This window comes from Butyrivibrio sp. (assembly GCF_017940685.1).
Lineage (GTDB): Bacteria > Bacillota > Clostridia > Lachnospirales > Lachnospiraceae > Butyrivibrio.
The window spans coordinates 1-56733 of record NZ_JAGAYD010000015.1 but is presented as its reverse complement, the minus strand read 5'-3'; the positions used below and the strand labels follow the sequence as shown (position 1 = coordinate 56733).

71 protein-coding genes and 1 tRNA gene (1 of these 72 only partly in view) are annotated in these 56733 nt (G+C 41.7%); 3 read left to right on the top strand and 69 right to left on the bottom strand.

The window, feature by feature from the left end; all coding sequences use genetic code 11:
• From J6I68_RS01225 to J6I68_RS01175, 11 genes are all read right to left on the bottom strand, one after another.
• On the bottom strand, nt 1-404 hold the 5' portion of the coding sequence (locus tag J6I68_RS01225; RefSeq protein ID WP_292216559.1) for an ABC transporter substrate-binding protein. It extends 1090 nt beyond the left edge of the window; 404 of the gene's 1494 nt are visible here — the first part of the coding sequence; the start codon lies at nt 402-404; its stop codon lies off the left edge, out of view.
• Nucleotides 405-443: 39 nt separating this feature from the next.
• Nucleotides 444-2366 carry a glycoside hydrolase family 3 protein gene (locus J6I68_RS01220; protein ID WP_292216557.1) on the bottom strand — a complete coding sequence of 641 codons (1923 nt, stop codon included), beginning with the start codon at nt 2364-2366 and terminating at the stop codon, nt 444-446.
• Between the two features lie 173 nt (nt 2367-2539).
• Nucleotides 2540-3430 (bottom strand): DnaJ domain-containing protein, encoded by an 891-nt coding sequence (locus J6I68_RS01215; RefSeq protein ID WP_292216555.1) that lies wholly within the window; start codon nt 3428-3430, stop codon nt 2540-2542.
• A 123-nt stretch (nt 3431-3553) separates the two neighbouring features.
• A complete protein-coding gene (locus J6I68_RS01210; RefSeq protein ID WP_292216553.1) occupies nt 3554-3838 on the bottom strand; it encodes a hypothetical protein in 285 nt (94 codons plus the stop codon).
• Between the two features lie 169 nt (nt 3839-4007).
• Nucleotides 4008-5597 (bottom strand): hypothetical protein, encoded by a 1590-nt coding sequence (locus tag J6I68_RS01205; protein WP_292216551.1) that lies wholly within the window; start codon nt 5595-5597, stop codon nt 4008-4010.
• 143 nt (nt 5598-5740) lie between these two features.
• Complete coding sequence (locus tag J6I68_RS01200; RefSeq protein WP_292216549.1) at nt 5741-5929, bottom strand: hypothetical protein; 189 nt, start codon at nt 5927-5929, stop codon at nt 5741-5743.
• Between the two features lie 600 nt (nt 5930-6529).
• Nucleotides 6530-6814, bottom strand: a complete 285-nt coding sequence (locus J6I68_RS01195; protein ID WP_292216547.1) for a hypothetical protein — start codon at nt 6812-6814, stop codon at nt 6530-6532.
• Nucleotides 6815-6907: 93 nt separating this feature from the next.
• Entirely contained in the window at nt 6908-7519 is a 612-nt protein-coding gene (locus J6I68_RS01190; RefSeq protein WP_292216545.1) for a DUF2314 domain-containing protein, read from the bottom strand.
• A 35-nt stretch (nt 7520-7554) separates the two neighbouring features.
• Complete coding sequence (locus J6I68_RS01185) at nt 7555-7965, bottom strand: hypothetical protein (RefSeq protein ID WP_292216543.1); 411 nt, start codon at nt 7963-7965, stop codon at nt 7555-7557.
• 26 nt (nt 7966-7991) lie between these two features.
• Entirely contained in the window at nt 7992-8504 is a 513-nt protein-coding gene (locus J6I68_RS01180; RefSeq protein WP_292216542.1) for a transposase, read from the bottom strand.
• Between the two features lie 21 nt (nt 8505-8525).
• Nucleotides 8526-9176: a metallophosphoesterase family protein gene (locus J6I68_RS01175; RefSeq protein ID WP_292216540.1), complete on the bottom strand. Its 651-nt coding sequence runs from the start codon at nt 9174-9176 to the stop codon at nt 8526-8528.
• A gap of 141 nt (nt 9177-9317) precedes the next feature.
• On the opposite strand from J6I68_RS01175, the gene J6I68_RS01170 reads away from it, so the two are divergent.
• Together J6I68_RS01170 and J6I68_RS01165 are read left to right on the top strand one after the other, a co-directional pair.
• Nucleotides 9318-9800: a cysteine hydrolase family protein gene (locus J6I68_RS01170; protein ID WP_292216538.1), complete on the top strand. Its 483-nt coding sequence runs from the start codon at nt 9318-9320 to the stop codon at nt 9798-9800.
• A 21-nt stretch (nt 9801-9821) separates the two neighbouring features.
• Nucleotides 9822-9980 carry a hypothetical protein gene (locus tag J6I68_RS01165; protein ID WP_292216536.1) on the top strand — a complete coding sequence of 53 codons (159 nt, stop codon included), beginning with the start codon at nt 9822-9824 and terminating at the stop codon, nt 9978-9980.
• Here J6I68_RS01165 and J6I68_RS01160 read toward each other — a convergent pair.
• From J6I68_RS01160 to J6I68_RS00940, 45 genes are all read right to left on the bottom strand, one after another.
• Nucleotides 9955-10704: a hypothetical protein gene (locus J6I68_RS01160; protein WP_292216534.1), complete on the bottom strand. Its 750-nt coding sequence runs from the start codon at nt 10702-10704 to the stop codon at nt 9955-9957. The two genes, J6I68_RS01165 and J6I68_RS01160, sit on opposite strands and share 26 nt — an antisense overlap.
• Nucleotides 10701-11414 carry a hypothetical protein gene (locus tag J6I68_RS01155; protein WP_292216532.1) on the bottom strand — a complete coding sequence of 238 codons (714 nt, stop codon included), beginning with the start codon at nt 11412-11414 and terminating at the stop codon, nt 10701-10703. Before J6I68_RS01155 ends, J6I68_RS01160 begins: the two co-directional genes overlap by 4 nt.
• Nucleotides 11411-12232, bottom strand: coding sequence for an ABC transporter ATP-binding protein (locus J6I68_RS01150; RefSeq protein ID WP_292216530.1), 822 nt, complete (start codon nt 12230-12232; stop codon nt 11411-11413). The genes J6I68_RS01155 and J6I68_RS01150 overlap by 4 nt, the downstream gene beginning before the upstream one ends.
• Before the next feature lie 15 nt (nt 12233-12247).
• On the bottom strand, nt 12248-14353 hold the full coding sequence (locus J6I68_RS01145) for a M13 family metallopeptidase (protein ID WP_292216528.1): 2106 nt from the start codon (nt 14351-14353) through the stop codon (nt 12248-12250).
• A 158-nt stretch (nt 14354-14511) separates the two neighbouring features.
• Nucleotides 14512-16266 (bottom strand): glycoside hydrolase family 13 protein, encoded by a 1755-nt coding sequence (locus tag J6I68_RS01140; protein ID WP_292216526.1) that lies wholly within the window; start codon nt 16264-16266, stop codon nt 14512-14514.
• A 191-nt stretch (nt 16267-16457) separates the two neighbouring features.
• Nucleotides 16458-16631, bottom strand: a complete 174-nt coding sequence (locus tag J6I68_RS01135) for a hypothetical protein (protein WP_292216524.1) — start codon at nt 16629-16631, stop codon at nt 16458-16460.
• Between the two features lie 69 nt (nt 16632-16700).
• Nucleotides 16701-17684: an alpha/beta hydrolase gene (locus J6I68_RS01130; protein WP_292216522.1), complete on the bottom strand. Its 984-nt coding sequence runs from the start codon at nt 17682-17684 to the stop codon at nt 16701-16703.
• Between the two features lie 31 nt (nt 17685-17715).
• Nucleotides 17716-19098, bottom strand: a complete 1383-nt coding sequence (locus J6I68_RS01125) for a transglutaminase domain-containing protein (RefSeq protein WP_292216520.1) — start codon at nt 19096-19098, stop codon at nt 17716-17718.
• 99 nt (nt 19099-19197) lie between these two features.
• Nucleotides 19198-19926: a MerR family transcriptional regulator gene (locus tag J6I68_RS01120; protein WP_292216518.1), complete on the bottom strand. Its 729-nt coding sequence runs from the start codon at nt 19924-19926 to the stop codon at nt 19198-19200.
• Nucleotides 19927-20073: 147 nt separating this feature from the next.
• A complete protein-coding gene (locus tag J6I68_RS01115; RefSeq protein ID WP_292216516.1) occupies nt 20074-20649 on the bottom strand; it encodes an SGNH/GDSL hydrolase family protein in 576 nt (191 codons plus the stop codon).
• 19 nt (nt 20650-20668) lie between these two features.
• Nucleotides 20669-20980: an HNH endonuclease gene (locus J6I68_RS01110; RefSeq protein ID WP_292216514.1), complete on the bottom strand. Its 312-nt coding sequence runs from the start codon at nt 20978-20980 to the stop codon at nt 20669-20671.
• A gap of 79 nt (nt 20981-21059) precedes the next feature.
• Nucleotides 21060-21185 carry a hypothetical protein gene (locus J6I68_RS01105; RefSeq protein WP_292216512.1) on the bottom strand — a complete coding sequence of 42 codons (126 nt, stop codon included), beginning with the start codon at nt 21183-21185 and terminating at the stop codon, nt 21060-21062.
• A gap of 9 nt (nt 21186-21194) precedes the next feature.
• Complete coding sequence (locus J6I68_RS01100) at nt 21195-21398, bottom strand: hypothetical protein (protein WP_292216510.1); 204 nt, start codon at nt 21396-21398, stop codon at nt 21195-21197.
• Nucleotides 21399-21407: 9 nt separating this feature from the next.
• Nucleotides 21408-21629 (bottom strand): hypothetical protein, encoded by a 222-nt coding sequence (locus tag J6I68_RS01095; protein ID WP_292216508.1) that lies wholly within the window; start codon nt 21627-21629, stop codon nt 21408-21410.
• 125 nt (nt 21630-21754) lie between these two features.
• Nucleotides 21755-22216 (bottom strand): Hsp20/alpha crystallin family protein, encoded by a 462-nt coding sequence (locus tag J6I68_RS01090; protein ID WP_292216506.1) that lies wholly within the window; start codon nt 22214-22216, stop codon nt 21755-21757.
• Nucleotides 22217-22440: 224 nt separating this feature from the next.
• A complete protein-coding gene (locus J6I68_RS01085; RefSeq protein ID WP_292216504.1) occupies nt 22441-22656 on the bottom strand; it encodes an aspartate dehydrogenase in 216 nt (71 codons plus the stop codon).
• Between the two features lie 13 nt (nt 22657-22669).
• Nucleotides 22670-23413: an MmcQ/YjbR family DNA-binding protein gene (locus tag J6I68_RS01080; protein WP_292216502.1), complete on the bottom strand. Its 744-nt coding sequence runs from the start codon at nt 23411-23413 to the stop codon at nt 22670-22672.
• 66 nt (nt 23414-23479) lie between these two features.
• Nucleotides 23480-24382 carry a GNAT family N-acetyltransferase gene (locus tag J6I68_RS01075; protein ID WP_292216500.1) on the bottom strand — a complete coding sequence of 301 codons (903 nt, stop codon included), beginning with the start codon at nt 24380-24382 and terminating at the stop codon, nt 23480-23482.
• On the bottom strand, nt 24372-27329 hold the full coding sequence (locus J6I68_RS01070) for a C2 family cysteine protease (protein ID WP_292216498.1): 2958 nt from the start codon (nt 27327-27329) through the stop codon (nt 24372-24374). The genes J6I68_RS01075 and J6I68_RS01070 overlap by 11 nt, the downstream gene beginning before the upstream one ends.
• Complete coding sequence (locus J6I68_RS01065; RefSeq protein WP_292216496.1) at nt 27299-28099, bottom strand: hypothetical protein; 801 nt, start codon at nt 28097-28099, stop codon at nt 27299-27301. Before J6I68_RS01065 ends, J6I68_RS01070 begins: the two co-directional genes overlap by 31 nt.
• Nucleotides 28100-28164: 65 nt before the next feature.
• Nucleotides 28165-29430 (bottom strand): HipA domain-containing protein, encoded by a 1266-nt coding sequence (locus J6I68_RS01060; RefSeq protein ID WP_292216494.1) that lies wholly within the window; start codon nt 29428-29430, stop codon nt 28165-28167.
• Nucleotides 29431-29433: 3 nt separating this feature from the next.
• Nucleotides 29434-29646, bottom strand: coding sequence for a helix-turn-helix domain-containing protein (locus J6I68_RS01055; protein WP_292216493.1), 213 nt, complete (start codon nt 29644-29646; stop codon nt 29434-29436).
• 186 nt (nt 29647-29832) lie between these two features.
• Nucleotides 29833-30765, bottom strand: coding sequence for a prephenate dehydratase (locus tag J6I68_RS01050; RefSeq protein WP_292216491.1), 933 nt, complete (start codon nt 30763-30765; stop codon nt 29833-29835).
• Nucleotides 30762-31220, bottom strand: a complete 459-nt coding sequence (locus tag J6I68_RS01045; RefSeq protein WP_292216489.1) for an HD domain-containing protein — start codon at nt 31218-31220, stop codon at nt 30762-30764. Before J6I68_RS01045 ends, J6I68_RS01050 begins: the two co-directional genes overlap by 4 nt.
• A 94-nt stretch (nt 31221-31314) precedes the next feature.
• Nucleotides 31315-31446: a hypothetical protein gene (locus J6I68_RS01040; RefSeq protein WP_292216487.1), complete on the bottom strand. Its 132-nt coding sequence runs from the start codon at nt 31444-31446 to the stop codon at nt 31315-31317.
• Between the two features lie 49 nt (nt 31447-31495).
• Nucleotides 31496-31879, bottom strand: coding sequence for a VOC family protein (locus tag J6I68_RS01035; protein WP_292216485.1), 384 nt, complete (start codon nt 31877-31879; stop codon nt 31496-31498).
• Between the two features lie 28 nt (nt 31880-31907).
• A complete protein-coding gene (locus J6I68_RS01030) occupies nt 31908-32321 on the bottom strand; it encodes an EamA family transporter (RefSeq protein ID WP_292216483.1) in 414 nt (137 codons plus the stop codon).
• Nucleotides 32322-32415: 94 nt separating this feature from the next.
• Entirely contained in the window at nt 32416-32862 is a 447-nt protein-coding gene (locus J6I68_RS01025; RefSeq protein WP_292216482.1) for a GNAT family N-acetyltransferase, read from the bottom strand.
• Nucleotides 32863-32888: 26 nt separating this feature from the next.
• On the bottom strand, nt 32889-33083 hold the full coding sequence (locus tag J6I68_RS01020; protein WP_292216481.1) for a hypothetical protein: 195 nt from the start codon (nt 33081-33083) through the stop codon (nt 32889-32891).
• Nucleotides 33084-33151: 68 nt separating this feature from the next.
• A complete protein-coding gene (locus tag J6I68_RS01015; protein WP_292216479.1) occupies nt 33152-33562 on the bottom strand; it encodes a peptide deformylase in 411 nt (136 codons plus the stop codon).
• 72 nt (nt 33563-33634) lie between these two features.
• Nucleotides 33635-33946, bottom strand: a complete 312-nt coding sequence (locus J6I68_RS01010) for a glutaredoxin-related protein (RefSeq protein WP_292216476.1) — start codon at nt 33944-33946, stop codon at nt 33635-33637.
• Between the two features lie 108 nt (nt 33947-34054).
• The gene (locus J6I68_RS01005; protein WP_292216475.1) at nt 34055-35023 is read right to left on the bottom strand and encodes a DNA/RNA non-specific endonuclease; all 969 of its coding nucleotides are present in this window, start codon (nt 35021-35023) and stop codon (nt 34055-34057) included.
• Between the two features lies 1 nt (nt 35024).
• Nucleotides 35025-35192 (bottom strand): hypothetical protein, encoded by a 168-nt coding sequence (locus J6I68_RS01000; protein WP_292216474.1) that lies wholly within the window; start codon nt 35190-35192, stop codon nt 35025-35027.
• Between the two features lie 432 nt (nt 35193-35624).
• Nucleotides 35625-36350, bottom strand: a complete 726-nt coding sequence (locus J6I68_RS00995) for a hypothetical protein (protein ID WP_292216472.1) — start codon at nt 36348-36350, stop codon at nt 35625-35627.
• A 10-nt stretch (nt 36351-36360) separates the two neighbouring features.
• Nucleotides 36361-36612: a hypothetical protein gene (locus tag J6I68_RS00990; protein ID WP_292216471.1), complete on the bottom strand. Its 252-nt coding sequence runs from the start codon at nt 36610-36612 to the stop codon at nt 36361-36363.
• 125 nt (nt 36613-36737) lie between these two features.
• A complete protein-coding gene (locus J6I68_RS00985) occupies nt 36738-37661 on the bottom strand; it encodes a reverse transcriptase domain-containing protein (protein ID WP_292216469.1) in 924 nt (307 codons plus the stop codon).
• 217 nt (nt 37662-37878) lie between these two features.
• Entirely contained in the window at nt 37879-38118 is a 240-nt protein-coding gene (locus tag J6I68_RS00980; protein ID WP_292216468.1) for a hypothetical protein, read from the bottom strand.
• A 58-nt stretch (nt 38119-38176) separates the two neighbouring features.
• The gene (locus J6I68_RS00975) at nt 38177-39382 is read right to left on the bottom strand and encodes a hypothetical protein (protein WP_292216466.1); all 1206 of its coding nucleotides are present in this window, start codon (nt 39380-39382) and stop codon (nt 38177-38179) included.
• Nucleotides 39383-39400: 18 nt separating this feature from the next.
• On the bottom strand, nt 39401-40054 hold the full coding sequence (locus J6I68_RS00970) for a hypothetical protein (protein WP_292216464.1): 654 nt from the start codon (nt 40052-40054) through the stop codon (nt 39401-39403).
• 296 nt (nt 40055-40350) lie between these two features.
• On the bottom strand, nt 40351-41064 hold the full coding sequence (locus J6I68_RS00965) for a metallophosphoesterase (protein ID WP_292216463.1): 714 nt from the start codon (nt 41062-41064) through the stop codon (nt 40351-40353).
• A complete protein-coding gene (locus tag J6I68_RS00960; protein WP_292216462.1) occupies nt 41012-41230 on the bottom strand; it encodes a hypothetical protein in 219 nt (72 codons plus the stop codon). The genes J6I68_RS00965 and J6I68_RS00960 overlap by 53 nt, the downstream gene beginning before the upstream one ends.
• Before the next feature lie 650 nt (nt 41231-41880).
• A complete protein-coding gene (locus J6I68_RS00955; RefSeq protein ID WP_292216460.1) occupies nt 41881-42396 on the bottom strand; it encodes a hypothetical protein in 516 nt (171 codons plus the stop codon).
• Nucleotides 42397-42488: 92 nt separating this feature from the next.
• Nucleotides 42489-42695 carry a hypothetical protein gene (locus tag J6I68_RS00950; RefSeq protein ID WP_292216458.1) on the bottom strand — a complete coding sequence of 69 codons (207 nt, stop codon included), beginning with the start codon at nt 42693-42695 and terminating at the stop codon, nt 42489-42491.
• A gap of 10 nt (nt 42696-42705) precedes the next feature.
• Nucleotides 42706-43344 (bottom strand): SIMPL domain-containing protein, encoded by a 639-nt coding sequence (locus J6I68_RS00945; protein WP_292216456.1) that lies wholly within the window; start codon nt 43342-43344, stop codon nt 42706-42708.
• A 42-nt stretch (nt 43345-43386) separates the two neighbouring features.
• The gene (locus J6I68_RS00940) at nt 43387-43758 is read right to left on the bottom strand and encodes a helix-turn-helix domain-containing protein (RefSeq protein ID WP_292216455.1); all 372 of its coding nucleotides are present in this window, start codon (nt 43756-43758) and stop codon (nt 43387-43389) included.
• A 196-nt stretch (nt 43759-43954) separates the two neighbouring features.
• Here J6I68_RS00940 and J6I68_RS00935 point away from each other — a divergent pair, with 196 nt between their 5' ends.
• Nucleotides 43955-44710 carry a hypothetical protein gene (locus J6I68_RS00935; RefSeq protein ID WP_292216453.1) on the top strand — a complete coding sequence of 252 codons (756 nt, stop codon included), beginning with the start codon at nt 43955-43957 and terminating at the stop codon, nt 44708-44710.
• Here J6I68_RS00935 and J6I68_RS00930 read toward each other — a convergent pair.
• From J6I68_RS00930 to J6I68_RS00870, 13 genes are all read right to left on the bottom strand, one after another.
• Nucleotides 44682-45323: a PIN domain-containing protein gene (locus J6I68_RS00930; RefSeq protein WP_292216452.1), complete on the bottom strand. Its 642-nt coding sequence runs from the start codon at nt 45321-45323 to the stop codon at nt 44682-44684. The two genes, J6I68_RS00935 and J6I68_RS00930, sit on opposite strands and share 29 nt — an antisense overlap.
• A complete protein-coding gene (locus J6I68_RS00925) occupies nt 45320-45589 on the bottom strand; it encodes a helix-turn-helix domain-containing protein (RefSeq protein ID WP_292216450.1) in 270 nt (89 codons plus the stop codon). The genes J6I68_RS00930 and J6I68_RS00925 overlap by 4 nt, the downstream gene beginning before the upstream one ends.
• 339 nt (nt 45590-45928) lie before the next feature.
• Nucleotides 45929-46753 (bottom strand): helix-turn-helix domain-containing protein, encoded by an 825-nt coding sequence (locus J6I68_RS00920; protein WP_292216448.1) that lies wholly within the window; start codon nt 46751-46753, stop codon nt 45929-45931.
• A gap of 211 nt (nt 46754-46964) precedes the next feature.
• Nucleotides 46965-47822 carry a TIGR02452 family protein gene (locus J6I68_RS00915; protein ID WP_292216446.1) on the bottom strand — a complete coding sequence of 286 codons (858 nt, stop codon included), beginning with the start codon at nt 47820-47822 and terminating at the stop codon, nt 46965-46967.
• Between the two features lie 63 nt (nt 47823-47885).
• Nucleotides 47886-48488, bottom strand: a complete 603-nt coding sequence (locus tag J6I68_RS00910; protein ID WP_292216445.1) for a hypothetical protein — start codon at nt 48486-48488, stop codon at nt 47886-47888.
• Between the two features lie 56 nt (nt 48489-48544).
• Nucleotides 48545-50407 (bottom strand): vWA domain-containing protein, encoded by a 1863-nt coding sequence (locus tag J6I68_RS00905; protein WP_292216444.1) that lies wholly within the window; start codon nt 50405-50407, stop codon nt 48545-48547.
• Nucleotides 50391-51440: an AAA family ATPase gene (locus J6I68_RS00900; protein ID WP_292216443.1), complete on the bottom strand. Its 1050-nt coding sequence runs from the start codon at nt 51438-51440 to the stop codon at nt 50391-50393. Before J6I68_RS00900 ends, J6I68_RS00905 begins: the two co-directional genes overlap by 17 nt.
• 73 nt (nt 51441-51513) lie before the next feature.
• On the bottom strand, nt 51514-52626 hold the full coding sequence (locus J6I68_RS00895) for an AAA family ATPase (protein ID WP_292216442.1): 1113 nt from the start codon (nt 52624-52626) through the stop codon (nt 51514-51516).
• A 188-nt stretch (nt 52627-52814) separates the two neighbouring features.
• Nucleotides 52815-54089 (bottom strand): hypothetical protein, encoded by a 1275-nt coding sequence (locus J6I68_RS00890; protein ID WP_292216440.1) that lies wholly within the window; start codon nt 54087-54089, stop codon nt 52815-52817.
• 209 nt (nt 54090-54298) lie between these two features.
• Nucleotides 54299-54787: a hypothetical protein gene (locus tag J6I68_RS00885; RefSeq protein ID WP_292216439.1), complete on the bottom strand. Its 489-nt coding sequence runs from the start codon at nt 54785-54787 to the stop codon at nt 54299-54301.
• 98 nt (nt 54788-54885) lie between these two features.
• The gene (locus J6I68_RS00880; RefSeq protein ID WP_292216438.1) at nt 54886-55434 is read right to left on the bottom strand and encodes a hypothetical protein; all 549 of its coding nucleotides are present in this window, start codon (nt 55432-55434) and stop codon (nt 54886-54888) included.
• Nucleotides 55435-55851: 417 nt separating this feature from the next.
• Nucleotides 55852-55924, bottom strand: a tRNA-Met gene (locus tag J6I68_RS00875).
• Nucleotides 55925-56027: 103 nt separating this feature from the next.
• Nucleotides 56028-56288, bottom strand: a complete 261-nt coding sequence (locus tag J6I68_RS00870) for a hypothetical protein (protein WP_292216436.1) — start codon at nt 56286-56288, stop codon at nt 56028-56030.
• Nucleotides 56289-56733: the final 445 nt, after the last annotated feature.

Here is a 56733-nt window from a genome sequence, read left to right as displayed (position 1 = left end):
GCTTTATACAACTTTGGCGCAGTCTTTTCAACAAGTTCAGTAATATCGTAATAGTAGCCATTACCGGCATTAGCGTCAAAATCATTGCACCAGTCACAGCTGAAAGTCATGTCATAGTACTCTCCTGTCTGGAGATCTAAATCAAACTGTTCCTCTGACTTGTATATCATCTTTACAGTGACGCCTATTTTCTCTTTAGAGATTTCATTTGCTCTTTGGAGTACCTCTTCTGCATCATCAGGAGCAGTTCCATCCGGAGAGTAAGTCCACCATACCAGTTCAATTGGTGTATCTAAAGCCTCCGTTCCTTCACTTGATAAGCCTTCCCCATTATTCCCTGCATTTGAGCATCCACAGATCATAACAATTACTAAAAGGATCAGGGCCATGCATCTTTTTTTCATCTATTGAGCCTCCTCTATTGCTTATAAAAGAGCTTTTTCTTAATATCCTCTTTTATACAAAATCTTCTCTGTCATCTTATAATCTTTGTCTATCTCCGGAATATTTACCGGCAAAATGCCTGTTCTTTCCTCATTTCCAAAGCACGATACCAGTGCAGCCACAAGGTTTGGCGCATATGCGCTTCCTTTACCTGATTCATTTGGGATTTCACGCATTGTTGTTGAGTTATAGCTCAAGACACAAGCGTCAGCATCCATGAACCGTGCTGCATCATATGGCAGACTGCAGCTTACCACTACTACTTTCTTCCCATTTTCATGCCTGGAAGCGATGATCTCATCAAATACAGCGGAAAAAGAGCCATCATCAGTGCCGGGGTTAAGGCATGCAGCATTGTAGGTTCTCTGCACAAGGATGCAATGATCTGCTTCTTTGGCAGCAATTATGCATTTCTCTCTGTCTTCATCAGCATTATCTATCACGATGATCTGTGATTCATCTGCTATTATTCCTTTTTTAATAAGTTCCCTGGCAGCAAGCTTTCCTGCTCCACTCCTGCTTGCGCAGTTGTCAGCAAAAAGGATCAGTGCTTTCTCTTTTGATCCAAGACTTATCGGAAAAGCATTATTCTCATTTTTCACAACTGTCAGGGACTTGTTTGCAATATTCCAGGCCACATCCCTGTTTGCGCTGCTTCCAACGCCTTTTTCTGCTTCCAGAAGTTTTTCTTCTGTTACGGAGAAGTCCGATATATCCAGAAGACCATATTTTTCCTTGAGGGTCAGAATTCTCCTGACGGAATCATCAATCATCTGTGTATCAATAGTTCCATCCTCCGCAAGCCGTACAGCGGTTTCCACCATATCATCAAGGTGTTTAAAGCCTTTTGAATCAAAAACAGGCGGAAGGATAAGAAGATTTACACCGGCATTAATTGTCATACTCAGAACATCTTCATCTGCAAAATTTTCCGTAATTGCAGCCATATCAAGGGCATCAGACACAATCACGCCTTCAAACCCCATGTCTTTTCTGAGAATATCTGTAAGGATCTTGTGGCTCATAGTGGCAGGCAGATATACCTGCTTGCCAGTTGAAACAGATGTATATGTTCCTGTCTCTATCTTGGGGTACTGAATATGCGCTGTCATAACCATGTCGGCGCCTGCATCAATAGCCTCACGGAATGGTATAAGCTCACAATTCTTCAGTTCTTCATAGGTGCTCTCAATCAGCGGAAAACCTGTATGAGAATCAGTATCGGTATTACCATGTCCTGGAAAATGCTTTAATGTAGCAATAGTGCCGGTTTCATGCAGCCCTTCTATATATGAAACGCCATACTCTGCCACCACCTTCGGTGAATCAGAAAAAGAGCGGCATCCTATGATAGGGTTATTGGGATTGTTATTAACATCCACAACAGGCGCAAAATCTGTGTTTAGCCCAAGCAAGCTCATCTCTTTTCCATATATTTCTGCCATTTGCGTCGTATCGGAAGGATCACCTGTTGCAGCAAGAGCCATGTTTCCAACACCTGATGTACCAAAGCTTATTCTGGCGACACTACCGCCCTCTTGGTCAACAGTCACCAGCAAAGGAAGACCGCCACCTTTCAGGTTCGTGTCCTGAATATCAGACACAAGGCGCAGCGTCTGCCTGGCATCCACAAAGTTTTCTCCAAAAAGAAGGACTCCGCCATAATCGTGCCCCATCAGGTCAGCTCTTATTGTATCATTTAACTCAGTTACATTTGCAAGCGAGGCCTCATCAGAACCCTTACCTGACTCTGGAGTTTCTTCCCACACGCGATACGAGACAAGCATCATCTGCTCTACCTTTTCGCGCATTGTCATACTTCTCAAAATTCTGTCGGTCTTAGATTCATTTTTTGCCCCGACTGAGAATGGCGCAACCACTAGTATTATGGCTAAAAGTACTGAAAACAATCTCTTTTTCATATGGTTTCTCCTGATGTTTAAAGTCTCTTTTATTCTACAATATTTCGTTATTCCACGGTCTTAAATAAGTATTAAAAAATCACCCATAAGGAAATTGTCAGGCAGCTATATGACGTAACCTGCTTGCGCCATTATGGACAGTGGTAAAAAGGAAGCTGCTGATGAAATGTGATTTACTTCATCAACAGCTCTTTTATCAACTGCCCATTTAATACTGGGGTATCCATCAAGTCTTTTGGTATTGTCAGCTCAATTGCAACACTGATACGTTCTTTATTCCTGCGACTCCTATCCACCTTAGTTATGGTCGCAAGTGCATCCACCTTTGGGTCTTCCAGAAGTGGAAGCACTACGTAGTACAACTCATCTTCGTCAAAAGAGATACTGCCCAAAATCCTGCCTGTGACAATCTCTTCAACAACAGCCCTGTCTTCACGCAAATATATGTTTAGTGGCTCTCCGCAGTTTATCTTGGATTCACGTCTGGTGCCTGGTTCATCCTTGATGAAGCCGCTAAATGAATATACTTCTCTGTCGCCATCTTCGCGGATCATCTTGCCAATCTTTCTGGCGGCGTCTGCCGGGAGGACATATTCCTGCATCATTAGATGGAAAATGTCTTTTACCTTATCAGGCGCAGGAGTGAAGTCATGGTCAGTCATCACTTCCTTGCAAGCCTCGAGAACGCTCTTTGCAAAAAGAGGAAACTCCTCCATGTCGGGATCCCAGACAAATCTGCCTCTTGCCATCTTGGATGGCGGCAGCGCTTCATCGTAGATCTTGAACTGAAAGAAGATGTTACGCTCTGAAAAAGCTCTTTTGTTCTCAAGGGCATCCCAGGTAAACTCATAAGGCTCAAAGTACGGCTCACCCTCAAATTCCCTGATTTTCCTGTAGGCCTCGATGACCTGGCGGATCTTTTCATCATCTTCTGGATCTCTTTTCCTGGTGGGATCAGAGTCCGGGTGATACATGACGAGGAGCTTCTTGTACTTTGCCTTGATCTCCCTGTCGGTATTCTCTTTAGATGCGCCAAGTATCTTGTATGCTTCCTTAAGTGTCACTAACCTTTCCCCACAATATCAAAGAGTTTTTAATTTCATTTGCTTTAAACCTCTTAAATTATAACAAAAAAATCTCCCGGCACCTTATGGAGTGTCGGGAGGTTGAAGAGTAACCTATTCCAATCAAATAGCAACTCTCCATTTACAGGTAATTTTGTTAAAATACAGCCTGACTGTGTGGTACACATCCAGCACCAAAACTCTACATTCAAAAACATCCTCACGCCGGTCAGTTAATACTCCATCCGGTGTAGTATAAACATCCTTTCTTAGAATCTGTCTGTATCCTTTTATCGTATATGTCTCATAAATCCCATCTTCATTCATCAGTCTGAATCTCATGGGCACGATGGTTCCGTCAGCATTATGCTGGCATATTACATCCACGTTACTGTTAATCTTACTCATTACAATTTCCTCTAAATACAATGATAGAACACATGTTCTGTATTGTAAATAGAGATTTTATCCCTCAGTTAACATGGTTAATTGCAGTATGCAAGAGTAAATTCCAGAGGGCTGGAAGTAACTCTTGCCAGAAACGTAATTCATATTGATACCCCTTGCTATCTGGTTTTTAAAACGGTCCATCAGGTGCATCCAGCTCAACGTAACCAATCTCATACTTTCCATCCCTATATGAAAGATCAAACCCAAGACTGGCACCACCTCTTGGAAGCGGCTCTACATAGCATCTGATGGCAGGGTACTTCCCCTCCCTGATCTCTGCCCAGTATACACTCCTAAGTGAACTGGTCTTTTCTTCTGTCCACCAGTAGTTTATATAGTCATCATTAACCTCTTCGCTTCTGGATAGCCCTGCTTCTTTTATCGAATATCGGATCATAAGATCCTCAGGCTCTTCATATTCTATGGTAAATCCTTTTGCACCATTTTCACCGCTGGCAAGCGGAAGCTCCACCTCGCTGTATCTTCCGGAAGCATCTTTATCAAAGAGCCACAGGTCGCCGAAGGATAACGGATCTGTGCTTGTATCGTAGGAAAGGGTAAAAAGGATCTCTTTTTGTCCGTCTCTATCAAGATCACCGCCCTGAACATGAGGAAATCCTGTCTCCCATCCTTTTGGAACTGTAAGCAGATCTCCGTTGCCAAACTCTACAGTATAAACAGCAATCTGCTCTTCACCATTCCACTGGCGCTTTAGTCTGTCTGTTTTCCCATCACCATCATAGTCGCAGTTCTTAAAGTCATCCTGCCAGTAGTATCCATTGCACTCATCAACATATCCCTCGAACTCCCAGAGCAGGAACGGAGATCTATCATCATCGTACTCTGCCTCATCTGTTGCCACAGTATATTCCGGTATTTTCCAGTCTGTATAATCTGAGTCATTTGTTGCAAAAAGGTCTGTGTTTGCGTGGTAGAAATAGTATCTTCCGTCCTCAGTGATAAGAAGATCATATCCATCTCCCATTGTCGGAACAATGCACTCTATATGCCTTGCAATTGTCCCGTCTAAAAGCTTCGCAGCCTCAGAAGATACATCCCCTATTGTCGTATTATTTAGAAACAGCTCTTTATATGTTTCTTCCCTGAGAAGCTCTTTTAACTGCTCCAGGTCATACTCTGAAAAGTTTTCTGCAAGCACGTTCCCGTTGGTATAATATGGTTCATCCTGGATATAGTCCCCTGTTACAGAGACATTCATTCCCATGCCTTCTACAAATCCATTTGCTATTACATGAAGTCCGTTGTCGTCTAAAGAAAACCCAATGTAAGCAGGTTCACCGTCGATATCATCATTATCAAACTGTCTATATATCGCCTGGTTATCTGAAATAAAATATGCTCTCCCAGCTGCATCGCCCATATGTGAGTAATAGTAAAACTCACCAGTAAAGTCAAAGCCTTCCTCGTTCTGATCTTTTACTGAGATATCCGCGCTGAGAGAAGAATGTACAGAGGTCCTTGTCCAATCTCCGGTAAAATTCACAGCACTGCCTACGAACTTCCTTCTTTCATAAAGCTCTGGAAGATTATCCTCTGTAAAACCAATTTCAGTTGTTTCTTCATTAGACTGAGCATTATCTGTTTCAATAGTTTCTGGTACTGATGCACTCACTGCTGCATTATCGTTTTGCGCCCCGCATCCAGTAACTAAACACGTCAACGCAAGCAATATGATAGTAGGAATGTTAGTTCTCATATAGCCTCCTTCTTTGGAATGATCCTGTCGATATCCTTGAGAAGCTTTGTTTCTAAATATCAGTTTACACCATTCTAATTAAAAAAGCCCCAAAGCATTTAGCTTCAGAGCCCTTTTAGCGATATGGAATAAGTTCAAGTATTTCAAGCAGCTACAGCCTTATTAGAAACTGGTGTACCAACTCTCTTGATCATCTGGTAGATAACTGCTGCTATTGCTGCTACTGTGCAGATTGTTGCGAATACAGGAATGAATGTGCTCATCCCAAGGATTACGATTCCCTCGAATACCAATGTCATGATAATGAATACCTTTGCGATTAACTTTGCCATAATATTTATCTCCCTTCAGAATTATCTGTTGTTTTTGTTTACAATTCTTTATACGGGGGAAAAGAAATTGTGGCAAAAAAATGATAATAAGTGACCAAGTTCAGCTTACAAAATATCTGCTAAAGCTAATAAAACGGACCATTATATCTATAGTTTTTACAACGCACCATAGCACAAACAGTACTGGCGAAAATATAATCATCATAAACATCATGTTTTACAGCACCTCCTTTGTTTCCTTTGCTTTTCCTCTGTTTTCCTCTGTGTTTGATAGCTTAATCCTAAATCTTTATGTGTCCAACATTCGCCACAACGTAATCCTGCTACACATCTGCGTTCGCAGTCCAAATAAATATTTAACCTTCATAACACCAGTAAACATACGGCTCGCAAATCAGTTCTTTTTGCGCACAATAAAAGAGCCCCAAAGCGTCATGCTTTAGAGCCCTTACCATTCTTAAAATCCATATCATTCTTAACCAGCTACATCATAAATACAAAAATCCTCAAAATCCCTCCTTGTAGCTTATGAAACTACTTGGTTAGTCTTTCATATTAAAGTATCTATTTTAAATGATGGAACGTACGGGACTTGAACCCTCAAATAGCAACTCTCCATTTACAGGTAATTTTGTTAAAATACAGCCTGACTGTGTGGTACACATCCAGCACCAGAACTCTACATTCAAAAACATCCTCACGCCGGTCAGTTAATACTCCATCCGGTGTAGTATAAACATCCTTTCTTAGAATCTGCCTGTATCCTTTTATCGTATATGTCTCATAAATCCCATCTTCATTCATCAGTCTGAATCGCATGGGCATAATGGTTCCATCTGCATTATGCTGGCATATGACATCCACGTTACTGTTGATCTTACTCATTACAATATCCTCTAAAAACAATGATAGAACACGTGTTCTGCTTTGTAAATAGAGATTTTTTTCCTCAATCAACGTGGTTAATTGCAGTTTGCATCAGAATCTCTTTACACATACGAGTTTCTTATCATCTGTTTCGGATAGCCTGAACTCAATATCATCACCTTTTCGCACTCCAAAATACTGGTTGGGGTCATTTATGAGCGTCCCAACGATGTTCTTTTCGCCAACTCTCTTCGCTCTTACCCAGCAACCTTCTGCTTCCAATCCTTCTTTCAGGAAATAGACCAGTATATCATCCGGATGGAATGTGTCCCTGCAGTCATCTATCAGGGACAGTCTCCTTGTCTCCTCTACGTCATCTGAAACATCATAGGTCTTTAATATAGCCACTTTTTCTTTATACTGCTCGTGAAGAATGTGGTCCTCAAGAAGAAATACTTCCCTGTCCATAAGGTCCCTGTAGCATATGGGGATCCTGATGTCTGCTCTTGTTTTGGCAAAACGGAATCCTTCAAGGATCTTCTCAGCACAAGCAATCACTTCAAACATCAGCCCCTGTTCTTTATCTATGAATCCGAACGCAAGAAAATACTCAGGGATCCTTTCTCCGGTCAGATCCCTTAATTTGTCTAAATCACTTTCAAGAGCTTTGATAACACAAAAATGTTTATAAAGTCTTCTAAAACCTGCTTCTTTCGCGTACATGTTATTCCCTTCCAAATCCATATTGATAACTCTTCTTAATCACATAAGTAAAACCACAGGACGATCATGTCTTTTCCATCCTTAATTATACGGAAGATATCCATAAGATTCCCTCTGGATAGACAATCACCATCCTCACACACCTTATAATATCCTCCCTCATTTTTTGCAATCTCACAAAGGAGCTGTGAGGGTTCCGGTGCAAAATGAAATTGAGTAGCAATCTTATTCATATTCCCTTGCGGATCGTCTATCTCCATTAGGCTTATCTTATTAAGCGGAGGAGAAAGTTCTAGCTCCATAAAGTACTTCTCAAGAATAGAAAGATCATCAGCAGCACCTTCAAGGACATCAAAAGCAAAGAAGTACGTTGCCCCATACTGGGTAAACTCTTCTCCTTCAATCTCGTGGTCGATCTTTTTTAGTTTCTCTAAAAGCTCTGTCATTTCATAATATCCTTTGATTCATCCGGTTAATGAATTGCCCTGATAAGCTCCTTGACCGAAAAATGATCCGGATTAAGATACTTCATTCCACTATCTATCTTTTCAAACGCATCATAGTCAAACTCAATATCCTTATCATACAGAAAATCATCCCTGATCCATGTCACTGCTGAAACACAGTCCGGAAGACTGCACTCATCATTTATTGACAGTTCCTGGCCGTCAAGATCATCAACAGGGATAATCGTCATGTTATATTCCTCAGTATCCCTTTTAAATTTCTCAAGGACTGACTTTTTGATAAAAGCATATTCATAGTCTGAAGTCACATAACCAATCAGGTTCTTGTCGACAAGTTCAACAGAATCATAATAGCTGTCAATTGTAGGATCGTAATAAATCGTATAGATTGTTTCGTCCGGATTACCTTCGCCACTAACAAAATAATTACCTACAATAGCTTCCAACTTTCCGGATAAACTCATGCTACCTTTTGTAGCTTGTTTGTCTAAATGAAAATAATCATTCAGCTTTATCATGAATAAATCTCCGTTTATACATTAAGAAATTCTTTGCAGTATTCCTGCCACATCAACTCCGGGATGAGTCAGGTACATCCGGCAGATGCTCTCTGCTAATTCCTCTGATATCTTACATGCCTTTGCAATCTCTTCAAAGCTCTTTCCCTTATCAGTGAGCTTCATAGCTTTTGAGATTATCTTGTCGATGTCCTTGGGAAGTTTTGTTTCTTTTTGGTCGTTTCCAACGACCATTTTCCTGAACTCAAAATCTCCTTTGCCTCGAATTTCAAGAATAGCAAAAGTAATTTCCTGGTCTGGTCTTCTTTTCCCACAACAGCCAGGGTTGAACCAGATCTGCCCATCTTTTTCCACGTTAGAATACTTATGGCTGTGTCCGTAGATTATGATGTCGGTATCAACGACATCTTCAGAAATCTTTCCTTTGTTATGGATGACAAAGATCTTGTTTCCAAGAATTTCCAGCCTAGCAGTCTGAGGAATATGCTCAGCCCACTCCTTGTCAGCATTGCCCCTGACGACAGTCAGGGAAGATGAAATCTCTTTGAGCTGATCCAGCACAGACTGACAGTCTATGTCACCAGCATGGATGATCATGTCCACGCCTTTTAATCCATCTTTCACTTCTTGGCGCAGCATCCCGTGGGTGTCTGAAACGATTCCGACAAGCATGATTTAGCCCTCCTTATATCAGTTTACACCATTTTCTACTAATACCTCTTTTTACCTCGAAGAAAAAAAGAAATATGCCAAGGATTTTCGCCCTGTCCTACTTTGCCCCAACAAAGGATCATTTATAGCGTGGAATAGAAAATGTGGCAAAAAATATTTTATAATTACCGTATGAAGACTCTTTTAGTAATCGATGTCCAAGAAAAATACCTGAGCTACTATGACGCTAGCCTTGTATCAAGGATCAACGCCAGGATTATTGCGGCAAAGTCAGACTGTGATCAGGTATTCTATGTCCGTAACATAGGTATCCATGGCGATAACGATAGCTACGCCCTGGCCAAAGACCTCCTCATGGTCTCAGATCACATCTATGAAAAGAGCTTTCCAAGCGCCTTTACAAATGATTCTTTTGCAAAAGAGCTAAAGAGCCTGAACATCACTGACCTTGAGGTAATAGGCGTAGATGGCAATAGCTGTGTAAAGAAAACCTGCCTGGATGCTGTCAGCGCAGGTTACAAGGTAACTCTTAACCTTAGGTGTACAGCCGCTAAGAATGAAAAGATATTTGAAAAGACACTTGAAGAACTGACAGATGCTGGTGTAGTAGTGATCAATACCTGATTTATAGAAAGGATATATACCATGAGTAATAACAATTCCAACAACAAAAACAAGCACAGCATCAGTACAGGAGCTGCTGCGCTCATATCTGTACTTGCTGTGCCTGTAGAACTACTTCTTCTCAATATAGTTAAGGATACCGACGGTAACAAACTTAGAATTCAAGCTCTTTTTTTCTGAAAATGAGTATAGTCAGTCCAAGTGCTCCGAAAATGTAGACCAGTATCATCATGAGCATATATCCAAGACCGCCGGCGAAATCACCCATAATAAAGTCCGAGCATGCGACAGACATCATACCTGAAACATAATACCTTTCCGCATGGTACTTGGCGAGATTGGTAAGCTGCAGGATCAGCTCAAGCGATAAAGGTATTATGATCTGGAATGTGAGATACGCAAACAGGCCTACAGCAGCGTTTTCAGAGATGAAATAAAAAACAGCTGCTATTGTAACATAGGCGATTGTCTCGAGAAAGCTGGCAACAAATAATACGAACATGAATCTGTACTCAATGGGTAAAAATGTCACTCCAAATACAGCTTTAAGTATAAAAACATAAGCAACAGTGATCAGCTCCATCAGAATAGTAAGAAGACAAAGGTCCAGAAATTTCCCGAAAACAAATTTATCTCTCGACAGCCCCCTTCCTATTACCCCTATCATTACCATGGATTTGAACTCATCAGCATATATGCCGAGAAGTGCTGCAAATCCAATGATCGTCGCTGCAAATGAATGCAGTCCCACAAGCTTACCCAGCACACCGAAGTCTCTGTCAGGGCTTTTATCAATATTCATTGCAATGCTGATCGCTTCGAATATGAACCATGCGGCTAGAAGTACCCAGGGGAGTATTTTTACGAGTACACGTTTTAAATCAGCTTCAAGCAGTCTTCTCATAGATCCATCTCCCTTCTGTCAAATATTGCGATATTTATGGCGACAACAACAGCCAGATAAAAAAGTGCCGGTATGATCGTGTATCCGATGTTTCCTGCCTGAAAATCAGCAAAGGACGAATCCAAAAGTCCCATATAGCTCATGTCATAAATCGGGACTTTAAATTTGTCCTGGACAGCCTTTAGCAGACCTGAGCCGACAGCTCCCGCAAGAACCAGTACCAGCATGCCTCCGGCTGCGCTCATGGTCAGGAAAAGAAACAGCGATGCAAGCGCCATTATTCCCAGACCTCTTATGATGCAGTATACGCAATACAGAAGCAGAAATGCATTCTGTTTGGGCGATACCGGGAGGTTTGCTAAAGTGTCTTTTGTTACTGCACTGGCATACAGGATAAGATATGTCCCGCAGTACAGGAAAAATGAATCTTTAAGTTTGGAGAACACTATGTTTTTGCGCTCCATTCCCATTCCGATCATGCTTATCATTATCCCGCTCTTTATCTCATCAGAATAAACTGAAAGAAAGATCGGGATACTAATGAATATAAGACCTATGTTTCCAAACAGTGTCTTGTACAACTCCATCTGGGCAGCGGATGTATCAGCAGCATCCTTAAGGAGAATAAACAGTGCCAGTATCAGCACGACCACATACATCGACGGTTTGGCTATTATTCTTTTTAAATCTGCTCGCATTAGTCTATTCATTGATTTGAACCTCCGATCAGTCGGAAATAAACATCCTCAAGAGAAGACTTCTCTGTGATCTCACGCATGATCCTGATTCCGTTCTCTTCCAGTATCTTCTTGGCCTTTTCAATGTCATCTACTGCAATCTCAACTGCCGGCTGATTCTCCTGAAGATCCTGCTGCGTGATCTCTTTTACCACATAACCTTCATTGACGATTCCGAATCTGTCCGCTGTGTGCTCAAGTTCACCAAGGATGTGAGATGAGATGATAACTGTCATGCCATGTTCATCCCTGAGCTTTTTTACCAGGTTACGGATATCGGCAATACCTTGCGGATCCAGACCGTTTGTAGGTTCGTCCAGTATAAGGATATCTGGATTTCCAAGGATAGCATTTGCTATTCCAAGTCTCTGCTGCATACCAAGGGAGAAGGACTTAACAGGCTTTTTGACACCTTTAAGACCAACCACCTCAAGGACCCTTGCAATCTCCTGCTTGCGCTCTTTTCTAGGGATGCCCTTTACAGTTGCAAAGTACTTAAGGTTATTTTCCGCATTAAGATAATTGTAGAATCTGCATCCAACCAGAAAGCCGATCTTACTTCTGTTCTTTAGAAGCTCCTTCTTGTTTGTAGAACCTACAATTGATACGTTTCCGGAGTTTACCTCGGACAGGCCCAGGATCATCTTAAAGATCGTGGTCTTACCTGCGCCGTTCCTGCCTACAAGGCCGTAGATATCACCCTTGTTCACCTGCATATTTACATTTTTAAGCACTTCGTGCTTGCCGTAGGATTTATTTACATTTTCAAGTTTAATAACCGCTTCGCTCATTTTATTCCCTCCCTGTCACCAAACCTTGATCCTTTTTTCCGGCTCAAGGTACATTCTATCGCCTTCTACAACTCCGTATGTTTCGTAAAACTCATCAAACTGCTGAACTCCTACATTTATCCTGTAGAAAGCAAGAGGATGAGGGTCGCTGGCGAAATAGTTCTTTTCTGCCTCCAACGGAATGTTGACCCTCCAAATTCTTGCATAGGAGCTGAAAAACAGATCGTAATCAAAATCAGGGACCTTGGATGCCAGATAGAGACAAGCCTTTAGGCCTCCCATATCTGCTGTTGCTTCTCCGGTGAGGTTTGAGCCATTATACAAACCGGATCCCGGGTAAGGAGTTAAAGTTGAATAATATGAAGCAACCTTGTCGTTGAGATCGCTAAATGCCACCTGATCCTTATAGGGCATCCAGGAGTTCTTTAAACCGTTCTTGTCGTAAAGAGCTCCGTCTCTGTCAAAGCCATGGGTTATCTCGTGTCCGACTATGGCACAAAGACCGGCCAGCTTCTCCTCATAGGTCATATCAGGTGCATAACTGCACGGCTCACATATTCCGGCACAGATATATATTCCATTGGTAGCCGGATTATAAAATGCGTTTGTCATAGTAGTAGAGCCATCAGATGCAATCGGATCCCAGTAATCTCTCCTGAATTTCTGTCCGGAGAGGAAAGCCGTGTGATACATCTGATATCTTTCCATCGCATAATAGGCATCCAAAAAGCTTCCGCCCTCTTCTTTGGATTTGAACGGAGCCTTACTGTAATCAAGCACCTCAAAACTCTGATACGCTATATGTATCCCTATGTTATTGAGCTTATCAAGACATGCTGCCTTACCCTCGTCGGAAAGCCAGGGTTCCTCGGCAAAGATAACGTTATATGCATCGATGATGTCTTTTGTAAGCCCCGTAAGTTCCGCTGTGGTTGCGTCATCAAAATAGTTCTCTACATAAGTTTTATTAAGAGCTCCCAGCATTGCAGTACGACTTATATAGAATTCAAACTGTAACGAATCTTCTTTCTGCTGCTCTGACTGGCCGATATCCATGGGCTGCGAGCTCCTGGACTTTGACAATTCGTCCAGCTTTTCAAACGTTGTTCTGTCAAGGTACATCGCACTGTTAAGGCAATAATTGACTACCATATAATCTTTGATCTTTTCAAGGTATCTCTTATTGCAAAGTCTGCTCAGCCTCTTAGTATAAAACTCGGGAACAACAATATATTCGGCATCAGTAAATCCCCAGGCATCCAAAAGCTCTATTAGCGGGAAATCTCCTGCAATCTTCGCTGCTTCATCCCTGGTCTTTGTGCCCTCCTCCAGGTCTTCCAGCTCCATAGGCACAGTTGAGGATGCAACCTTTTTCTCCCACTTAAGGCAGTTCTTAAGGGTATTTTTCGCATCCTTCTGCGTATATCCAAGCTGCTCCAGCATGTACATAACCTTATTCTCTATTGCTTCGTACATTTCCAGAGTCGATGCCGCGTTCAGTTTGTCATAATAAGTCTGTCCGTTGTCGGCCTGAAGTGAAAGCTTCGGAACATCGATATATGTGAGATTGATATCAGGATACTGTTCAATATGATATGAATCCATTACATCTACGCTGATAGGTGCCAGCGCCAGCGGATTCCTTTCAAGATCACCAAAGAAAGCATACAGTTCATCCATGCTGCTTATGGATTCAATATCTGCTATATAGGGCTTTAGAGGTTCTACGCCCTGACTGTTTCTATAATCCCAGTCTGATGAAAGCGCATAGTACTTTCTCAGCACCTCCGCTTCTTCACCGGGAATTGATTCATCTGTAACGGCTTTTTTCATTTTATTAAGGACTTCATCGGAAACATCCTGAAATACACCGTAGTACCTGTCTCCAATCTCCTGCTTCCAGGCTTTATTTTTGGCCGCCGCAAAATCGTCCTGGGGACGGTACTCAACATCTGCCTTTACTGAGCCAGAGATATTGGAATCCACCCACCCCTTACTCAGTGCAGCATCCAGCTCCTTCTTGATCCTGTCTCCCGCAGCCTCCTGCGAGCCCGCAGAACACGCCGTCAGGACAAAGGCAATAGCCAGCGAAAGCATTACCGTCGTTGGTCTTCTTTTCATTAGTCCTACTCCTCTCGTCACCGTGTTTTTTAAACATCAATAGTTCTCACATTACCATTATAATATAGATTAGTGTTCGATATTTCCTAAAAAATTATAAAAAAAAGAGCCTCCGCTTGATGCGGAAGCTCGAACACTTACATATCAGTTAAAATCTTTTACTTTTTAAGTATCAGCACTCCGTTAGGCTCAAGGTTACCATCGTTCCATTTACGGGAATATACAATGCCGGAAAATCCGCTGATATCGATATTCACCGCATTTTCCTCGCAGTTGAGGTAAACCTGAATGCTCTCATTTTCTCCGATCTTGGTAAAAGAGATAACCCTCTTCTCCTCAATATCGTTGGGGAAGTGGAAGTTCCTGCTTTTGCAGGACTGAAGGGTCTTTCTCATCTCAATGAGGCGCTTCATTTCAGCTATTTCGTTAGCTTTTTTACCGGAATCGATCTCATCCCAGGGCATGCATCGCCTGCAATCCGGGTCGTAAGAGCCCTCCATGGCGACCTCGGTACCGTAGTAAATGCAGGGGCTTCCGGGCATTGTAAACAGCACCGCAAGCTGCTGGTAAAAGATATCTATGTTGTGACAGGCTTTATCCAATAGCCTGTTGGTATCGTGTGAATCCAGGAGGTTGAACAAAACATCGTTCACCTGCGCAAAATACATGGTGAAGCATCTGTTTATATCGAATTCAAAAGACTCGCGTCCCCTGTTCTTGTAAACCCAGAAGTCAGAAATAGCCGTAGTCAGCGGATAATTCATGACCGAGTCATACTCATCTCCGCGAAGCCACGAGATCGAATCGTGCCAGATCTCGCCCAGAAGATAGAAATCGTCCTTAATATGGCAGGTCATGTATCTCACAGCCTTGAGGAATGAATGTGAAACCTCATTGCCCACGTCAAAGCGCAGTCCATCTATGTCAAAGGTCTCGATCCAGAACCTGATGATGTCCAGAAGATAGTCCTGAACTGCAGGGTTGTTGGTATTGAGCTTGGGCATGTACTCTGCAAAGGCAAAAGAGTAATACCTTCCATCCCTCGTATCTCTGCCCTTCTCCAACGGCCACTTGTTTATCATATACCAGTCGGCATATTCAGATTCCTGGCCCTTCTCCACAATGTCCTTCCACATCGGATGGTCAATTCCGGTATGGTTGAACACCGCATCCAGCATGACTCTGATGCCCATGGCGTGAGCTTCATCCACCAGTGCGCGAAGGTCATCGTTGGTACCAAACTGAGGATCCACCTTCTTGTAATCTCTGGTGTTGTATTTGTGATTACTATGCGCCTCAAATATCGGATTTAGGTAAATGCCGGTGATACCAAGATCCCTGAGGTAGGGCAGTCTGTCTCTTATACCCCTGATATCTCCGCCGTAGTAATCATGAAATCCCACTTCTCCGGTCTGCCAGGGCATAACACCCTCGGGATCTATGCTCTTATCGCCGTTACAGAACCTCTCGGGAAAGATCTGATACCACACAGTATCATTGACCCAGGCGGGAGTTTTGCAGACATCCGCAGGATTCATCCAGGGCATGATGAAATACGAGAGGGTCTTGCCCTCAGTATTCATCTCTTCTTCTGTATAGAAGCCATCCTCAAAGTAATACATTACTTCCTCTCCGGAATGGAGTTCGAAATAATACTTGCACCTCTTATATTCCGGCCTGAGTGTGGTGGTCCACCAGATGTGATCCTTAAGCCTTTTCTTGAAGCAGATTTCTTCCTTCTTCCCGCTCCAGCGCTCATTTCCGCCCATTATTCCGGCATCATACGGATCACCATAGTATATATAAACTTTATCTACGTCATATCCTGTTTTGATATTGATGATCAGCTGCTCTGTATCCAATGGATAGCAGTACTGCTCTGACATTCGATGATATATTGCACTTAAAAACATGGGTATCTCCTTTCGGAAAACGTTTTCCGTAACAAGGACACTATATCTTATTCTCGCCCAAATTGCAATATCCATTTTTAGGAAATCTAGATATCACCGCACGAAACATTGTTAGACGCAAATATAGACACTACACAAAAAAGGCGCAGGACTTCTCCATCCTGCGCCTTTAGTTTCATTGATATTCTATTTTACTTCATGCCCTCCCACAAACGTTCCCGCTCGGTGAAGGCCACCGTTGATTGTCTGGAAATCTCGGGCTTTATCTCCTGATCACTCACATCATCAGTGAACAGCGCCGCGCTTTCCTGATCATCGTAGATTGCATCTTCTTTAGTGACATGAACTGAATTCTTAACTTCCATGATCCTGCCCTCCAAAAAAAGAATTATTTATCTACTATCATTATACTCCTTCTCCGGCCAAAAACATATTTAAAGACTTTCGTAAAACTCAATTGCCCTCTCAGGCCAGCCCTCCATGCTCATTCCATCGCCATCAGCAAATCCATGTCCGCCGGTCTCTCCCATCTCAAACCTGACCTTGATCCCGGCTTCCTCAAGCGCAGTGGCAAGGTTCTTGGAATGATCTGTGTCTACCAGCTCATCCTCTGCCGCTACAAAGATCGCTGTGGGCGGAAAGCCTTCTACATGGAGCGGTACTTCGAAGCTGTTGTTGCAGGCCTCTTCCAGGCTGCATCCAACACTGGACTGAGCATAGGCATCTTTTGTCTCACCGATATCCCATTTGGTATCGCGAATAACCCTGTAGGATGTGACAGGATATATTGGGAAACAAGCCTGTGGCTTTGGCAGATCAAACTTCCTGTAGCCTTTATCGGTATTCCAGAGGCATATTACATATCCACCGGCTGAAAATCCGCAGGTAATGTACTTGTCTGGATCGACGCCAAATTCTTCGCTGCGGAATCTGATGAGCTGAAGCGCTCTTGCAACATCCTCCATAGATTTTACTGCAGCCAGATCAACGCTGACACGGTATGTCAGGATAAAAACGTTGTATCCTTTTTTGTTAAAGCGCGCCGCAACCGGCCAGCCTTCTGTAAGGCTCCATACGTTAACGAATCCGCCCCCGGGAACAAGCAGGATAAAGGGCTTGTCAGCGGCCTTTTCATCATCTGATGGCAGATATACCACATTTATGTTTTCCTTCTCAGGGTCCCTGGCCCTCTCATCCTCTGAGTACAATTTGTAGTAGTACTGCCTGCGGGATGCGACATCGAAAAGTCTCTCAAAGCCAGTAGCCATATTGCGCCAGCCCACTTTTTCTCCGATATCCTTAAGGGTCCAGTCATAGAATTCCTCTTTTGACAAATCCCACTTGCTAATGGCGTCCTTTGAGATCTCTGAAATTAGCGGGTCTTCTAAAATACTCTTAAGAGTTCTGTCCTGAAACATCTTTTTCCCCTCCCAACTACTCTTTTCATATTCAATCGTCTATTCTTATTACGTTTCCATCACTATCTACGTTATAGTGATAGGGCCTGCTTGACCCTGAACCGCCAAGATTGACGGTGACAGAAGCCGTATCACCATTGGTATTAACAGTTACCGAGGGATTGCTGGCTGCCTTTGCTGCAAACTTGGGTTTATGGTCTGATTCCACACACTTTGGCAGATAGACCGAAAAATCCATTCTCCTGTGCTGCTTATTTTCCGCATCACTCAGATTAAAGAAATCGTAGTTTTCTCCAGAATCATCCCAGGTGCAATCAACATTATGATACCCATCATCCAGCAAAACAATGTTCCATGCGTGGCGCTCCCTGCCGCCCCAGCCAGTGCAGTTATATGCCGGCACTTCAAGGCGCTGCATCAGGTACTGGAAACATCTTGCATAGCCAGCGCATACAGTATAGTTGTCAACGACCGAGCTATAAGCACTTTGATCAAGGGAATTATGCTGATAATTCAGCTTGTCCACAATCACATCATGTATGTACAGCTCTTTTTCGTAGGCACTTTCCAACTCCTTCGCCCCAGCAATAAGGTTATCAGATATATTATCAAACCTCATCCTGGCATACTGTATATCATTAAAGTTCTTATAGAACTTAAAGTCAAATTCAATGGCTTTTCCCTGATAATCGTACTGAGTGTAAAAAGAAATATCAACCCAAAAGAGCTCCGGATGGTCATTTAGCACACAGCAAAATGCACTAAATATCTCGTTATCATTTGCATCTGACAATACCGGCGCAAATTTCTTTTTCTGAGCAAGTGCGTTGGCGTATATCTGCTTGTACAGCGCCTGTCCGCGACTGTTCAGCATATGGTAATAGGGGTAAAACAGCGGGTCAAACGTAAGATCTTCACCAGTATCCCCATAATCCAGCTTTTCACTTCTCTCTTTAGCCTTTTCCTCATCCTCAATGTCTACAATCTTGGGCTGAGGGGATTGCATGTCGGATTTATCCTCAGGATAATTACCGTCGTCAGTATTCTCCTGGGGATGTAAAAAAGCATCGACAAAGTCCTGGTACTCTGGATTATTCTGAGTATCCTGGCTCACTGTACTGGGATCCCAGTCATTTACATAATCGTCGTAGGTCAGGTCATAATTGTACTCATAGTTTTCCTCGCTATCTTCTTCGTCCTCAGGCTCAGGTTCGACAGATACCTCTGAAGTAGCTGCTGTGGCCACATTGTTCGTCGTTTCTTCCGCGGCAGCTTCTTTCTTCGGTGCATTTTCAGCAATCCACTCTTTTAATCCCTTGCTAACATCAGGGTTCATCCCGCAAAACAGGATAAAGAGGCATATGGCAATAATTATGCCCAATATTATGTATAACAGTTTCGACAAATTCTTCATGGCTCACCATCCTTGGTCAAATCCTCTAATAATCCATTTATCAGGCCAAAAAAGGGGAGCTATGCTCCCCTACAGAATATTATAACATAAGTGGTCCATTTACTTACCACAATAGATCTTGATCGTCTGAGAAACGAACTCAGCAGTTCCTTTACCACCCATCTTGTCGATGTTCTCAGTAAACTCGCCTCCACCGGCATACATCTCACCAAGGCTGGATAGAATCTCATTAGTGCAATTGTAAAAATGCTCGGTGATAAAGCTCTGCAGTTTCTTTACCTGATCCTGTACTTCAAAAGATGCAGGATCTTGATCCTTCATAGCTCCAAACTCTTCAAAAAGCTTCATGAAATCGGTCATCATACTTTCTTCCTCGCTCTTTGAACGCTTTTTGTTCTTCTCTTCAAATTCCTTAAATTCTGGAGTATTACCCCACTGTTCTTTTGCACGTTTAGTGTATTCGTCTATTTTACTTGAATCAAATGCTGTAAAATCCAAATCTCTCACTCCTCTCAGTTTTAATTCACGGCACATACTGATCAGATTTTCAATATGTTCCTTCTTTAATTCAAGAAGTTCAATCTGCTGATCAAGTGCCAATCTCTTGTCAAAATCAGATCTGGTTACAATATCCTTGATATCCTTAAGCGGAAACTCAAGCTCCTTAAACAATAAAATCTGCTGCAATTTCTCCAGCGCTGCATCGTCATACAGCCTGTAGCCAGACTCCGTGTATTCTGCCGGCCTTAAGAGTCCTATTTTGTCGTAATACTGCAATGTGCGTATACTCACTCCTGTCAGTTTACTTACCTCATTTACTGTCTTCATAGCTTACTCTCCTTCACGTGTAACTATAGCTTAAACTATTACGTTACGTCAGAGTCAACACTTTTTACAAAAAATTGCAAAAAAATATGGAGGCTGATATTCAGTCTCCATTTTTCCGTCTTCATCATCTCTTTCACGCAAGGCTTATTATATTCCTTCAGCCAAGATCTTCTCCGCAAAACGCAAGTGAGCCTCTTCCGTAAGATGCACTCCGTCATAACATAATGGAAGATCCCACTCGCATGCATTTAAGAATTTCAGCCCTTTTTCACTTGCTATAGGCCCATACACTGCCCCAAACTTCTGTGACTCCCTGACTATATCAGGGTCAGTCCAAGCCCCAAGGCTCATCTTGGGTGGTGCCACAATCACCATGTTCTGGACATACTCAGCTACACAGTCGCATAGAGCGAAAAGAAATTGTCGTAACCGAATCCCTACATCCTCGCATGATGCAGGGGACATATTCAGCAGGTCATTTGAACCAATCATTATGAAGATAATATCCGGGCCCCACTCCTTGATGCTTCTGCCAATTGAAGCTACAGCACTGTCCGAGCCCGGAATCGAAAGGCCATTATATCCCTGATTGTTCACCTCGTACTCAGGCATCTGGTCAATCACACCGGTCCACCTTATATCTCTGGGATATCTACCCGTTCCGCCCATTCGTGGATCGAAGCCATATGTATTTGAATCACCAAAAGCAAATATTTTCTTCATAAAATCCTAAAATGGTCCATTAACCCCGTCCCCATGGTCCATTACTTTTCCATTCATTCCTGTATTCATCAGCGTTCTTGCAGAATTCTCTTTTCAGAAAAGGGTAATACTCCTCTGCCGCCACTATCCTTGAGCCCTTCTGCTTGTTGCAGCTCTTGCATAGCGGAAGAAGATTTCTCTCGTCATCAGCTCCGCCCCTGTACTTGGGGATGAAATGCTCAATCGTAGCCTTCTCAAAAGAGATGGGTTTACCACACCTGGCACATACACCATCCGTTTTGCCAAGAACGACCCGCTTTATCTCTGCCTTTCTTTGCTTTTGCCCCCTCATGCCGTCCTCCACATGGTCTTTCGTCATCTACAGCCTTTGCTCTATTCCCTGATCATTTCCATGATCTCTTTATTTCGCTCTAGCATATTACATCTTCCTGAAGCTCTCTGTATTCCTCAACGGCCTTTTCAAAGGCGCTCTGGGTCTGCAGAACCCTGTCAAAGAGCTTCTCCATCGCGTTTATTCGTTCAATTCTGCTGTCCATACAATCACCTCAGGCCCTTTTGTAATCTTCTGACACTTCCAGAAACGTCCTTGTCCCTTCGATATAATCAGCATAGGCCGTCTCAGCATCTTTTCCGTGAAAACCCTTGCACAAACCGCACATGTCACAGTCCGCTATACACGGAAATCTTCCCTTAATGTATGCTCTTCTCTCTTCAACTGTCGATTCTGAAATCTCTGGTGCAATTCCCATAGTAATACCTCAGTGTATCTGCCTGTCCTGGCGGTACTTCTCCATGTACTCCTGATTAATCTCACGGATCTCTTTTTTGCCATCAATGTAGTCCTGGTAAATGTCCCAGGGACTGCCACCGCCAAGCCAGCACGAAGAGCAGTTTTCACAACCACCACCGCAGTCAAGCGATGACTTCACTATCTGTTCACGTTCTTCTTTTGTTGTGTCCTTGATCAGAATTGATTTCATGAGAATCCCTCCGATGTTCACAGACCTACACCCTTTTATTTGATGATATCATTAATCATTTCCCAATACTAAAAAATCTCCCGGCACTATATGAGTGCCGGGAGATCACGGTGTAACTTATGCGATCAGCCCTCGATGGCTATCAGATTCTTTTCCGGAATCTTATTTTCTATTGCTTTCTTAGGAATTGTCAGGGTAAGTACTCCATGCCTGTAAGTTGCCTCGATATCCTCTTTTTCTACATTCTCTCCGATGTAGAAGCTCCTTGTCATGGATCCTGCATATCTTTCCTGGCGGATCAGCTTGCCTTTCTTGTTGTTTTCATCCTTGTCAAAGCCTTTGGCTGCGTTAATGGTCAGATATCCGTCAGTAAGTTCTACCGTTATCTCTTCTTTCTTGAAGCCAGGCAGGTCAATAGCTACTTCGTAGTTATCATCCTTCTCCCTGATATCGGTCTTCATCATCCTTGACGCTTTTCTTCCATAGAGCTTGCGCCCCATGTTCCTCTCCATGTCATCGAACTCCTTCATTGGGAATCCAAACAGGTCATCAATAAAATTCTCTTCAAAAATACTAGGTGTTAACATAATACATACCTCCTTTGCTTCAAAAACAATTGGTTAACTGTTATTGAGCATTGGGACGGAGGGTTTAGATCTTAGGAAAAGTTAAGTCCTAACGGTCTTCTCTGTTCCTTTGTTCTATAATGACTATAACACCACAATTAGCACTCGTCAACCCAGAGTGCTAATTTGGTTAAAAAAGTATTGTAAACTACAATACAAAATTCATCATCAACATTTTAGAAAAATCAGTATATCTTCTCTATCTTCCCCTCAATTCCATACATGTTCATGAACTTTTGAAGATCATCATTTCCTCTAATAAGCATGACTTCCTCAAACGCACCTGTATGGATGTCCTGAAAACCTGCTACCTGCTCCCCATTGCATATGCTTGCCTTGATCACAGGTCGCTGGTTCTCTTTGTCGTATGTTTTCTTGTCACTCTTTTTCTTAAATAGCATAGGCATATCCCTTTTAAAGCGCCGCGCTAAGGCTGTTTGGAATTCCCCTGGGTCCTCGCACAGCATAGATCCCATATTCCGACTTGAGCTTCTCAAATGTAAATGCATCGCGCTTGTAGCGCTTCAAAAGCTTTATCTTCATCAGCGCTGTTATCTTTAGATTCTTATCCTCATAATCATAGGGAATATCCACCTCAGTAACCTTGCATTTGTAAAGAATCGCAGATACCGGCGCTCCAACATACAAAAATACCGTATCGCCCTTGATGATTCCGGCTCCCTGCTTCCAATCTATCTCATCAGCTGCCTCGAACGCTGCCTCAACATCGTAATACTTGGGATTTGCAGGCACTATCCACTCCTTGGGCTGCCTGAATTTATCCTTTTTCTTCTTAGAAGCAGTGTCCAGGAAACTTGCATCTATCATTCTACAGACCTGCTCCAGCTCCACACTTCCATCAAGCATTATGGTGATCCAATTCCGCTTGTTCATGTGATATCCGGGAAGATAGCCCTCCTGCTGCAAGAGTATATCCCTGAGCATCAGATCGTCGATCTTCACATCAATGATATCAATACGCTCTTTCCCAGGAAGCCCCAACTTATCAGCATCCACGTCCATGATGATAGCAAACCACTTGCGATTGTCATCATGTCTGAAAACAGCGTAGTCCGGATAGCTTCTCCAAAGATTCTCCGGAGAGGCTTTATACTTCTTTTTTATATACTTAGTTACGTTTTCTCGAATTGAAGCCATCTCAACCCCTTTACTCTTCCAGCAATCAAAGCTGCTTCTATCACTTCCTGATAAATTAGCGAAGTTTTACAGTAAAAGTGCTTTTTTTAATTCAGCTTCAAAAGCCAAAAGTGTGGTAAAGAATGCTTCTTCTGTAACCGGATACACTGCCTCCGTCAAGGTGTAACGAAGCATTATTCCCCCCTCATCCGGAATGGCTGTCAAGAAATAAGCACTTTTATTGATCTCATTGCTTTTTAAAAGAAGCTCATCCTCCGTAGCATCCATAGATATAAAAGAACTGAATATCATATAAAAATCACGAAGTGGACCACCATCCGGGAGATAAGAAATCTGAATATCATAATCTCCATGATCTGCCCATATATAGTTCTTTTCTCCTGTGATCACTTCGGCATCGTAGCCTTCTTCTTCCAAAAAATCCTTTATCCTCATAAGCTTAGGCACCATGATCGTCATCAAGGGATCAAGATTTACAGCCAGACGCTGCGCATCGAATCGATTCTCCTGAATAACTGCTTCTGTCTCAAATTCCTCCTCCCAGATCATGGCAAAGCCGTCTGATTCTTCTTCCTCATCATGGTAAAATCCGTTTTTCTCAAAAAAAGGCAACAGATCTTCCTGATCCGCAGGCACCTCACAGGCAACCACACGAAGATCTCTCTCAAGAGCATACTCCTTGGCACGGACCAAAAGGGTAGAACCGCACCCCTGCAGCCGCTCCTCTTCATCCACATAAACTGATCCCACGATCACATTGCCCTCCAAGATGAATAGCTTCATGGCCCCTGCAGGAGTCCCTTCGTTTTCTATGCCAAAAGAAATTGTCTCAGCCCCTTCGTAACCCTTAGTAAGCTTTGCTCCTTCTTTCAAAAAACGTTCGTAGTTTTCACTGTTCTTATCATCCACCAACCGGATTCGAAGAGCATTACCCATTTTCCGAACAAATCTATGATTCTCACTTGTCATTGCCTTTTTCCTCCTTCTCCTCAATGGACATGTCTTCACCGAACATGGCAAATTCGCTTAGTTCCACCATGGTATAGCCTCCGGTTTCCTTGGTATTATTTCTTCGATCCAGTTTTTTGGTCTTTGGATTATAAAAATACTCCGTTCCCGCTGTACCCCAGGGATTTCTCAAGATCACAAACTTATAGGTCTTTCCGCCGAATTTTCGCTCTGCCACTCCGGTGATATTGTAGGCATGGCCTCCTGACAGACCTTTTTTATTCCCGCCAGCAAGCTTCAATCTCTCGCTCGCAACGGCATATGTTATTCTTCGCTTGTCATCAAGAGCCTTCTTTATGTCATCATAGATCTTATTCACCTGCCCATAGTACTTGCCGGTGCCACGCTTATACTTAAGCATTTTGTCGTCCCAAGCGTCACGCCTATCGTTTAACAGCCATTTCACCGCATCCAGATAGGGTTCTGAATCGATAAATTCTCTCCTTTCCTGTATCGACTCCGGGCCTCCTTTGTCCTTTTTTATAAACGCTTCCGTATAGGCCCGAATCAGCTTCATGAAAATCTCTCTGGGATTTTTGTCGCCATCTGACAGCTCTTTATGATCCTTATAATATGTATAAAAACCATGTATATAATAACCAAAGAATATGGCTTTTTTCTCATCTTCTTCTTTGACTGTCTTTCCGGTGCAATTCTCATAGAGGACTATATATCTCTCATTCACAGTTGCCGGACGGTTTTCTTTGACTCTGTCGATCCATTGGCTTTTGTCACTTATCTTTTTGTTTTTCTTTTCATCATTTCGCTTCATGATACCGCGGAGACGCTCACTGGATTCCATTTCTGGAGCATCAGGAAGCAGGCATTCAAAGTTGGTATCATACTCTGGCCTAACTGAGTATTTTTTCTTTTTATCACGCTTGTCCTTTTCTTCCACATAGAGGTTTGCTTTCGCAAGCTCTGACGTTTTCATATATTTTCCGGTAAGAAGAGGCATCACCAGTGGTGTAAATCCTCCTTCGTTAAGAATCTCAAAGTTTCCCTGTTTCAGGTTCTTTTTATCCTTCCCCTCTTCATTCAAAGTAGCCTCTGAGGCAAGTATCTTCAGATTTTGAAAGTGATCGTAATCCATATTCAATAAATCACGATCTTGTTTTTTTATTTCGTTTACCTTTGCATCTAAACTTGCCGCAAGTCCTGAACAAACGAAAGCTTTTTCAAGCATGCGTACCCAAAGCCCGTTACCACCACTAGCAAAGTAATTAGACCCAAAACCCTTAACCTTTACAACTGATTTTTTTACCTTTACATACACAGGGGTCAGTTTCTCATCCGTTGAATCATCATATTGATAGAAGCGTACTGTGACGGTGCCGTCTCCATTATCCTTCATCATGTCTTTGATGGCTTTTGGATTGTCCTGGACTACACTACCTATAGCCGTCATAAAGAAGCAGTCCCCAAGTGCACCTTGAGCGATATCATTGACACTGGGTTCTCTTTGGAACAATGGGGTATCCTTCTTATCTGACCACTTCAAAAACGGCCAGGATTTAGACACCCGGTGCGGCTCCTTTTTGGAATGATCTATCATATGGATTTTCCCTTGTGGGACAACTAACGTGCCTGTCTGCTCCATAAAGATATCAGGTACGACAACATTGCTATCCTGATGCTGTTCATAGATCATATTTCCGTGACTAGACAACATTTGGCTTCGTTCCCGCCAGGTGAATTCTGATACCGTAACACTGGTCTCCCCTGTACGGTCATACAGCTCCATCCTCTTGGAAAGTCCCGACGCCTTGACCTCTTTGTAGAAGATCGAAAGAGACTTTTTAAAAGCCTTCTCCTTTGTTTCATCATACAGACTGCCAAAGGATCCCAGAAGCTCTTCTACATCCGTTGATAAAAGGTTATTTAAGATATCATGATCCGCCTTTACTGGCGAATTTTTTATCTCCACCAAAAGCGCATGCATTTCCTTCTGTGACTTATTTGAAATTATCGCATCAAGGATTCGCCTGGTATTGGCCTGCCTGTTCGAATCCAGCATATTCAGGTTTTCATTTTTTTGCTTCGTAATGCTGACAACATCATGAAGGCTTCCGTCCTCGCGTCGCATGGATTTTATATCCGCCTTCTCATACAGATCCCTTGCACCGATACAGGTTGCAAACCGGGATAAAAGAACCTTTTGGGTGTTTTCTTCTGTAACATCTGAAAGTGTCTCGTTCTCTATGGCCCCGTCATTTACCGCCACATGTGATAAAACATCAGAAAAAGAATAGAGCGCAGCCCCCTTACTTCCCTTGAATCCCGCGCGGCGAAGGCGTCTTGCGGAGTCTGCGATCATCTTGCGCTCAGAAGTTGCCTGAAGCAGTATATCCTTCACGATCAAAAGGCGCTGTGCACCGCTTGGAAAAATGGGCTTCCCCGCTTTTTTGACATACTTTTTGCAGGCTACGATAAGCTCATCATACCCCTGATGTATCTCGTCCAGATTCTTTTCAAACTCATCATCGTCAACAATAGTGGCGATCTTTTCATTAAGCATGGTAAGCAACGCTTCGGTCTTATTCTTCACCAGCTTCATCTTTTCGCTGTCCCCGAAGGTTTTCCCATGAGCCAAAAGCCGTGCCTTGGCTTCAGAAATAGAAGCATGACTCTGGGGCATGTTCTTTTCCGTCTCGGTACGTTTGATGGCCTCAGCCTGCATACTCTGCAACTGGTTGCTTTCCTCAGCATTAATCTCCTGAGGCATTGCAGCTTCCACAAGGTTTTCTATGTTCTGTTGGGCCTCTTCCTGCTGGACATTTACCGCAATCTGGTTGTTGTTTTCCACAACCTGTTGAACATTCATTTCTTCATTCGATTGGATCTCATTTGAAATGACCTGCTGTTTTTTCTGTTTTTCTACCTGTAAGCTTTCCTCGTTTCCGCCCATATTCTGCTCCTTTTAACCTGATCCAGGTCGAACTCATATATGTGTAAAACGGTATCCCCCGGCATACTGCTTTTTATCTTTGAAGCAGCCTGTGCTATAACTGCCTTACCAATCTCGCTATCATCAGCAGAGTAGAAAAACGGGCTGAGCCCATCCTCATCCTTCTTTATAAGGAGCACTGCCTTCACACTGCCATCCTCTGTCCACACATAAGAAAGATTCTTATCCGACATGGCAATGGCATCATCCGGAAGCAGCGGATATAGCATCTTCTTTTCTTTATCAAGATATTCATATACGGCTTCTTTCTCGTTATGATCAAGCTCCGTGAGCAATGCAATACTGTCGGAATACACTCTCTTTTCCATAAGGTCGTCAGGGATTTCCGAAATAGTCATATCACGTCTGATCTTTAGTGGAATCCTCTCCTCTTTTAAAAATCCGCCTGCAATATCCGAAATCTCGGGGTCCTTTAGACTGATCACCGTTTCCTTCAGGTGTGCACTCTTAAACACCCTGGCATATTCCATCAGCAGGTCATGAAGTATCTCCTCTTCTCTGTCATAGGCAGCAAGGGCTAAGATAACAGCCTCGTCTTTTTCCACGAAAAAAGTCAGCACTCCGGATGCCAGCTCTCCCTGATCAAAATCCGTAATGGCGCCAAGAGCAAAATACCCCCTTGTGCCCACCTTTTTTTGTTCCTGTTCTGACAGGTAACCTGCAAAGGGCAGTATTGCACGTTCAGTGATCGTAACAATCCGTGTGTTCATGTGCGTCTCCTTTTTGTGCATAAAAACAAAAGGGTGCCATAAGGCCCCCTTAGGTCATTATATCATTATTCTGTTCTCTTTTTACTCTTAAGGATTTCTTTTTTCAAAGAATCCACTGATTCAAAACCGAGATTTGCAAGTTCGTCTGCAGCCAGATCCATTGCATGTTCAAGCCTGTTTGCCACATCATCGAAGATGTTTAGCACGACTCGCGATGTCATTCCAATCTCATCAGCCGCCAAGCTAAAGCTCTCTCTTGTAATTCTCTCTATATCTAATTCTCCACCAATGTAGAATGACATATCTGATGTGGTCTTGTACACCCTGGTTGCAACCAGGTCATATGCAGGAGCCAACCTTTTTGACTTTAAGTCCGAACTATAGAGTAAAGAGAAGTTTTTTACATGGCAATCTGTGTTGCCTATAAGATAATTGAATACTATCATTCGAAGCAGAGCCTGCTGATCTTCAATTGGTTTTGAAGAATGATTTCGTACGAGTTTAAACATCTTTTGCATGTACATTAATTGTTCATTCTCGTATTTATCTTTTGCAGAAATACCAAGTGCCTGTGCGAAATCTTCCTGATGTAATCTGGATGGACAAGGTTTACCATCAATCATTCTATTACTGGAAAAAGTCCTGTCATATCGCTCAGTTGCATATAATAGCTCATCATCGTTGGAGTTCATGTCTACAATGAAGCTATGTGGAACTTCTATTCCCAGATTTTTTGCTGTCAGGATACAAAACTGCTCATTTAGTACAATCTGTTTCAATCTCACATGACTTTGCTTGACGATGTGAGTACTTGACGCATCTCCTTTGGGCAGATACCACTTATCCTCCATAGCATCATAGTAAAGACCCACTTTACCCGTTGCTCCTGTCAAGGACAGATGTGTCTCCATCAAAATCTGAGTGGATTTCGTTGCACCTTCAGCTGCAAGCTCTTTTACTCTTGCATCCGAAAGTAATTCATACCCTGCATCCTCAGAACTATCGCCCTCTACAACCTTAATCGCGCCGAGGCACTCTTTACCCAGCACTGCAAGTATTGTCAGATAGTCCTTCTCATCTACCTTGATCCAATCCGCAACTGCTCGTCTGGAAAACCCCTCTGGCAAAAGACCTTCGAAGAAATTTGTTGTATCTGCGGCGCTAAAGGCTTCATCCTGCAAAGGTAACGATATGGAGATTGGCGCTGCTTCAAAGTTATGTAAATACTCAGTATCATATTTGAAGCATGCATCTTCATACGTGTTGCCATAAATAGTTCCCACAAATTGCATCTGTCCATTTATTTCAACGTATACCTTGAGTTCTCGCATGCTTCATCCCCTCTCATTCAGCTCCACATCAAGTCCAAGCAAATTAGCGACAGTGAGCGCTTTATCAAGCTCTATGGTTTTTTTTCCATTCTCCAGGTCGGAAAGGAAACTTATGCTGAATCCAGTAAACTCAGAGATATACTTTTGTGTATAGCCCATCTGCTTTCTTCTTTTTCTGATCATTTCTCCAAATGAGATTGAATCTGCAATCTTCATATACACCCCTTAGCCGTACGGCAAAATCATCATGGATTGAGTGCAAAAATAAGCCGTACGACTCATTTTTTTGCCATAATCATTATACAATGAGCCGTACGGCTAAGTCAATCATCAAGATTAAAAATCTGACTACTAATTCTTTAACACTCCTTTTCCTGTCACACTCCGCAATAGCTATCATTCTCAAAACACATTAAAGCATCCCAGGAATCTCAACTCCATTGCAGAATTATCCTCTAACTTAAGATAGTCTTCATAGCTGCAGTCAGTGCATTCCATGATGTAACTATACTCCCCAAGCTCAGTCTTTAGGGGCCTATCATGCACTGTGATCAGCGTCATATTCAGATTTTCCATGCTCTTCATAAGAGGCGCCAGATCTTTGGCTGAGCCCGATGCAATAAACGCAAGCCTCTGGGCCTTCGCAGTAAGTGGCAGATCTTTTGAAAGCACATAAAATCTGGTTTTGTTGTTACCGTTCTCCTGTATGGCAGAAGCTAAAAGCTCCAGGTGATAAACATCTGCGCATGCTGCGGAGGCTATGGCAGCAACGGTCTTATCGTCAGATTCAGAGACCATTTTAGCCCCTTCCGCAGTACTTGATACCTCGATCACTTCTGCATCAGGTATATTCTTTTCAATCCACTCTTTTCCCTGGGCAATGCCCTGTTTATGGGAAAAAACAGTCTGTATATCCTCAAGTTTCGCTCCAGGCAAGACAAGAAGATTCTGATTGATTGGAAGCTCCACTTCTCCAACCACAGAAAGAGAATCGTGCGCAATAACTATGTCAACATAGTCCGTTACAGCACCGCCAATAGTGTTCTCCTGAGGGATCACAGCATATTCAGATGCTCCTGACTCAAGCGCATCCACCGCATCGCTCACAGTTTCATAGGGCTCATAGCTTCCCTGCTTATTAAAGAAGACGCCGCAGGCTTCCTGAGTATATGTCCCTTCCGGACCAAGAAAACTTACTGTAGCCTCGCTGTAATCCTGCACTACCCGTGATTCTGCTTCAATAGTAGGCGCCGCCTTGCCACAACCTGCTGCAGAAAGCATCAACCCAAGCGTGATGATCATTATGTTTGGGGCTATCAATGGTCTATTTTTCATAGCAGCTCCTTACACAAAGCATCGTATCTCTTCTGCTCTTTTTCCTTTACAGGCTTTGAAGCATCCTTAAAGCAATGATCGATAACATCTGCATCCTTCAAGAGCTCATCCATAGGACTGTCTATAGCAGCCTTATCATCGTGATGATATATTGCTGAACAGATGATATCAGTCTCTTCAGGTGTTGTAAGCTCCAGTTTTCCAAGGATCTTTCTTGCAAGCTCTGCACCGAGATGCGCGTGGTCATCATATGATCCAGTTTTGTAAGCATGCATGTCGTGAAGCATTCCTGCCATAGCTGCAAGTTCCGGATCAAGTCCTCTCTTCTTGGCAAGGATCTGTGCTGCCAGGGACACACCATAAAGATGAGCAGTTGCACTTATTCTCTTATCTTCGTCATCAATCTTGTTTAACTTCTTATCTACATATGCTCTTAGCTCTTTTAATCTGCTCATCTGTCATTCCTCCTGACTTTCATTGTAAAAGAACTTGTCCATTACTATCTGTTTTACCACTTTACCTCAATCGCAATCAAATATCGCCTTACTCTCAAGCCTGTCGCCATAAGTAGCCTTCCACTCCCTTTAGATCCTGGGCCTTTTGGAAAAGAGCTTTAATCTCCGGAAGAAGCCTCTCTGTATCTTCTCTGTCTTTGAATTTCGCAATTATGTAGTGCTTCATGTTATTAAATCCTCCTTTTCCCAGCAAGCATCCCCATTAAAAACTCGTTTTAAACCGTAATCTCTACCTGATTCCCCTCAATCCCGACAACACAGCTCTCGTAATAGCCATCTCCCGTTGTACGAGGGCCACTGACCACTTCATAGCCATCAGCTCTTAGCCTCTCTGTAAGTTCATCCACCTTTTCTTTACTACCCACAGAAAAAGCTATATGCGCATATCCAGTCCTGTTCAGAGGCTTTTGGGCATCCACAACCTCAGGTTTTGTCATGATTTCCAGTCTTGCACCGTCTTCAAAAGAGACAAAGAAAGACCTAAAGTCTGTATTCACGTTATGATATCCATCATTCGAAACTCCGCCCAAATACTTAACAAAGAAGTCTCTCGCTTTCTCCAGATCTGTTACATACATGGCAATATGTTCAATTTTCATCAGTTAAAACCATCCTCATCAATCTTAATTACAGCACCATAAGCAAAGTTCCCGCGCCGATCAATACACATCCAATCATAGACTTCGCCGTAAACTGTTCATGTAGGAAAACAAAAGCCAGTACAAGGGTTATCACAACACTAAGCTTATCAATTGGCACAACTTTAGATGCCTCACCAACCTGCAACGCCTTGTAATAACATAACCATGATGCCCCAGTAGCAAGCCCTGACAGTATCAGAAACAGCCAGCTCTTTTTACTGATCTCTGAAATCCCACTCTGAGCGCTTGTTAAAAAGACCATACCCCACGCCATAACTACTACGACCACCGTTCTTATCGCTGTAGCCAGATTAGAATTAACTCCCTCAATTCCAATCTTCGCAAGTATTGACGTCAACGCCGCAAACACCGCAGACATCAAAGCAAATATAAACCACATACTTTAATCACCCTCCTCCATCACGTTCTTCTTACTTTTCCGTGTCTCTTTTCTCAGCCACTTTAGACATTTAACACTCACGTTTCAATTCTCCCTATATCTCCTTGACCATGCGCATGCGATTACCCTGGTCTTCATTATCTTCATATCCAAGTCTATAGTACAACTCATGCGCACGGGCATTTGATTTTTCAACGTGAAAAACAATTACTTTAATACCTATTTCTCTGACATAAGTTTCTGCCATCTCTATCAATTTTGTGCCGATGCCTTGATCCCGAAATTTAGCACTCACCGAGAGATCATCAAAGTAGATGTATCCCTCATCTCTGTATACTTGAACAGATAGAAATCCTACAATTTCTTCCTGGGATTCAGCCACAAAAATACGATCCTCATTATTGTCAAAGAACCTCTCCAAATAACCGTCTTCGTAACCATTCACATCATCTGTACGATAGATAGCTTGAAGCATTTCTTTAAATAACTCATTGATTCTTTCTATTTCAGACTTTCTCGCTTCTCTGTATCTGATATCCATCTCCGTCAGTCCTCTTTCTCATCCCCCTAGAAGCCATTGACCAGTGACGTCCACTCCGATCCAACATCCAGCCCATTCTCCGTAAGCCAGTCATCTTCAACTGACACAAGCTTCTCATTTCCTGAATCATCCACAAGAGTAACTGATACCTTTGGCTTCTGTCCTGGTTGCAACTCTTCGCAGCCGTAATCTCCATCAAATATCTGTTTAATTTTCCACATAAGTCTTAGTCCAAGTCCTCCACGTCAATCAGCTTAATCGATGTTTTACTAACCATCTGCGCAAACACTCAGATCAATATCCCCTCAAAGTGGTCCACTTCATGCTGAATTATCTGCGCCGTAAAATCCTTATACTTCCCATGCTGAGGCCTAAAATCCTGATCCAGGTAATCAACCTCAATCTCTTTGTACCTTGTGCAGGGCCTTACTCCATCAAGAGACAGGCAACTTTCCTCTGTCTGATACTCTCCACTCCGCTTCGTAATTACCGGATTGACCATAGCAAAATGGAATGGACCCATGGCTACTACGATTATCCTTTTCCGAACACCAATCATATTGGCTGCCATACCAACGCAGTGCTCCTGATTAGCCCGCAGTGTATCCAGAAGATCCTGAATAACCTGCTTGTCGGCTTCGGTCGCAGGCTCTGACTTCTGCTGCAGAAACATTGGATCTCTAACAATCTTTTTTACCATTTCTTTAACCTCTTGCTTGCATTCTTCGTTCCATCTTTACGTGTGGTATCCCATCCTCAAGGAACTCGTCAGTCAGCACCCTTTTCTTCCACTTTTATGGTCTTCTATAGAGCAGGCATCAGGTGTTCCATATTCAATAAGCCCCACAACTGCCGGGTCAAGAGTTATACTACCATCTTCCAGAACAAAGGCCGGTATGCCAACATCGCCAATTTCCTTGGAATGATCGAATACCGGATTGGTATCACGAAGTCTGGTAAAAGCCCCCATGTTTCTGATATTCTCACCTATGTTTATGTACTCAAATTCATTCTCGCGTCCTCTTATCTGCTCATGAATGTAATCGCAATATGGACATGTAGGCATTCCGTAAATTTTGATCATTGTTTTCCCTCCAATATCAAATCAAGAAGTCTTCATTTACTATCAACTAATTATATTCAAAAAAATACTCCGATGCTATATTAGGCATCGAAGTATTAGTTATAGCCCCTACGGATTACACCTCTTGCAAGGACTCTTTCCTTCACTTATCAGCTCATCCCTTGTCTTGGTGCTGTATTCCTTATTTTTCTCTTTCATATCATTAACGCTGTCACAGCTTGGATAATGGAACTTACCTGTATTCTTGTTTACCACATATGTTGTTCCTGCCGGAATACCAGAAGCATCACTTCCTGCCGAAGACCTTACTGATCCATTCCCGGAATCTCCGCCAGTTATCATAAAAGAATTTCTGTCAGCCACCACGTCTGCATCCGGTGCAAGCTTATTGCTGCCATCTGCATAATTTATCTCTATTCCAGGCTGAACGTTGTAGCAGAACACGTTAAAAGAAATACCTTTGCCCTTATCTTCTACAGAATACGCTTCAATCTGCACTCCATCACAGAGAAGATTTTTCCCGGTAAATACTGGCGTAACTCTGTACATTACATGCCTGCCGGTACTTAACACATACTCCGCCACTTGATTCTCATAAGGCAGCATACCTTCCACATTCATGTACCGAGTTCCGGTGATCAGATTCTTTTCATTGGCATTCTCGCCAGTAAGCTGATATCCGATCATGTGGCATCTGTTGTACAGATACGGGGGATCCGAATCTACAACCCCAGGATATTTGTTCTGCTTCCATCCGGTCGGTCTAACATCACCAATAGCCTGACGCTCCTCGGTAGGCATCAGATCCTGACCAATACATGCTACCGCTGCCGTACACCTCCCCAGCTTATCAAGCTCTCCATATTTTTCAAAAGAGCTTGTGGTGATCTCTTCATCCGTGAATACCGGTACGTTCTTATTAAGAGCAACAAATGCACTTTTGTTATAAGCCGGAACCTCATCCTCAGCATGACTCTTTACGCTCCAAAACAGAAAAGAAGACATACCCCAAGAAAGCACTAGCAACAAAGCAAATATTCTATTTGCAAAACCAACCTCTCTTAAATGTGTCTTCATTTCAAAACTCATCTTCCTCATCTTCATCAAATGCGCTCTCATTCGAGTCTGAAATCACGTCACTTAATATTGTATCATACAAAAAAGCTGTCTCAGCCGCATCGATCTTCCCATCGTGGTTGAGATCAAACACTGTGTTTCCATAAAGCTTATCAAATGGTCCTTCCATATCGCTATCACTCCTTAAATAATCATAACAAAAAACGAAAAGAAACACTTCTCACAATAAGAAGAAGTAGCTCTTTTTGCAAAAAAATGGGCACCATGATAGATGCCCGTGCCCTTCGGCGTACAATCAAGTACTTTTGCCCTTCGGCGTAATATCCTTCTCTTCAGCTCGGTCAATTTTTATTTTACCGTCCTGTCGGAACCGTCACAGGACATCCACGCTCGGTCAATTTTTTGTTTACCGTCCTGTCAGAACCGTCACAGGACATCTTTAGCTGACAGACAATTTTCCATCTGATAATATGATTCTAATCAACGTAGACACACTTGTCACTAAACCTCTGGTTTAAAAAACAGTTATTTATAACATTTGCCATTATCTTCCACAGAGTATACCAATAGTTAATTGACAATCAAATAGTTCTAAGATGCCTCAATATTCATCGCCAAGAAACATTTCCTCTGCTGTCTTACCAGGGAAAAACTTGCGTTCATCCTCTCTATCAGAATCACGTAGTTTAATAAAGTGCTCATTCATAGAATCAAAAACTTTCTTAACTAGTTCTTCTTTCCCATGCTTCATCAAGCCTATGATCAATTCCTCATACTCAGAATAGACTGTTAATTTTTGTCCATCTTCATATATGAGATCAATGTGAGTGTCTTTGAACAAGTGATTATCAACAAAATACTTATAACTGATATCAACAACGTTGGCCGTATCAATCCAATGATGAATCCCCCTCTGCCGTATTCTTGTATATGTATCATCCGGCGGTTGATTATCATATGCATCGTAGTCATAAGAAATGCGGAAGACTTCTTCATCGCATTCGTCATTATCATCATAGTAGTATATATTTCCTTCATAATTGGGCGCCCCAACGTATGCATGAACCCCCTTTTTTCCAACCCAAGTAAGACCAAAAAAGTCCGTCCACTCCACATGTTCCAGGCCAAACTGGTCCGCATCGCGCTCTATAGAATAAAAATCCGGGAGAAGGTCATTATTCTTATAACTATTCCCCTTACTTCTCCTAGCTCTAGTGCGCATGTATATTTCATGTTGTTCTGGTGAGCTCTTTAAATCCCAACTCCATTTATCTGGAAAATACTTTACATAGTCCTCAACATATTCTCTTATCATTTTTCTAAACATGCTCCAATCTCTATTTTTTGCAATTCTCCATGATTTCATCAAGACGCTCAGCAAAATCCAGATTTCTACACATCTCATTTTTTATTGTATCGTAAGTAATTCCAAATTCATCTGCCGCTTTCTCAAATACCTCATCATCCATAAGAATTTCTAGAATGCCATTTCTTTTCCTTTTTACACATTCATAAACAACACATGCGTGACGCACTAAGTGAACAAACTCCCATGGCGTACCCTTAAAGCTCCATTTATCTTCTACCATATAAAAATTCCTCACTTAAACAACTGATATTTCTTACTGATTGCATGCGCCACATCATCAGGTAGTGGCTTAAAACCAATACATGTAAGCGTCCTACTAATACCATTCTCATCAACCTCTTAATGTTAGGAAGTAGACTGAAACCAAGATAATAGCTCAGCTCTTCCCCTTTTCATTTCATCATTATCGGGTTCAACTGATAGAACGTAATTGATTCTGCCAAGAAGCTTCCTTGCATATGCTTCGGTACTTTCAGGTAATCCAAGTCTCTTTACATGCTCATCAATCCCAAATTTCCGGCAATAATAAAGTTCCTGCCTTATTCTCTTTTTATATCTTGCAGGCACAGCTGCCTTTTCATTGACAACAATTCCTGTAATTTCTTTGCGCTGCCCATTTCGAAGCACAATCGTTTTCTTGGAATTAAGAAAAAAGCCTTCCTTGAATAATTCTTTCTTCACAAATGCCTTTACCTCTTTCGGCTCAAACTCCCCAGAAAAGGTAAGATCATCGCAGTATCTGGTATATGTAATACCGCTTTTACCACACCAGTCGCCGACGCGATTATCAAAATCTCTAAGAATTATATTAGAAATAGCCGGAGAAGTTGGCGCTCCTTGAGGTATTGCATGATTATAAACACACAAAACCGACAGAAGTATTCTATTTGATTCCGAGTATTTCTCTGACGGAAACACTTTTTCCTTTACCATAGGATAGGTAATGTGATCGAAGAATTTACGCACATCAAGCTTCATAACCATTGATGCACCCACATGAGGGAATGCATTTGCCTTAGTACTGCCTCCGGGTCTATATGCCATGGCATAGGGTGAGATATCCTCATAAGACAGAATATTCTGTGCGATACTCTTCTGAACAGCTTTCATGAACTTATCCGGAATATGTAAGAGCCTATATTCTCCATTTGCCTTAGGGATCATAGCATCATGATAGTGCTCAGACACTGAATTACTCAGCGAATATAACGCTCTTGCAGAATAACCAAGATCTTGGCACAGGGAGGAAAGCTCTCTGTGAACAACCATATTAACTTTCCTCCATTACATACCAATGCGGAACAAAACAGTAAGAATATTGTTGCTGTGGAGCTGTAGTCTAGCACGTGAAGCGTGCATTTCACTACAGTGGAACAGCTACAATTATAATGCTACATAGTTCTTTTCCGAGTAACGACTCGCCACTCGTGCCGACGTTTGCCAGCTGCGCTAGAGTTCCGCAAATTATTATCCAATCCGGACCAAATCATAAATCATTGTCAGAATCATTTCTCGGTACCAGAAGCAGATTCCCATCATGTTCCTCTTCAATTCTGGATACGAAGTTATCTAGTCTTTTCAGAAACTCAGCTTCTTCGCAGTTCCATAATCTATCAGAGTCAGGTACAATATCCATCACCAATTGACCAAATCGCAAATCTGGATACTTTTCCCATCCTTCAGCCAGCTTATCTAAAAACGGTCTTATTCTTTTTGGATCTCTCATATCTATCGCCCTCTTTTCATATAATTACTTACGTTAAAATATACTTCAGATGGTGCCATTATAGATTCACCCTTACTTCATCTAATTTTTCCCACTCTGTTGCCTGTATGAGTTTATCTACAATCCCTTGATCCTCTATTTGTAAAAGAGATATCTCATCCCGGGCAAAATGACCTGCTATGGTGTTTCCATGTCTTGATGGTTCTACTTCTTCTACAACTGCCAAATAATCCTTCTCCAAAAGCCTATCAGTCAATGTTTTGAAGTCTCTTAGGTCTACAGCATAGCCTGCTCTTTTAAGTGCAAGAAAGGCTCTGACAATTTCGGTGCTCTTATCTGCTGAATCCCCTGCGACTACAAGTTTACATCTATCTGATCCAATTTCCGGATCAACATATAGCGACAGCGAATAACAATATTTACGGATGATATCCCAAGGATGTCCGCCATAGTACTCATAAGAGTAATATGGTTCTTTATGTCTTATCCAACCTGCAAACGCTGTCGAATCATCAAGTGGCAAAGCGTAAAGCCCATCATCTCGGCCATCAGAAGCTGCATAGTACCATTCCTTCGGTGTTATGCCTCCGTATCTTGTTCTCTCTTCTTCGCTATCAGCCCAACCATTAAATCCAGTGGCATCTACGTTTTCTATACCAAGTTCTCTATAAACTACTGCACAAGCTTCATAAAATCTTCTTGCAGTCATTGAATCCTCATATGTTCCAGCAGTTCCCTTGCAATCTAGTAGTTCCTCAATCTCATTCTTAGTTAACCCGCTTAAGTACTTTTCTCGAGCCAAAGGGACAATGCTGTAGTAATCCTTCCTGCAAATCACACCTCTTCTCTTGTAATATGGAACCTTTGATATGTACGAGTCATACTCATCATTTTGTGCCATGGTAATGACTTTTGAAACACACTCCATTAGCCAGTCGAGCATTTCCGTTACATCCAAGGTGTCTCCCTCGCTACGTTTGCTGTCATAAGACAACATCTGCACTCCATCAATTTCGATGTCGTAAAAAACATCCCCAACATCGTAGCAATCACCACGAAATACAATGTTTATCCACTCTCCCTCTGGTTGATCACTTGGAACATTAATCCATATGGACCTTCTGGTGCTATTTCCGGACCTTGCTATTTGGTTAGTCAGGTCCATAAGCTTAATCATTCTTATATAGCTTGGGTCATCAAGTCTATATTTTGTTATGCCAAAATCATCCATCCAGTTGTAAATTGTTATTAGATTAATCTGCATTTCTTCTACTTCCCTGACCTATGCTGATTCCCTTCTCAGTTGTAAATCTCTTAATACCATTCTTGCTAGCGCCGGATACATATGTCCCCATGTAAGGTCTATCTCAATGAGCACCTTACTCCTGCATTCAATCCTATATCCAACAAGTGGAGTCTTATCACCTGCAATCAGGAGATATTCTCCTTTGCCTGCTAATATGAACTCTCTGGCCTTATCTATTGCGACATCTTTCCCATAGAATCCACCAACATATCTCATCTGCCAATTTCCATTCCGGTAAAAGAGATATGAATGAAACACTTCAATCTCATCAAAAAACTGGAGCATCTTGCCCAGATCCGAATTGATGCTTGAACTGCTTACAGTCAGCAAATTTCCAGTTGTTTGCTTAACATCTAGCCCCTGAGTTTCAAGATACTTCCTTGTCTTCTTATCTCTTTTCTTATGGTTCCTGTAGTGGTCCCTACCAGCCCAATATGGATTTTCGAGGTTCTTTTCAAAAAACTTGCAGTTCTTCTGTATGCATTCATGTTGCTTGACCATCCCTTTAGAAAGAGCGCCTTTATGTTTGATATTGTGACAATAAGCTATCGTGCCCTTCTTATCTGGCTGGCCTGTCATATACTTTTTTTTCGACGTATACGGCGATATAGCACCCCAATTTGTTGGCATAGGCGTCTCCTTTCCTCTGAGTTATTTGCCTCCACGATTCCATTATCCATTTTTGGTGTACTATAAGATGGTCAGCAAAAAATAGCCTTGACCCTATATATCTATTCTAAAATGATGAGGCCCTAAGCATTTCTATATTTTCTCCAAATATTTCACCGGAACAGCCTTTGTTAACCACACACCGTTTTCTGACAAAAAGAACTCTATTCTATCCTGAGACATAAGACCGCTTTTTATCTTATATACAACCGGATTTCCATGCTTCTGCTATCTTGTCCCAAAAAGGCCTTATTCTCTCAGGATTCCTCATACTTAGCTTCCTCAAGCTTTCTTGTAATAGTATCTATGATGTACAGTTTCTGATTACCATAAGCTGTTCCATCTGAATAGGTTGAAAAGAGATCCAGCGTCAGCGTCCCACAAGCGTCAAGTGGTTCCTCAACAGGAGTATGTCCTACTACCTGGTAAAAGAGGTCATCTCTGAACATCCTTATGAAAGCATGCTGCGGTCTTACCCATATTGGAGAACTGTTCCTCCATAAATCCTGCATCCCCATACGATTGACCTTAGCAAGAATATCCTCAATTTCTTTCATATGATATCCACATCCATGTAAAACAAAAGTCTCAGCAAGTCCCGCATGGCTAAATAGCACATCATCTATCTTGTGAATAAACTTATATCGATCTTCCAGTGTTCTCTCTAGCTTAGTAATGCCTTCAATTACAGTTTCTCTTGCAACTACAGAGTACCCTGATTCCATTGCATCCCACAGATATGAAACATCATGATTACCATAGCACCAGAGGGACTCATTGTGCTCTGCACCAAACGCATCCGCCCTATCCAATGTCTCCCTATACAATTCAAGATTATTTCCCTGTCCCCAATCATCAACCAGATCACCAAGAACCACAATGTCATCATATGAACTCTTATCAACTTTATCTGCCTTATCAAAAATCCAGGGTTTTAAATGCACATCTGGAATTACTAATACTCTGCTCAAGCCTTTTCCCTCTTTTAAAAACAATCTTCTGTTTTAGTTCCTGGCACTTACGTTCCAATTCATCACGATCCAGCTTTTCTGCGGAACGTATTTCATCAATAATCTTACTTGCTAAATCATCAGGAATATCACAATATATCCTTCCACCAAGGTTCAAATCTGCCACAATCATCCCCCTCAAGCTCTTCGTATTTCTTGCACAAATCCATAATTTCGCGTATTTTCCCATGTATCCGGATTATCCTTTATAAAACCTAATATCTTAGAATTCATTAGCACGACTCCCTAAACTCAAATCAACATATACTTAATTCAATCGTACTATTCTATGCCACGCCTGTCATTTAACTGCTAGTTGAAAGCATCAATCCCATAGATGCCAAAACCATTTGGCTTTCAGAAACCAATAATCAATGGACCATATATCCCTATCACAATATCCGTACTTGGCACGCTGATATATGTATTTAATATTCATTCTCCAGCGATACAACTTGTCCTATACGCTTTCTCTTTTAAAGTCCTTTTTAAACCAACATGAAGCACCTGTCTTCTTAATCTTTTCCATCTTTTTTTCCATAAAAAACAAAAAAGAGGCATGTGAAACCGAACTTCCATGCCCCGCGTACCATAAAGTACAAGTTTTCTGCAAACAGATGTAAAAAATGCTCATACGCATCATCACCAATTGTAGCCGCAACTATAAACAATAATTCAATAAAGAATAACTGATAACCAAGAACCACAACTTTAAACATGTATTCTCACTTAACACTCATCCTGTTATTTGTTAACACCTGCTGCACGGAAAAGGTTTTACACCTCAACATCAAATTCAAAGGTCTGATTGAACTTATCAAGAGTGATCTGCATTTCTGCAATCTCTCCATCGATTCGTTCATATTCCTTGTTAACAGTTTCAAGGTCGTAATTGATGTACTGATACTCAGGAGCTGTCTTCCTTGACGTAAAATATCCAGCACTCACTCTTGTCTTTTCCTGGCGCTTACGCATGGCATCAAGAATGCTCTTTCTCTTGTTGAGCTGAGCCATTTTAACAAGTACCGCATCAATGGTCATAGCAACGCCGCCAACCTTAACAGTACTAGTAACGTTTGTAACATTGATAGCGTGCTTTATCTTTACGATCTTTGCATCTATCTCTGCAATCTTAGTAGAAACATCCAAATAGTCATAATCTGGAACAACAGGCTCTTCATCAAGGGAAGCTACGTACACCTGACCCTCCTGTTCCTTGTTGAGGTAAAAATCCTTGTCATCATTGAGCCTTCTCAAAACCTTATTTGCATATGCTGATGTCATCTTTGCCATAACAATACCCTCCATAATCAACACTTTCTTGATCTGATAGTAAGATTTTATCTGCTGTAGAGACGTTTGTCGCTAAACCTGTGGTTCAGTAATTAAAGCAATTGATTCTTTTCAATTAACCACTCCTTAACCCTATGCAAAGATACATCTTCTCCATCTTTTACCCACTTCTCTACTTGAAGAATGCATTTTTCTATCTGTCTTGGTGCTAAAATTCTGATGCGGTCATATGGCTTAACCCAACAGCACTCTGAAAAAGCTCTATTCGCTTTTTCAAATTCTTCCTTAGCTTTACTCATATTTTTCCCCTTAAGCAATCTCCCATGTAGTATAAATAAACTCAGATAATGTCGTGTTCGATGCAGATAACTCGTCTGAATATTCGTATGGTATTTCATCCTGTGCACAAACACACCCCACGAAAAATCCTCCTCCAAAATCATCTTTTTCTGTTTTTGGCGCTGTTTTATCTGCAGAAACTAGCCCTATTACCCTTTGTCCTATGGCATCTGCCATTGTCTCAGCTTTTTTCTTTGCATCCTTAAGCGCCTCTGTTAGAAGCTCATTCTTTATGTCTTCCTCATTTGACAGCGAAAAATCAACCTTGAAGCCTATTTGATATTCCATGTTATTTATAATGTCACGAAGGTCATTTATAAGCTTCATATTAAACTCGGAAGCGATTTCCAACGTGCGATCCGCCCTGTATCTTTGCTCATCATCTCTGTTGCTATAATAATCACGCTCAACACTATCTCTTTTTATTGCGATTTTTGAAATATCAAAGCCATCCCCCTTTAGCACCTTCAAGAATTCCTCACATTCCTTCATGGATTTCTCTGAAGCTGCTGTCGGCAACATTTCTACTGAATGAAAATTGATTTCAACTTTCATACGATCATAATCCACAGTCCTTGCTGCATTTCCTCTTACTTCTATTTTTCCCATGATGCTCCCTCCTAATACGCTGACCTCCACTGAGGTATTGAATCATTGCCTATACAACCATTCTAAAGACGTCAACCGCAAATTACATTCACCGTGTAGTTGAAAAAAGGACCTGGCACATAAACGCCAAGTCCTTCCAAATTCCTCGTATAAAGGAAGAAGAGGACTTTCGTCCTCTCCTGTCATGTTATGAATAAGAATGTCATCAATATGGCATCCAAACAATATGCTAAGTCTTACAAGATTGTCAGCGTTTGGTAAACACTGACCGTGCTGCCATTTATAAATGGCCTGCTCAGATTCAAGTCCCAGAGCATTTGCAAGATCAAATACTCTCATGTGTTTCTCTTTACGAAGCTGCTTGATCCGATCACCAGTCGCCTGCATGTCTACAAACACATCAAAAATATCCATGGTCGCCTCCTTCTACAAAAAAGAATCATCAACGCCATCCCGCTCGCATATATTACCATAATATGAGCAGGAAAAAAATATACCTGTGGTTTACTTTTTCTCAACATTCACATATAAGCGAAAGAAATGTCTGATATAATAGCTATTGGAAACATAATCAAACATCAGGCCACTTCTCGCCGGGAGATTACACTTTATGTACAATTCCATCACCCCACTTTCAATAGATGAAATCAAAGCCCAGATCATCAGCAACAACGCCAAGATATCTGAACTTCTCACCGAAAACGAAACTCTTTGCAGACAAATGGGATTAGAGCCACCTGCTACAAATTACGCGCCAAGCGTAAAAAAGCGAATCCATTTCCCATCTAAATACATAAGAACAAAAGAATTTTATGTCCGTAAATACAAACTTCAGTATTTCTTTTCCAACAATGAAGTAGTCAGCAATGTAGCCTATAGTCTGCAAATGTCAGATCTATACAACTACATTCTGAACCGTTTCTATGTATTTGGTTCTCTCGAGACAATGATCTATAAAGCTGCCATCATAAACTATGTCTGCATAATCGAATCACTGATTGGACAGGTTTATGATGATATGCACGCATATTGCGGATCATGCCCCGATCATGACCATTGTGAATTCTTCATGCCCAAAGTAAAAGCCTTCGCCCAAAAGCTTGATGCAATAGAAAGTAAAGGAATACTCAACCTTTCTTCCGAACAATTCCAGCAAATCAGACAAGCTTATCACCTCCGTAACCACATGCATATCTATTCCGCAGCAAAAGAGAACGAATATAAAACCAAATCATTCGACAGAAAGCTCCACAATAGCATTATTGTAGTTATGAAAGGCATAACAGAAACGCTTTTCTGGGATATGCTTCCTGCCACAAAAGAATGCTACATAAATCTCATGATGCCAAGTCAACAATTTCCTTGATCTCAAGAAATTTCTTTTTTATGCTTGAATAAAAGGCCTGACCAGGAGCCTGTCCTAGAGTTCTGGTGCAATACAAATAAAAATCTGCTTTCGTAGGATAATTCTTAATCCCGTCGATAACCATTTGTAAGACATCAGGCGTTGGTACTATGCCAATGCTTGTTCTAATAAGGCTCGCAACTTTCACAATGGCGCGTGAGTCTATACCATACTCCGTCATCTCTTTGTCTGCTTCACTGAATTTTATTACTTTATCTTCAAGATCTTTCTCGCCAATATATGCTTTGATTTTTACTGACATTCCTAAGTTCTTAGCCATGTTCAGTATTGCTCTAAATCCCTGATCACGAGTAATTATGTAATAATCTCTGTTCTTCTTCATGTGATAAAAAAGATATCCTACAAGCTGGAAATCCATCGCATTGAGCGTTCCTACTTCAGCCTTAATAAACTCTATCTTTGCCTTGCACTTATTTAATGTGTCAATGGAAATAGAATCAGCTTTAACACTGTAGAATACTATGACTCTGTCAGATCTAGAGAGAGCTTCCGCTCCCTCTAGACCCTCCTTGTGAACATTCTCGTAGTCGATCAAATAAACTCTAGATTTCATGGCCTTTTCTTAACCTCATAAAGCACCTCATTGGTGACGTAAATTTCATCTAATGTAACTCCAAGGATATACGCAAGTATTATGACATTATCCACTGAAGGAACACTGCTCCCCTTCCCTCTTGCTGTGGCATACCACTTATACACGCTCTGAACAGAATCCAGATTGAGTATATCTCGGATATCCTTGGGCTTAAGCCCCTTTTCTTCCATGAGTCGCTTAAGATTGGCGCATGTGGCCTGACAATTAATAACTCTAATAGGCATTATCTCCCTCCCTTTACGGTAAACAAACGTAGCCATTGGCATAATACATGCCAAAAGCACCCAACAAGTTCCATATATTGTTGTTAAACTGGGAAAAATACCTGAAATGAATTTTTTAAGAACACCATTAAACTGTACGGTGATTGCAAAAAAAAGTGCAAAATGGTATCTTATGGATATGAAGTGAACTCGGACAGGGTTCAAAAATACTTCATATTGGTCAGATGTTGACGCATCTGATTCATTTCAGGAGAGACGTTTTGACGAACGTCTCTCTTTTATTTTTCCGGGCCATAGGCTTTCACTAAGCATCACCCCTTTCAAAAGATTCAGTTTCTGTTAAACCAACAGAATTTCCGAGCTATGATCTCCTTCAAAATAATTTGATAAATAGCGCTCTGCTATCACCTTCTGTTCGAACTCATCCACCAATATTACCGACAACTCTCCTCTGTAAGCGATTTGATAAGCCCTTCTTGCCAAAAAATCAAATGCATCCTTAGTATTTACTACAATAGATCCTTTTGTTGTCTTAGAGTTTTGATATGCAAGAGCATTCGCTAATGTAAGCTGTACACTTATAGGTGTAAACCTTCGTGTCTCTGAAAAATATCTTATTTCAAACCACCACTGTGTAATTGGAGCCTTCTCAATATCGAGAATAACATCCGGTACTCTTGATCTAATGCCTCCATCATAAGCTCTATTATTACTGAAATATATATTGTTCTGCACCATCGATGAAAGAATAATCCCTGTTACCCGTCTCTCGTATTCGAGATAGTCTAATCTTCCCCTATTGCCAGCCATGCTAATTCCTTTATGGTTTATCGTGACAATTGGCTGATTATTATTGTCAGAATAGGATTCTTCTACCATCTGCTCAGCTAAAATGCTGGCCGTTTCAGACACGGCTTCCTTATCCTGATATCCAGCAGCCACCATCATATCCTCATACGTAACACCATTCTGAGGATTGGCAAGCCCTGTAGATAACTTCTTGATTGTCTTTGAACTTGGTATGTACTCTCCTCGCTCAGCCTTATATATTGTCATATAGCTAACGTTTGCAAGTTGAGCATACTCTCTTAGGCTTCTATTGCCTCGTGCAGATCTAACAATATCAGCAAACTCTTGATTATTAATCTGATCATTATTAGCCATTGTAACACCTGTTATATTAAATTATATGTATCCGTGAAATTTACTAGTTAATCAGCATGAGCAATTACTTCAATTTTACTTATTTTACCACATTTCAAGAAATATTCAACCCCCAATGTACAAACAGGTGTTTGTTAAATTATTTTAACAAACACCTGCTATTCTTTGCTCTACTAATCACTTCTTTTATTAGCATTTCAATGCTATCACTTTATTTCTTTTCCTGTGCGAACAACTTCAGCGTCCTTTCAAACACCTTATAATTCCTATCATCCCTTGGGCCACAGTAAACCGCATACTCGATTACCTTAAAGGCATGCAAATAATCTTTAATCACATTCTTAGCTGCCAAAGCTACAACCTCTGGCTTGTTCTGGAATGCTCCGCAGCCGAAGGCACCAAGGATTACCGCTTCAGCACCATTATTAGCAGCTACTTCAAGAATTCTCCTAAGTCTCTTTTCATGAAGCGCAAGCAGCTCATTGTCATTGAGCTTAGCCTGCTTGTTGCCATCACCCGGATTAAAATAATTTGTTGGGTTAGGTTTGAGATTCGGCGCAGCGCAGGTTATAACATCAACCTTATACCATTCATTTTCTGGCATTACCTGCGGATACGCCGTATCAGTCTTAAACACTACTACATCTGGCGTATAGATAATATCGTCGTTATGGATTGGATCGTGAGCTGCACGATGTGGGTTATAAAACCCATACCACATTTCCTTTACATCAAGATTAAAATACAGCGTTGAACATCTGCACAAACACTCCTCCTGAGCTGTTGATCCGCGAACTACTCCACCGCCCGGGTTTGATGCAGAAGCAAAGTTATGAACTGCCACCTTCATATCTTTATACGCACTTGCTGCTTCATAGGACCTCTTTTTTGAAATGACAACCTTTGCCTGTTCCTCATATCTATTCTTATCAGCTTCAGGAATCTGATCCTTTTCCAAAATCAGCTTCTGTGCAGAATTTGACGCCGCAATTGCTTCACTGAGTTTTTTATTCTCCTTGCAGAGCAGCTGTGCATTTTCAAAAATAATAACGTTTTCGTCTCTTCCCATTTTCAATCTCCTTTTTGTGCAACACCCATTTCATCCATTTTTCCCACTTGGGCAAAATGGTCATCAATACTTATTCTGCTTGCTCAAACACTTTTCTCTAAGCCTCTCATTGTCAGAATGGTACTTATCCATCTCTTCCAAAACCACTGACTTAAAATGCTCAAAGAATTTCTCCAGGTTTTCTTCTTCAGTCCCTGTATAATTCTTCACTTGTCTATGCAGTGCATTTACGCTTACCTTATAAAGAATCGCCTTTGATATCCTTGGATCTCCATAACGTGCGACTCCCACAGCATAGGCATAAACAATCTCAAAGGACTGCTCCAGTCCAATAGCCATCTTAAAGAATCTGCGATCCTCAAGACCTAGTATCATCAGAGCAGCTTCCTCAAACTGTTTATTCTTAATGCCATCCTCAGTTAATGGCCGTAAATTTTCCTCATCATACTCCGCACCTGGTCCATCTAAAAAGTCTCCGAGAAGAAGCTGCTGTCCGCACGAGCATTTCACTGTTATTGCAAGTCCAAGACCTGTGGGTATAAATGTATAAGAAAATCTTCCTCCCTCCATTCCCATAGGGCAGTTCTTATGCTGTCGCTCAAATCTCTTTAGCTTCTTAGCATCAGCACCATTTATCTCAAAAATGATCTTTTCTTTAGTAGTCATAGTATCTCCTACTACCTTATTGTACTCATAAGGTGTACTATTTATCGCCCTTTAAATTACATGTAGAAAACTTCACCTCTAGCCCTGAACGGAAGCCTTCCTCCGGTGGGAAGTATATAGGCATGTTCACGCTTAATATCCAGGTGATCCTCGATCCATCCATCAGTAATGATCAGTATTGGTCCGTCCTTAGGAAAGTCCTTTGCTCTCTGCAAAAGATCTACGGCAGGTTGGATTCTTGTTCCTCCTCGGCCAACAACCTTGACCTTTCCTGCGATTTCATCCGGAGTCATGTAGCCACCATCGTAAGCATCCGCATCGCAAAAAATCACTCTGGCAGCCATTACGTCTCTTGCTGCAGCGTAGCTTGATACAGCCCCCAGCGCTTTTCCAATATCTTCAGCATTCATTGATCCTGAGGTATCAATGATCACTCCAAAAGTTCTGGCTGCATTATCTGTCTCTGTGATCACATAGCTTGCTCTTGGAATATCCGGAGTACTACTCTGTCTCCTACTGGGATGAGCATAGCTTCTATGTTTTTCAAGCGGCCTTATATGTGCATTGAACCACTCTGATAACTTAACATCCCAAGGCACAGGTGGTACCGCAAGCGCCCTTATCTCCTGCACAAGCCCTGCAGGAATATAGCCTCTGCCCCTTCTTGCCAATTCATATTCAAGCCCTTGATTAAGAGCATTCCTATAGAACTCATCTAAAGAAACGCCCCTTCCCTGCCCTCCAAAGGAGGCTGGAGCTCTTTTTCCCATGATATCGCCCTGACCGTTTCCTCTGAAGGTATTAAGCTTCATGTAGGTTCTCATATCCAGAATGATCTCATCATAGATTTCTTCTGCAGACATATTTTTGAGCTTAGGATCATATAAGACGCCTTCTGGCATTGATCCCACTTTCATATCTACAAGCCAGCCATTGATAACGTAGTCCGTTGCAATATTCCAAAGATAATGGTCCCTACCTGCAGCTCTTGTATGATGTAAAAGAGCTGCATGCATGAATTCATGCGCCATAACAAAGCGCCACTCCTCATCAGACATGCTCTTTGATGTATTGATATAGATAATTCCCTCATAGGCGTCAACAGCTGCAGTACTGATGTCATATTTTCTACATTCATTTATATCTTCCACTATCTTGAAGGACGATGCGATAGCTCCTAAGAGTGGAAACGTATTTATAAACCAGCTGGCAATTCTTTTTCCAAAAGAGTTATCATCCTCATGATCAGCCACATAATCAATTGCATTGGAAACCGACTTAGCCAGATAATAAGCAAAATCACTGGCAAATTCATTCTGTTCCTGAACTCCCCATCGGTCCTTTTTGTACACCAAGGGCTTGTCCAATCCGACCATGTCCATGGAATCCAGCGCACCTACTCCGTATATGTTGTTATCCTCATTCCAGTTTTCCCTGATAAGATAGTCATATATCTTTTGTTCATCCTCCATGATACTGAAGGGTATAACTCCGACAGGAGACTGATTAAGCGGCTCGCCAAGTCTGATATCATGAAGAAATCTATCAACATATATGTCACAGGCTATATTCCAAAGCTTTTTGTTGAAGTTCACCCTCTTTATCTTTTTTCCGGTTTCATCAACCTCGAAATACCCGGGAACCTTATCCTCATCATAATGTCCAAAGCAATTATGCAAAATGCAGTGGGCTATAGCATATGCCCACTGCTTAGGTGAAAGACTTATATTCTTGTTAACCAGAATTAGTCCATTAGAATTAGAGATTGCAGGAGTTTTCTTTCCAAGCTCATTCTTTCCTGCAATTCTAAGATTAAATAGAATCAGATGCTTAAATACATCGTGTTCATCAAGAATTGCAATTCCTTGATTAAGCCGGATGAGATTTGGATCTTCTTTTTCTTTACGCTGTTTTCCCATCTTTTTTCTTATCCTGTGATGCAAGGCGTGGCAAATCCCTTACTATCTCAACCATGAACCACTCAGGAAGGATCTTGCCATCATCTGCAGATACCACCATCTGTGCAAGCTCATAGTTAAGCTGTGCCAGCTCCTTCAAAAGAGCTTTCGCCCTATGAGCAAAATACTGATTTTTCTTGTCTATCTCCGACTTCTGCGTAGGCAGATCATGAAGAAGTCTTGCTCGGAAGGACTGAGCGAGGAAGTACAGTACATCTCTATCCTCAGGTTTATCAGGCCACTTGGCTTCACCTTTGATAATATCTTCAAGCAAATACTTGTTATCGAGCTGCTTAACAAATGCTGCAAACATCCCAGCATGGCTCGCACTTACACTTCCGTAAGCAAGCATTCTGATCGTCTCGATTGGAATCTCTTTATCTCCAGCGCCAAACTCCTTCAGCGCATCGCTGAGCATGTGCCAGGATCTTGGCGTAGAAAAGGGTTCCTCGGTTTTGGGTGGATCAGAGAAAAGATGATCTGGCCTCTGACTGATATAATCAGTTATCCAGCTATGAATACCGCTCTCATAAGCCCATGAAAGCCAGCTCTTAACATCAGGCTTGAGCTGAACATGGAACATCCTATTGATCAGCGCACTAGACATGGTCTTTACAATGGCGGAGTCCTGGGCTCTGTTTCCTGCACCGATAACTACACTGCCCTCAGGAAGGTGATACTCACCAATCCTTCTCTCATATATAAGACTATAAAATGCCTTCTGCACTTCCTGCGTACATGCATTAAGCTCATCCAGGAAAAGAACGTATGGCTCCTTTCTAGCAATCATCTTAGGCGGAAGAAACTCCGAAGTTTCTCCTCTTATCTGTGGAATTCCAATAATATCCTCCGGCGCAAGCTGAGAGCCCAAAAGCGAAACACACTCAAGGCCAACCTCCATGGCAAACTTCTCAACCAAGGCAGACTTTCCTATTCCGGGAGCTCCCCAAATAAACACCGGTCTTGCAGGCGCAATGTTGAGTAGAATTTCCAATAAATCTTCTTGATTAACTGTAATAGGCAAATTCATAAAGCGTTATTCTCCTTAGCGAATTATCGCGTTTAGCTTAAACAGCATAATGAAGTCTATTCTCATTTACTCTATTTATCACTATTTTCTTGACTCCACGGTTTCTCAAGCCGTCTACCTTCTTTTTGCTTTCGTCATAATCAAGATCGTAATCGTCGTATCCAAGTACCACATCTTCATCTTCCAGATAAAGTTCACGTGTACCTGCGTTGTACTTTATATCACAAGGACAGAACGAAATACTTCCAGCATATCCGCCACCCACTTCGTAAAGTGAGAATTCTTCTGTTTCTTTACTGAATGAATCCATCGATACTTTTTTGTTTATCAAAGTCGATCCATCCTTGAACAGAACAAGCAATTGAAACTTCTCTCTTTCTATATTTACAATATTTAGATCTTTAATAGCTTCTGAAAACTCCAGACCATTATTTATTTCAAAAGCTATTGCACGAAGACAATCGTAGTTAAGCGCAACCCTTTTAGAAAAATCAACCACCTTGTCAACTTCAGAAGAAGCGTCTATTCTAATAGCATCTCTAAGGTATTTCCTGATATCCTCTTCATTTGGATAATCAAATCGAAAATGATAATGAAATCTTCCAGGTCTGTTAACTAAAAAATCGTTAAGTCCTCTTAGCTCATTGCATGTTATTACAAATAGTTTCTTCCCTGAAGCTACTCCGTCGAATAAAGACAGCAAGCTATTTTGAGCCTCTGCGCCGTGTTCTTTTTCAGAAAAAGTCTTATCAAACTCGTCAAACAGCACCATTATTTCCTGTTGAATACTATCCAAGAAAGCCCCTATTCCTTCTTTATAGGCATCAACAATAATAACTGGGATATCCTTCTCTATTGCTTTCACGCCCAATAGCCTAGAAAACAGCGACTTTCCGATTCCCTTATCACCACTTAGTATTACGCCAAGGCTTCTCTTAAAAACCGCAAATGAATCCAGCACTTTATCAGCCTTCTGCGTATGAATTCCATATATCTTAGTATCTGTTATCTTGAATTCGGAATATTTTTCAAGAAAGAATCCTTGTTTCTCAACAAATCTAACCACATAATAATCAGCGGGAAGCTTATCGTAACTTTTTAAATCATCTGGATATATATCAAATTTGGATCCAGTACTTATAACCTTCATAAAAACGCATCTCCTTGATTTCTGTATTTCATGAAAAAAGTATAAGTCTATGGAAAGCCAGTTGTCTCTATACCTGCGGTTGAAAAAAGCTCCTGGGATTATTTCCCAAGAGCTCAGACTCTGTCTACAGCCTAAAACCTACCGAATTCGGTAGGTTTAAAATTCGGATTCTCATGCTTCTTGGTTATCTAAACCTCACCAAATGAAAAGTGCGCATTATACCTTTCCATGAGTTCGTTGTATCTTGACATGCTGTCTAAACTATTTCTCATTGCCTTTTCCGCACATACCGTACATACTACACTGCCAAGTGTCCCTATCGGCGAATACTCAAATTGATAGCTGTAGTTAGGACCATTTAAGAGTTTCTTAGTGATTTCTTTAGTCTTGGGAGGTTTGTGATACTTTTCAGCATGCTTTTTCTCCCATTTTTCAATCTGTTCCCATTGATCATCATCCGGAGCAAAGCCTCTTGACAATTTCTTATATGCAGCTTTCACTTTATCCTCAGCCTGCTGAATCTCAGAATCTTTGTTCCATTCACGTACTCTTTCCCATGCTTCTTCACGCTGTTTTTCTATATGCTCAACATACGATAAAAGATCCTCTACATCGCCCTCAAGGTTTCTGTACATGATTGCTCTTGTTGGTTTCTTTGCCATACCATCACCATCTTTAGTCACGCCTCTACCATCTCCATCGCCTAGCATTTCTTTTTCCATGTCAAAAAATCTATGTCCGCTTTCTGTGCTCACTTCATCAGCAGTCCAGATCACACCACCATCTGGTATCTCTTTTAAAACACTGCCTGGTTCTCTTGCATATCGTTTGGGGTTATGTTCAGCAAGCCACTCAACAAATTCTGAATGCTCAAGGTCTCCCTCGAAAACTCTATAATAGAGCTTAGACATAACCGGATTCACAGAAGCTGTGATTATACGAGACACACCTTCAGATTCCGCTCGATATACCAGTGTTGGATGGTGAAGCATAGACATAATGCCTTTCCTCGGCTCCTCATAGTACGCTTCAAGAATCTTCCAGTCCGTTTCAAGTACCCGAAGTGTGTCCCCCGGCTTGAGTGCTACAAGCTTATCAAAGCGGCCTCCGGCCGTCTCGCATCCAAGTTTGTCAGCGCACATCTTCTCATACTCTCTCTTACGCTGATAGCCATCCTCAATATTCTCAAGTTCTTCCGGATCCATGCGCTTCGCATCGCCTTTTAAGAACACTCCCACATATTGCCCCTTTTTGATCCCGATACTAAGATCTGTTTCAGCATGGCACTCTGGGCATTCATAGGTAAATTCATAGAAATAGCTCCTGTTTCCTCTATCCACGTAATCACCCAGCTTAAAATCTTCAAGAAGGCACTCAAAGTCCTTGGTCTGCTCTTCAAATTCCACTTCTTTACCACAGTGTAAACAGGTATAAGTTCCCCAAAATGTATCGTACATTCCCATATGTTAGTTCTCTCTCATTTTCATATTAGTTTTGATCCACATGAATACATGATTACAATATGGACACTCAACTTATCTATAGTTGTATAATCTTTTATTCATGAAAAAAGTATAAGTCTAGGAAATATTTGCTGTCAGTAAACTCGTAGTTGAAAAAAGCTCTTGGGGTTGTTTCCCAAGAGCTCAGGCACGAATAAAAATCACAATTATCAGCTCATTACAGATATGTAATCAGCATCCGGTGTCAATGCTATCATCTTTTTTAGCAGGTCTATCACCTTAATCAAATTACTTACTTCCATACTGCAGCTCGAACTATCATAATCTGTTATAAGCCTTTCGTAATAGTCAATTACATCTCTTATCTCTTCATAGGTAAAAAAGTTTGGTTCAAGAATTTCTCTTTCAAGGCCTGTCAAATATCTTCCACCATCACTAAATGCCGTAGTATACCTTTTGGCATTTACCTTTAGTTCAGGATCAAAAAACTTCAAAAAGCCTTCCTCTAAAGCTTTCATAAAGAAATCTGATTCAACGGATATCTCCATCCCAACTTCGTGAACACATTTATCCGTAATTCTTTCCTCAACATCAACATTGACGGGTTGTATCCATACAGCTGCCCCGTAGTCATGTCCAACCAATACTTTATTTTGTTCCGAAAAGCTATTGCAATAATGCATATTATCACTTGTCATAACTTATCCTTTTCAACTATTCGCACCTTTCTATCTGCCGCAAAACTACTAGCTAACTCACTTAATCTCATGTTCATCTCTTTTTAACCTCATTATGTTTAAATCTCATCAGAATGCATTTTCATAGCTCCGCGAATCAAAAAGTACAAACACGAAAACCACATATCTTCATCATCTGAATCATCTAACATCCTTTCAAAAATGGCATAAATAACATGTCTAAATCCCGGTGCAGCAATGAACATGAACCAAGCGCCACCCACGCGTGTATATTCTGCCATTTCAGCAATTAGCAAGTTTAGCTTCTCAGTTTCATAGTCTTTACATCTATCTAACATCTTGCCAAAATGTTCTGGCGAATTATCACTTTCTTCTCCGAAAGCATCGTAGCTATCGAATTTTTCCTTAGTATACCCGTTTGCGTTTATATCTATTAACTCTTTCATGATTTTTACACAGGTTCGTATAATTCCTCTCATTTCATCATCTGTGTATGCACACCGAAACTTAATATCCTGAATAGAAACCTCATAGCAACAGCCATCCTCGATTTCTTCTTCAGTAGCGTAGTCTTCCTGTAAACGACTAAGTATCGCATCTGTGTAGCTGTCATCTTTCAATAGATCAAATTCTGCTATTTTTAACACTTTGACACCTCTCTTCCTCAATCTTCTTGAATTTGTGTTGTTGACACTTATGGTAAAGCACGTTCTATCTTCTGTCATTCACCGCGTAGTTGAAAGGCGACAAAAGGCCCTGCATTTCTGCAAGGCCTTTTGCCGCTTAGCATATCAGAGGTACACTTTATGATAAAATTCTGAAATGATTATTATATTGCCTACAACACAGCCATGAGGATAACTTCAGCCCAACCGGTTTAGCGCCCTAACCTTTACCATGGATTTCAACATATCTCTATGTCTAAATCACGTTCGCAGTTTCCAATTGATGATTAAAGGAATTACAATTGACCGGTGATAGTTCACGGCTAAACCAAAACGCAAAACAGTTGATGATGTTGGCTGTTTACTATACAGCCTCCGTATTATCCACCCATCATCGGGATTCAGAAGCAGGATTCGAACCTGCGTATACAAGAGTATGAGTCTCGCGTGCTTTCCGCTGCACCATTCTGAACTCTTCCAATATTTGCCGTATTGGTATTTGTAACGTAACCCTGTTACAGGGAAACCGGGTTTGAAGTTTTCGTGTTGCAGGCAATTATTCATCTATCGGCTGCTCAGACCTCAATAAAGGTTGTTGCATTGGATACCTTGATCTGAGTGTCAAGCTCAGTGAGAAGTGTATCCCTCTTTTCCTGAAGCTTTGCTACCTTTCTCAAAACATCGAGCGGATCCACCAGTTCAGTGGTATTCTCTTTCACATAAACTTCAACTACCTCAAGTGGTTTATCATCCTTAACCTTGGAATCCTTGCCAAGAATAGAAAGCCTCATACTCTCAGCAGTACTCTGAAGCTGTTGATTTTTCGTTGCAGCCAAGGCCACTCTCGTATGGAAGTCATCCCTCATCTTATCCAGAAGCACAGACTCAAAATCCGCATTTCCGTCATATGATCCTGCCCCGCGTAGTCTGCTTCTAAGGGAGATAGCTCCTGCTACGGTAAAAGAGCCATAGGAGGTGTTGATAGTTGTGTTGGCATTAGATGCAACAATAGCAGCATCAATCCTCTGGAATCTGTCAATCAGATCCTGAATCTGCTGATATGCACTTTCAGCATCCTTAGCAAATGCCTCACGTGATATCCGTGCATCAAGAACCTTCTCCTCGTTAGGCTTGATTGTATCGTAAGCGCTAAATTATTAGGCGGATAGCTGCCGCCACTAAACAAGTTCATAATGGATTCGAATAACGTACATTTTACTATGTTTAAAGTCGAATGATGAACATTTCACTACGACTTGGAAGGAGCTGCTATGTCGAATC

Bases quoted from the DNA above. Each gene is read 5' to 3' on its own strand.
- J6I68_RS01035 (WP_292216485.1), bottom strand. From the start codon at position 31,879: ATGAAAATTGAACATATTGCCATGTATGTAACAGATCTGGAGAAAGCG.
- J6I68_RS01165 (WP_292216536.1), top strand. From the start codon at position 9,822: ATGAGTAATAACAATTCCAACAACAAAAACAAGCACAGCATCAGTACA.
- J6I68_RS00980 (WP_292216468.1), bottom strand. From the start codon at position 38,118: ATGAGAGATCCAAAAAGAATAAGACCGTTTTTAGATAAGCTGGCTGAA.
- J6I68_RS01070 (WP_292216498.1), bottom strand. From the start codon at position 27,329: ATGGGCGGAAACGAGGAAAGCTTACAGGTAGAAAAACAGAAAAAACAG.
- J6I68_RS01195 (WP_292216547.1), bottom strand. From the start codon at position 6,814: ATGAGTAAGATCAACAGTAACGTGGATGTCATATGCCAGCATAATGCA.
- J6I68_RS01050 (WP_292216491.1), bottom strand. From the start codon at position 30,765: ATGAAAAATAGACCATTGATAGCCCCAAACATAATGATCATCACGCTT.
- J6I68_RS01100 (WP_292216510.1), bottom strand. From the start codon at position 21,398: ATGGGAATTGCACCAGAGATTTCAGAATCGACAGTTGAAGAGAGAAGA.
- J6I68_RS00905 (WP_292216444.1), bottom strand. From the start codon at position 50,407: ATGGGAAAACAGCGTAAAGAAAAAGAAGATCCAAATCTCATCCGGCTT.
- J6I68_RS00930 (WP_292216452.1), bottom strand. From the start codon at position 45,323: ATGAAATCTAGAGTTTATTTGATCGACTACGAGAATGTTCACAAGGAG.
- J6I68_RS01220 (WP_292216557.1), bottom strand. From the start codon at position 2,366: ATGAAAAAGAGATTGTTTTCAGTACTTTTAGCCATAATACTAGTGGTT.
- J6I68_RS00890 (WP_292216440.1), bottom strand. From the start codon at position 54,089: ATGGGAATGTACGATACATTTTGGGGAACTTATACCTGTTTACACTGT.
- J6I68_RS01110 (WP_292216514.1), bottom strand. From the start codon at position 20,980: ATGAGGGGGCAAAAGCAAAGAAAGGCAGAGATAAAGCGGGTCGTTCTT.
- J6I68_RS01210 (WP_292216553.1), bottom strand. From the start codon at position 3,838: ATGAGTAAGATTAACAGTAACGTGGATGTAATATGCCAGCATAATGCT.
- J6I68_RS01105 (WP_292216512.1), bottom strand. From the start codon at position 21,185: ATGGACAGCAGAATTGAACGAATAAACGCGATGGAGAAGCTCTTTGAC.
- J6I68_RS01000 (WP_292216474.1), bottom strand. From the start codon at position 35,192: ATGGAAGGACCATTTGATAAGCTTTATGGAAACACAGTGTTTGATCTC.
- J6I68_RS01080 (WP_292216502.1), bottom strand. From the start codon at position 23,413: ATGGCTTCAATTCGAGAAAACGTAACTAAGTATATAAAAAAGAAGTAT.
- J6I68_RS01045 (WP_292216489.1), bottom strand. From the start codon at position 31,220: ATGAGCAGATTAAAAGAGCTAAGAGCATATGTAGATAAGAAGTTAAAC.
- J6I68_RS01085 (WP_292216504.1), bottom strand. From the start codon at position 22,656: ATGCTATTTAAGAAAAAGAGTGACAAGAAAACATACGACAAAGAGAAC.
- J6I68_RS01185 (WP_292216543.1), bottom strand. From the start codon at position 7,965: ATGACAGAGCTTTTAGAGAAACTAAAAAAGATCGACCACGAGATTGAA.
- J6I68_RS01005 (WP_292216475.1), bottom strand. From the start codon at position 35,023: ATGAAGACACATTTAAGAGAGGTTGGTTTTGCAAATAGAATATTTGCT.
- J6I68_RS00975 (WP_292216466.1), bottom strand. From the start codon at position 39,382: ATGCAGATTAATCTAATAACAATTTACAACTGGATGGATGATTTTGGC.
- J6I68_RS00950 (WP_292216458.1), bottom strand. From the start codon at position 42,695: ATGAGTAAAGCTAAGGAAGAATTTGAAAAAGCGAATAGAGCTTTTTCA.
- J6I68_RS01055 (WP_292216493.1), bottom strand. From the start codon at position 29,646: ATGAAGATTGCAGATTCAATCTCATTTGGAGAAATGATCAGAAAAAGA.
- J6I68_RS01145 (WP_292216528.1), bottom strand. From the start codon at position 14,353: ATGAAAAGAAGACCAACGACGGTAATGCTTTCGCTGGCTATTGCCTTT.
- J6I68_RS01020 (WP_292216481.1), bottom strand. From the start codon at position 33,083: ATGTGGAAAATTAAACAGATATTTGATGGAGATTACGGCTGCGAAGAG.
- J6I68_RS00955 (WP_292216460.1), bottom strand. From the start codon at position 42,396: ATGGCAAAGATGACATCAGCATATGCAAATAAGGTTTTGAGAAGGCTC.
- J6I68_RS00990 (WP_292216471.1), bottom strand. From the start codon at position 36,612: ATGGTAGAAGATAAATGGAGCTTTAAGGGTACGCCATGGGAGTTTGTT.
- J6I68_RS00995 (WP_292216472.1), bottom strand. From the start codon at position 36,350: ATGTTTAGAAAAATGATAAGAGAATATGTTGAGGACTATGTAAAGTAT.
- J6I68_RS01065 (WP_292216496.1), bottom strand. From the start codon at position 28,099: ATGAACACACGGATTGTTACGATCACTGAACGTGCAATACTGCCCTTT.
- J6I68_RS01200 (WP_292216549.1), bottom strand. From the start codon at position 5,929: ATGGCAAAGTTAATCGCAAAGGTATTCATTATCATGACATTGGTATTC.
- J6I68_RS01155 (WP_292216532.1), bottom strand. From the start codon at position 11,414: ATGAATAGACTAATGCGAGCAGATTTAAAAAGAATAATAGCCAAACCG.
- J6I68_RS00920 (WP_292216448.1), bottom strand. From the start codon at position 46,753: ATGGCTAATAATGATCAGATTAATAATCAAGAGTTTGCTGATATTGTT.
- J6I68_RS00915 (WP_292216446.1), bottom strand. From the start codon at position 47,822: ATGGGAAGAGACGAAAACGTTATTATTTTTGAAAATGCACAGCTGCTC.
- J6I68_RS01060 (WP_292216494.1), bottom strand. From the start codon at position 29,430: ATGCGAGAACTCAAGGTATACGTTGAAATAAATGGACAGATGCAATTT.
- J6I68_RS01025 (WP_292216482.1), bottom strand. From the start codon at position 32,862: ATGGATATCAGATACAGAGAAGCGAGAAAGTCTGAAATAGAAAGAATC.
- J6I68_RS01150 (WP_292216530.1), bottom strand. From the start codon at position 12,232: ATGAGCGAAGCGGTTATTAAACTTGAAAATGTAAATAAATCCTACGGC.
- J6I68_RS01170 (WP_292216538.1), top strand. From the start codon at position 9,318: ATGTGGCAAAAAATATTTTATAATTACCGTATGAAGACTCTTTTAGTA.
- J6I68_RS00910 (WP_292216445.1), bottom strand. From the start codon at position 48,488: ATGACTACTAAAGAAAAGATCATTTTTGAGATAAATGGTGCTGATGCT.
- J6I68_RS00885 (WP_292216439.1), bottom strand. From the start codon at position 54,787: ATGACAAGTGATAATATGCATTATTGCAATAGCTTTTCGGAACAAAAT.
- J6I68_RS00970 (WP_292216464.1), bottom strand. From the start codon at position 40,054: ATGCCAACAAATTGGGGTGCTATATCGCCGTATACGTCGAAAAAAAAG.
- J6I68_RS00940 (WP_292216455.1), bottom strand. From the start codon at position 43,758: ATGGATATTTTTGATGTGTTTGTAGACATGCAGGCGACTGGTGATCGG.
- J6I68_RS01205 (WP_292216551.1), bottom strand. From the start codon at position 5,597: ATGAGAACTAACATTCCTACTATCATATTGCTTGCGTTGACGTGTTTA.
- J6I68_RS01130 (WP_292216522.1), bottom strand. From the start codon at position 17,684: ATGTTTCAGGACAGAACTCTTAAGAGTATTTTAGAAGACCCGCTAATT.
- J6I68_RS01095 (WP_292216508.1), bottom strand. From the start codon at position 21,629: ATGAAATCAATTCTGATCAAGGACACAACAAAAGAAGAACGTGAACAG.
- J6I68_RS01190 (WP_292216545.1), bottom strand. From the start codon at position 7,519: ATGTACGCGAAAGAAGCAGGTTTTAGAAGACTTTATAAACATTTTTGT.
- J6I68_RS01175 (WP_292216540.1), bottom strand. From the start codon at position 9,176: ATGCTTGTCGGAATCGTTTCAGACACCCACGGGATGCTGCGCCAAGAA.
- J6I68_RS01015 (WP_292216479.1), bottom strand. From the start codon at position 33,562: ATGGTAAAAAAGATTGTTAGAGATCCAATGTTTCTGCAGCAGAAGTCA.
- J6I68_RS00985 (WP_292216469.1), bottom strand. From the start codon at position 37,661: ATGGTTGTTCACAGAGAGCTTTCCTCCCTGTGCCAAGATCTTGGTTAT.
- J6I68_RS01040 (WP_292216487.1), bottom strand. From the start codon at position 31,446: ATGAAGCACTACATAATTGCGAAATTCAAAGACAGAGAAGATACAGAG.
- J6I68_RS01030 (WP_292216483.1), bottom strand. From the start codon at position 32,321: ATGTGGTTTATATTTGCTTTGATGTCTGCGGTGTTTGCGGCGTTGACG.
- J6I68_RS01010 (WP_292216476.1), bottom strand. From the start codon at position 33,946: ATGATCAAAATTTACGGAATGCCTACATGTCCATATTGCGATTACATT.
- J6I68_RS01115 (WP_292216516.1), bottom strand. From the start codon at position 20,649: ATGAAGAAAATATTTGCTTTTGGTGATTCAAATACATATGGCTTCGAT.
- J6I68_RS01090 (WP_292216506.1), bottom strand. From the start codon at position 22,216: ATGTTAACACCTAGTATTTTTGAAGAGAATTTTATTGATGACCTGTTT.
- J6I68_RS00935 (WP_292216453.1), top strand. From the start codon at position 43,955: ATGTACAATTCCATCACCCCACTTTCAATAGATGAAATCAAAGCCCAG.
- J6I68_RS01160 (WP_292216534.1), bottom strand. From the start codon at position 10,704: ATGAGAAGACTGCTTGAAGCTGATTTAAAACGTGTACTCGTAAAAATA.
- J6I68_RS01135 (WP_292216524.1), bottom strand. From the start codon at position 16,631: ATGGAAGTTAAGAATTCAGTTCATGTCACTAAAGAAGATGCAATCTAC.
- J6I68_RS01140 (WP_292216526.1), bottom strand. From the start codon at position 16,266: ATGTTTTTAAGTGCAATATATCATCGAATGTCAGAGCAGTACTGCTAT.
- J6I68_RS00925 (WP_292216450.1), bottom strand. From the start codon at position 45,589: ATGCCTATTAGAGTTATTAATTGTCAGGCCACATGCGCCAATCTTAAG.
- J6I68_RS01120 (WP_292216518.1), bottom strand. From the start codon at position 19,926: ATGAAGACAGTAAATGAGGTAAGTAAACTGACAGGAGTGAGTATACGC.
- J6I68_RS01180 (WP_292216542.1), bottom strand. From the start codon at position 8,504: ATGATAAAGCTGAATGATTATTTTCATTTAGACAAACAAGCTACAAAA.
- J6I68_RS00895 (WP_292216442.1), bottom strand. From the start codon at position 52,626: ATGAAGGTTATAAGTACTGGATCCAAATTTGATATATATCCAGATGAT.
- J6I68_RS01125 (WP_292216520.1), bottom strand. From the start codon at position 19,098: ATGAAGAATTTGTCGAAACTGTTATACATAATATTGGGCATAATTATT.
- J6I68_RS00945 (WP_292216456.1), bottom strand. From the start codon at position 43,344: ATGGGAAAAATAGAAGTAAGAGGAAATGCAGCAAGGACTGTGGATTAT.
- J6I68_RS01075 (WP_292216500.1), bottom strand. From the start codon at position 24,382: ATGACAAGTGAGAATCATAGATTTGTTCGGAAAATGGGTAATGCTCTT.